51 protein-coding genes and 2 tRNA genes (1 of these 53 running past the window's edge) are annotated in these 57,203 nt (G+C 60.7%); 31 read left to right on the top strand and 22 right to left on the bottom strand.

Annotation, left to right across the window (positions count from 1 at the left end):
* From hflC to CAF79_RS28225, 4 genes are all read left to right on the top strand, one after another.
* Positions 1 to 40 carry the end of a protease modulator HflC gene (gene hflC, locus CAF79_RS28240; RefSeq protein ID WP_085701310.1) on the top strand. Its footprint begins 830 nt before the window's first position, so only the last 40 of its 870 coding nucleotides appear in the window; its start codon lies off the left edge, out of view; its stop codon occupies positions 38 to 40.
* Positions 41 to 353: 313 nt separating this feature from the next.
* A complete protein-coding gene (locus CAF79_RS28235; RefSeq protein WP_007950716.1) occupies positions 354 to 1,541 on the top strand; it encodes an ATP phosphoribosyltransferase regulatory subunit in 1,188 nt (395 codons plus the stop codon).
* A 54-nt stretch (positions 1,542 to 1,595) separates the two neighbouring features.
* Entirely contained in the window at positions 1,596 to 2,888 is a 1,293-nt protein-coding gene (locus CAF79_RS28230; protein WP_085701309.1) for an adenylosuccinate synthase, read from the top strand.
* A 140-nt stretch (positions 2,889 to 3,028) separates the two neighbouring features.
* Entirely contained in the window at positions 3,029 to 4,963 is a 1,935-nt protein-coding gene (locus CAF79_RS28225; protein WP_085701327.1) for a methyl-accepting chemotaxis protein, read from the top strand.
* 41 nt (positions 4,964 to 5,004) lie between these two features.
* Here the strand turns inward: CAF79_RS28225 and CAF79_RS28220 are convergent, their stop codons facing one another.
* From CAF79_RS28220 to CAF79_RS28205, 4 genes are all read right to left on the bottom strand, one after another.
* A complete protein-coding gene (locus tag CAF79_RS28220; RefSeq protein ID WP_085701308.1) occupies positions 5,005 to 6,570 on the bottom strand; it encodes an iron ABC transporter permease in 1,566 nt (521 codons plus the stop codon).
* The gene (locus tag CAF79_RS28215; protein ID WP_085701307.1) at positions 6,570 to 7,580 is read right to left on the bottom strand and encodes an extracellular solute-binding protein; all 1,011 of its coding nucleotides are present in this window, start codon (positions 7,578 to 7,580) and stop codon (positions 6,570 to 6,572) included. Before CAF79_RS28215 ends, CAF79_RS28220 begins: the two co-directional genes overlap by 1 nt.
* 191 nt (positions 7,581 to 7,771) lie before the next feature.
* Positions 7,772 to 7,858, bottom strand: a tRNA-Leu gene (locus tag CAF79_RS28210).
* 180 nt (positions 7,859 to 8,038) lie between these two features.
* Positions 8,039 to 8,125 (bottom strand) — tRNA-Leu (locus tag CAF79_RS28205).
* Positions 8,126 to 8,350: 225 nt separating this feature from the next.
* Here CAF79_RS28205 and rnr point away from each other — a divergent pair.
* The 11 genes from rnr (at position 8,351) to CAF79_RS28150 (ending at position 25,149) form a co-directional block, all read left to right on the top strand.
* Positions 8,351 to 10,981, top strand: a complete 2,631-nt coding sequence (gene rnr / locus CAF79_RS28200; protein WP_085701306.1) for a ribonuclease R — start codon at positions 8,351 to 8,353, stop codon at positions 10,979 to 10,981.
* A complete protein-coding gene (gene rlmB / locus CAF79_RS28195; RefSeq protein ID WP_085701305.1) occupies positions 10,978 to 11,745 on the top strand; it encodes a 23S rRNA (guanosine(2251)-2'-O)-methyltransferase RlmB in 768 nt (255 codons plus the stop codon). The genes rnr and rlmB overlap by 4 nt, the downstream gene beginning before the upstream one ends.
* Before the next feature lie 307 nt (positions 11,746 to 12,052).
* Entirely contained in the window at positions 12,053 to 12,481 is a 429-nt protein-coding gene (rpsF, locus tag CAF79_RS28190; RefSeq protein WP_007950702.1) for a 30S ribosomal protein S6, read from the top strand.
* A 28-nt stretch (positions 12,482 to 12,509) separates the two neighbouring features.
* Positions 12,510 to 12,740, top strand: coding sequence for a 30S ribosomal protein S18 (rpsR, locus tag CAF79_RS28185; protein ID WP_002551829.1), 231 nt, complete (start codon positions 12,510 to 12,512; stop codon positions 12,738 to 12,740).
* A gap of 36 nt (positions 12,741 to 12,776) precedes the next feature.
* Positions 12,777 to 13,667, top strand: a complete 891-nt coding sequence (locus CAF79_RS28180; RefSeq protein WP_085701304.1) for a hypothetical protein — start codon at positions 12,777 to 12,779, stop codon at positions 13,665 to 13,667.
* Between the two features lie 19 nt (positions 13,668 to 13,686).
* Positions 13,687 to 14,133 carry a 50S ribosomal protein L9 gene (gene rplI, locus CAF79_RS28175; protein WP_003186385.1) on the top strand — a complete coding sequence of 149 codons (447 nt, stop codon included), beginning with the start codon at positions 13,687 to 13,689 and terminating at the stop codon, positions 14,131 to 14,133.
* A gap of 120 nt (positions 14,134 to 14,253) precedes the next feature.
* Complete coding sequence (gene dnaB / locus CAF79_RS28170; RefSeq protein ID WP_085701303.1) at positions 14,254 to 15,651, top strand: replicative DNA helicase; 1,398 nt, start codon at positions 14,254 to 14,256, stop codon at positions 15,649 to 15,651.
* A gap of 112 nt (positions 15,652 to 15,763) precedes the next feature.
* Positions 15,764 to 18,067: a YgiQ family radical SAM protein gene (locus CAF79_RS28165; RefSeq protein WP_085701302.1), complete on the top strand. Its 2,304-nt coding sequence runs from the start codon at positions 15,764 to 15,766 to the stop codon at positions 18,065 to 18,067.
* A 338-nt stretch (positions 18,068 to 18,405) separates the two neighbouring features.
* Positions 18,406 to 21,681: a DUF2126 domain-containing protein gene (locus tag CAF79_RS28160; protein ID WP_085701301.1), complete on the top strand. Its 3,276-nt coding sequence runs from the start codon at positions 18,406 to 18,408 to the stop codon at positions 21,679 to 21,681.
* 88 nt (positions 21,682 to 21,769) lie between these two features.
* Positions 21,770 to 24,256, top strand: a complete 2,487-nt coding sequence (locus tag CAF79_RS28155; RefSeq protein WP_085701300.1) for a circularly permuted type 2 ATP-grasp protein — start codon at positions 21,770 to 21,772, stop codon at positions 24,254 to 24,256.
* Positions 24,256 to 25,149: a transglutaminase family protein gene (locus CAF79_RS28150; protein ID WP_085685125.1), complete on the top strand. Its 894-nt coding sequence runs from the start codon at positions 24,256 to 24,258 to the stop codon at positions 25,147 to 25,149. The genes CAF79_RS28155 and CAF79_RS28150 overlap by 1 nt, the downstream gene beginning before the upstream one ends.
* 128 nt (positions 25,150 to 25,277) lie before the next feature.
* Here CAF79_RS28150 and CAF79_RS28145 read toward each other — a convergent pair whose 3' ends face one another.
* Both CAF79_RS28145 and CAF79_RS28140 read right to left on the bottom strand, forming a co-directional pair.
* Entirely contained in the window at positions 25,278 to 25,457 is a 180-nt protein-coding gene (locus CAF79_RS28145) for a hypothetical protein (protein WP_085701299.1), read from the bottom strand.
* Positions 25,458 to 25,525: 68 nt separating this feature from the next.
* The gene (locus CAF79_RS28140) at positions 25,526 to 26,113 is read right to left on the bottom strand and encodes a TIGR00730 family Rossman fold protein (RefSeq protein WP_085701298.1); all 588 of its coding nucleotides are present in this window, start codon (positions 26,111 to 26,113) and stop codon (positions 25,526 to 25,528) included.
* Between the two features lie 338 nt (positions 26,114 to 26,451).
* Here CAF79_RS28140 and azu point away from each other — a divergent pair, with 338 nt between their 5' ends.
* Complete coding sequence (gene azu / locus CAF79_RS28135) at positions 26,452 to 26,898, top strand: azurin (protein WP_085701297.1); 447 nt, start codon at positions 26,452 to 26,454, stop codon at positions 26,896 to 26,898.
* A 55-nt stretch (positions 26,899 to 26,953) separates the two neighbouring features.
* Here azu and nadE read toward each other — a convergent pair whose 3' ends face one another.
* The 5 genes from nadE to CAF79_RS28115 all read right to left on the bottom strand — a co-directional run bounded on the left by nadE (position 26,954) and on the right by CAF79_RS28115 (position 31,178).
* Entirely contained in the window at positions 26,954 to 27,781 is an 828-nt protein-coding gene (gene nadE, locus CAF79_RS28130) for an ammonia-dependent NAD(+) synthetase (RefSeq protein WP_085701296.1), read from the bottom strand.
* Between the two features lie 4 nt (positions 27,782 to 27,785).
* Complete coding sequence (gene pncB / locus CAF79_RS28125) at positions 27,786 to 29,009, bottom strand: nicotinate phosphoribosyltransferase (RefSeq protein ID WP_085648080.1); 1,224 nt, start codon at positions 29,007 to 29,009, stop codon at positions 27,786 to 27,788.
* A 79-nt stretch (positions 29,010 to 29,088) separates the two neighbouring features.
* Positions 29,089 to 29,319, bottom strand: coding sequence for a hypothetical protein (locus tag CAF79_RS29040; RefSeq protein ID WP_139832640.1), 231 nt, complete (start codon positions 29,317 to 29,319; stop codon positions 29,089 to 29,091).
* Positions 29,312 to 29,581 carry a hypothetical protein gene (locus CAF79_RS28120; protein WP_085701295.1) on the bottom strand — a complete coding sequence of 90 codons (270 nt, stop codon included), beginning with the start codon at positions 29,579 to 29,581 and terminating at the stop codon, positions 29,312 to 29,314. The genes CAF79_RS29040 and CAF79_RS28120 overlap by 8 nt, the downstream gene beginning before the upstream one ends.
* Positions 29,582 to 29,717: 136 nt before the next feature.
* Positions 29,718 to 31,178 (bottom strand): sodium:alanine symporter family protein, encoded by a 1,461-nt coding sequence (locus CAF79_RS28115; protein ID WP_085701294.1) that lies wholly within the window; start codon positions 31,176 to 31,178, stop codon positions 29,718 to 29,720.
* A gap of 176 nt (positions 31,179 to 31,354) precedes the next feature.
* On the opposite strand from CAF79_RS28115, the gene CAF79_RS28110 reads away from it, so the two are divergent.
* The gene (locus CAF79_RS28110) at positions 31,355 to 32,164 is read left to right on the top strand and encodes a helix-turn-helix transcriptional regulator (RefSeq protein ID WP_085701293.1); all 810 of its coding nucleotides are present in this window, start codon (positions 31,355 to 31,357) and stop codon (positions 32,162 to 32,164) included.
* Between the two features lie 3 nt (positions 32,165 to 32,167).
* Here the strand turns inward: CAF79_RS28110 and CAF79_RS28105 are convergent, their stop codons facing one another.
* Positions 32,168 to 33,070, bottom strand: a complete 903-nt coding sequence (locus CAF79_RS28105; RefSeq protein WP_085701292.1) for a LysR family transcriptional regulator — start codon at positions 33,068 to 33,070, stop codon at positions 32,168 to 32,170.
* A gap of 161 nt (positions 33,071 to 33,231) precedes the next feature.
* Here CAF79_RS28105 and CAF79_RS28100 point away from each other — a divergent pair, with 161 nt between their 5' ends.
* The 8 genes from CAF79_RS28100 (at position 33,232) to CAF79_RS28060 (ending at position 43,230) form a co-directional block, all read left to right on the top strand.
* Complete coding sequence (locus CAF79_RS28100; RefSeq protein ID WP_011332204.1) at positions 33,232 to 34,722, top strand: aldehyde dehydrogenase family protein; 1,491 nt, start codon at positions 33,232 to 33,234, stop codon at positions 34,720 to 34,722.
* Positions 34,723 to 34,887: 165 nt separating this feature from the next.
* Positions 34,888 to 36,171: an FAD-binding oxidoreductase gene (locus CAF79_RS28095; RefSeq protein WP_085701291.1), complete on the top strand. Its 1,284-nt coding sequence runs from the start codon at positions 34,888 to 34,890 to the stop codon at positions 36,169 to 36,171.
* 364 nt (positions 36,172 to 36,535) lie between these two features.
* Positions 36,536 to 37,669 carry an ABC transporter substrate-binding protein gene (locus CAF79_RS28090; RefSeq protein WP_085701290.1) on the top strand — a complete coding sequence of 378 codons (1,134 nt, stop codon included), beginning with the start codon at positions 36,536 to 36,538 and terminating at the stop codon, positions 37,667 to 37,669.
* A gap of 256 nt (positions 37,670 to 37,925) precedes the next feature.
* Positions 37,926 to 38,840 carry a branched-chain amino acid ABC transporter permease LivH gene (locus CAF79_RS28085; protein WP_085701289.1) on the top strand — a complete coding sequence of 305 codons (915 nt, stop codon included), beginning with the start codon at positions 37,926 to 37,928 and terminating at the stop codon, positions 38,838 to 38,840.
* A 3-nt stretch (positions 38,841 to 38,843) separates the two neighbouring features.
* The gene (gene livM / locus CAF79_RS28080; protein ID WP_085701288.1) at positions 38,844 to 40,145 is read left to right on the top strand and encodes a high-affinity branched-chain amino acid ABC transporter permease LivM; all 1,302 of its coding nucleotides are present in this window, start codon (positions 38,844 to 38,846) and stop codon (positions 40,143 to 40,145) included.
* Complete coding sequence (locus tag CAF79_RS28075; RefSeq protein ID WP_085701287.1) at positions 40,142 to 41,014, top strand: ATP-binding cassette domain-containing protein; 873 nt, start codon at positions 40,142 to 40,144, stop codon at positions 41,012 to 41,014. Before livM ends, CAF79_RS28075 begins: the two co-directional genes overlap by 4 nt.
* On the top strand, positions 41,011 to 41,727 hold the full coding sequence (locus CAF79_RS28070) for an ABC transporter ATP-binding protein (RefSeq protein ID WP_064388664.1): 717 nt from the start codon (positions 41,011 to 41,013) through the stop codon (positions 41,725 to 41,727). Before CAF79_RS28075 ends, CAF79_RS28070 begins: the two co-directional genes overlap by 4 nt.
* A 738-nt stretch (positions 41,728 to 42,465) precedes the next feature.
* A complete protein-coding gene (locus tag CAF79_RS28060) occupies positions 42,466 to 43,230 on the top strand; it encodes an SDR family oxidoreductase (protein WP_085701286.1) in 765 nt (254 codons plus the stop codon).
* A gap of 43 nt (positions 43,231 to 43,273) precedes the next feature.
* On the opposite strand, the gene CAF79_RS28055 is transcribed toward CAF79_RS28060, so the two are convergent.
* The 7 genes from CAF79_RS28055 to CAF79_RS28025 all read right to left on the bottom strand — a co-directional run bounded on the left by CAF79_RS28055 (position 43,274) and on the right by CAF79_RS28025 (position 48,602).
* Complete coding sequence (locus CAF79_RS28055; protein ID WP_085701285.1) at positions 43,274 to 44,407, bottom strand: AGE family epimerase/isomerase; 1,134 nt, start codon at positions 44,405 to 44,407, stop codon at positions 43,274 to 43,276.
* Positions 44,408 to 44,602: 195 nt separating this feature from the next.
* Positions 44,603 to 45,175, bottom strand: a complete 573-nt coding sequence (locus tag CAF79_RS28050) for a HupE/UreJ family protein (protein WP_064379124.1) — start codon at positions 45,173 to 45,175, stop codon at positions 44,603 to 44,605.
* Positions 45,176 to 45,202: 27 nt separating this feature from the next.
* On the bottom strand, positions 45,203 to 45,817 hold the full coding sequence (gene ureG, locus CAF79_RS28045; protein WP_007950645.1) for an urease accessory protein UreG: 615 nt from the start codon (positions 45,815 to 45,817) through the stop codon (positions 45,203 to 45,205).
* A gap of 22 nt (positions 45,818 to 45,839) precedes the next feature.
* Positions 45,840 to 46,514, bottom strand: a complete 675-nt coding sequence (locus CAF79_RS28040; RefSeq protein WP_085701284.1) for an urease accessory protein UreF — start codon at positions 46,512 to 46,514, stop codon at positions 45,840 to 45,842.
* Entirely contained in the window at positions 46,511 to 47,011 is a 501-nt protein-coding gene (gene ureE, locus CAF79_RS28035) for an urease accessory protein UreE (RefSeq protein WP_085701283.1), read from the bottom strand. Before ureE ends, CAF79_RS28040 begins: the two co-directional genes overlap by 4 nt.
* Positions 47,012 to 47,287: 276 nt before the next feature.
* Complete coding sequence (locus CAF79_RS28030; RefSeq protein WP_085701282.1) at positions 47,288 to 47,920, bottom strand: TetR family transcriptional regulator; 633 nt, start codon at positions 47,918 to 47,920, stop codon at positions 47,288 to 47,290.
* Between the two features lie 175 nt (positions 47,921 to 48,095).
* Complete coding sequence (locus CAF79_RS28025; protein ID WP_085701281.1) at positions 48,096 to 48,602, bottom strand: hypothetical protein; 507 nt, start codon at positions 48,600 to 48,602, stop codon at positions 48,096 to 48,098.
* 382 nt (positions 48,603 to 48,984) lie between these two features.
* Here CAF79_RS28025 and CAF79_RS28020 point away from each other — a divergent pair, with 382 nt between their 5' ends.
* The gene (locus CAF79_RS28020) at positions 48,985 to 51,060 is read left to right on the top strand and encodes an AsmA family protein (RefSeq protein ID WP_085701280.1); all 2,076 of its coding nucleotides are present in this window, start codon (positions 48,985 to 48,987) and stop codon (positions 51,058 to 51,060) included.
* 136 nt (positions 51,061 to 51,196) lie between these two features.
* Here the strand turns inward: CAF79_RS28020 and CAF79_RS28015 are convergent, their stop codons facing one another.
* Complete coding sequence (locus tag CAF79_RS28015; protein WP_064379129.1) at positions 51,197 to 51,727, bottom strand: bacterioferritin; 531 nt, start codon at positions 51,725 to 51,727, stop codon at positions 51,197 to 51,199.
* Between the two features lie 98 nt (positions 51,728 to 51,825).
* Positions 51,826 to 52,728 carry a LysR substrate-binding domain-containing protein gene (locus tag CAF79_RS28010; protein ID WP_085701279.1) on the bottom strand — a complete coding sequence of 301 codons (903 nt, stop codon included), beginning with the start codon at positions 52,726 to 52,728 and terminating at the stop codon, positions 51,826 to 51,828.
* 119 nt (positions 52,729 to 52,847) lie between these two features.
* On the opposite strand from CAF79_RS28010, the gene CAF79_RS28005 reads away from it, so the two are divergent.
* From CAF79_RS28005 to CAF79_RS27995, 3 genes are all read left to right on the top strand, one after another.
* The gene (locus CAF79_RS28005) at positions 52,848 to 53,486 is read left to right on the top strand and encodes an FMN-dependent NADH-azoreductase (RefSeq protein ID WP_085609212.1); all 639 of its coding nucleotides are present in this window, start codon (positions 52,848 to 52,850) and stop codon (positions 53,484 to 53,486) included.
* Positions 53,487 to 53,792 (top strand): multidrug efflux SMR transporter, encoded by a 306-nt coding sequence (locus CAF79_RS28000; protein WP_085701278.1) that lies wholly within the window; start codon positions 53,487 to 53,489, stop codon positions 53,790 to 53,792.
* A gap of 91 nt (positions 53,793 to 53,883) precedes the next feature.
* Complete coding sequence (locus CAF79_RS27995) at positions 53,884 to 54,774, top strand: triacylglycerol lipase (RefSeq protein WP_085701277.1); 891 nt, start codon at positions 53,884 to 53,886, stop codon at positions 54,772 to 54,774.
* Positions 54,775 to 54,870: 96 nt separating this feature from the next.
* On the opposite strand, the gene CAF79_RS27990 is transcribed toward CAF79_RS27995, so the two are convergent.
* On the bottom strand, positions 54,871 to 55,758 hold the full coding sequence (locus CAF79_RS27990) for a DMT family transporter (RefSeq protein ID WP_085701276.1): 888 nt from the start codon (positions 55,756 to 55,758) through the stop codon (positions 54,871 to 54,873).
* 98 nt (positions 55,759 to 55,856) lie between these two features.
* Here CAF79_RS27990 and CAF79_RS27985 point away from each other — a divergent pair, with 98 nt between their 5' ends.
* Both CAF79_RS27985 and CAF79_RS27980 read left to right on the top strand, forming a co-directional pair.
* Positions 55,857 to 56,651 carry a helix-turn-helix transcriptional regulator gene (locus CAF79_RS27985; RefSeq protein ID WP_085701275.1) on the top strand — a complete coding sequence of 265 codons (795 nt, stop codon included), beginning with the start codon at positions 55,857 to 55,859 and terminating at the stop codon, positions 56,649 to 56,651.
* 63 nt (positions 56,652 to 56,714) lie between these two features.
* Positions 56,715 to 57,020 (top strand): PsiF family protein, encoded by a 306-nt coding sequence (locus tag CAF79_RS27980; RefSeq protein WP_085701274.1) that lies wholly within the window; start codon positions 56,715 to 56,717, stop codon positions 57,018 to 57,020.
* Positions 57,021 to 57,203: the final 183 nt, after the last annotated feature.

The following is a 57,203-nucleotide window of genomic DNA, read 5'->3' as shown; positions in this document are numbered from 1 at the left end:
CAGCGACTTCTTCAAGTATCTGGAGAAGGCCAAGCCTTGATACGACGTTGACCTGAATTACTCCGCCCGGCGGCTAAAACCTCGGGCGGGGTGATCCTTTGGGAAAACGTGTGTATGATGCGGCAGCCGGGAAATTCCCGGCTTTTTTGCGTCTGCACGTTTGATTGCTGTTTTTGTTGCAGAAGATCGGGTTGAATGGCCCGACAGTTTTTCGAGGAAAGTGATGGGCGAAGCCGGTAACAGGCCTTTCGCCGCGTCGTTCATGCGCGTGCGTTTTGAACGGGCCGGTCATTTTCTGCTTCACTCAAGGCTCGCCCTCGGGCTGGCCGCCCGGATCTAAGGGGAATGGCGTAATGGCAACGGTAGACCGCTGGCTGCTGCCAGATGGCATCGAAGAAGTACTGCCACCGGAAGCGGCGCGCATTGAAGTCGCGCGTCGTCAGGTGTTGGATCTGTTCCAGAGCTGGGGTTACGAGTTTGTCGTGACTCCCCATATCGAGTACCTGGAATCCCTGCTGACCGGCGCGGGCCAGGACCTGGATCTGCGTACCTTCAAGGTCATCGACCCGCAATCGGGCCGGCAGATGGGTTTCCGTGCCGACATCACGCCGCAAGTGGCGCGCATCGATGCGCACACCCTGCGTCGCGAAGGCCCGAGCCGTCTGTGCTACGCCGGCAGCGTGCTGCATGCCCAGCCGCGTGCCTTGTCGTCTTCGCGCAGCCCGATCCAGCTGGGCGCCGAGTTGTACGGCGATGCCAGCCCGAGCAGCGATGTCGAAGTCATCAGCCTGATGCTGGCCATGCTGCAACTGGCCGACGTGCCGGACGTGCACATGGATCTCGGGCATGTCGGCATCTACCGCGGTCTGGCTCAGGCGGCCGGTCTGTCGGGTGAAGTCGAGCAGCAGTTGTTCGATGCACTGCAACGCAAGGCCATCGACGAGGTCATTACCTTGACCGAAGGTCTGCCGGCCGATCTGTCCGGCATGTTGCGTGCGCTGGTCGATCTGTGCGGCGGCCGTGAAGTACTGACCGCTGCCCGCGAGCGTCTGGCCAATGCGCCGGCGCCAGTACTGGCGGCGCTGGAAGATTTGCTGGCGATCGCCGAGCGCCTGTCAGTGCGCTTCCCGGAATTGCCGCTGTACTTCGACCTGGGCGAGCTGCGCGGTTATCACTACCACACCGGTGTGGTGTTCGCGGTGTTCGTGCCGGGTGTTGGCCAGTCCATCGCTCAGGGCGGTCGCTACGACGACATCGGCGCCGACTTCGGTCGCGCCCGTCCGGCCACCGGCTTCTCCACCGATTTGAAAACCCTGGTGACCCTGGGGCGTGCTGAGATCGAGCTACCGTCTGGCGGTATCTGGATGCCTGACAGTACGGATGCGGCACTCTGGCAGCAGGTTTGCCAGTTGCGCAGTGAGGGTCAGCGTGTCGTTCAGGCATTGCCTGGACAACCTTTGGCCGCCGCCCGTGATGCGGACTGCGACCGGCAATTGATCCAGCAGAACGGGCTTTGGCAAGTATCGCCACTGGCTTCCTGAGTTTTCCTGCCGGCCACCGCCGGCACCAAGTTTGCGCGAATGAGGACAAGTGTTATGGGTAAGAATGTCGTAGTCCTGGGCACCCAATGGGGTGATGAGGGCAAAGGCAAGATCGTTGATCTGCTGACCGAACATGCTGCCGCCGTAGTGCGCTACCAGGGTGGCCACAACGCTGGCCACACCCTGGTGATCGACGGTGAGAAAACCGTCCTGCACCTGATCCCGTCGGGCGTGCTGCGCGAAGGCGTGCAGTGCCTGATCGGCAACGGCGTGGTGGTTGCACCTGACGCCCTGCTGCGGGAAATCACCAAGCTGGAAGAGAAGGGCGTACCGGTTCGCGAGCGCCTGCGCATCAGCCCATCCTGCCCGCTGATCCTGTCCTACCACGTGGCACTGGACCAGGCTCGTGAAAAGGCCCGTGGCGAGATGAAGATCGGCACCACCGGTCGCGGCATCGGCCCGGCGTACGAAGACAAGGTTGCACGTCGCGGCCTGCGCATCGGTGACCTGTTCCACCGTGAGCGTTTCGCCGCCAAGCTGGGTGAGTTGCTGGATTACCACAACTTCGTACTGGTCAATTACTACAAAGAGCCGGCCATCGACTTCCAGAAGACACTCGACGAGTGCATGGAATACGCCGAACTGCTCAAGCCGATGATGCTCGACGTCACCGCCGAGCTGCACGACCTGCGTCGCGCCGGCAAGGACATCATGTTCGAAGGCGCTCAGGGTTCGCTGCTGGACATCGACCACGGTACTTACCCGTACGTGACCAGCTCCAACACCACTGCCGGCGGCATCGCGACCGGTTCGGGTGTCGGCCCGATGTTCATCGACTACATCCTCGGTATTACCAAGGCCTATACCACGCGCGTCGGTTCGGGTCCGTTCCCGACCGAACTGTTCGACGATGTTGGTGCGTTCCTCGCCAAGCGTGGTCATGAGTTCGGCGCCACCACCGGTCGCGCCCGTCGTTGCGGCTGGTTCGATGCCAACATTCTGCGTCGCGCCATCGACGTCAACAGCATCTCGGGCCTGTGCCTGACCAAGCTGGACGTGCTGGACGGTCTGGAAACCATCAACATCTGCGTGGGTTACAAGAACGCTGATGGCGCCATGATCGATGCACCGACCGATGCTGACAGCTACATTGGCCTGGAGCCGGTGTACGAGCAGATGCCGGGCTGGAGCGAATCGACCCTGGGTGCCAAGACCCTGGAAGAGCTGCCACAGGCTGCACGCAATTACATCAAGCGCATCGAAGAGCTGGTCGGCGCGCCGATCGACATTATTTCGACGGGCCCGGACCGCAACGAAACCATCGTTCTGCGTCATCCGTTCGCTTGATAAGTCGTTGATGTAAAAACACAAAGGCCCCTTCATCGGGGCCTTTGTCGTTTATGCCTGTTGGACGGCATGACCTTTGCTGTGATTCTGTCTACAAGAGTGCCATCAAATTAATGGCGTCAGAAGTAGAGGGATTCAAAGTGTCAGCCGTTCTCTCACTGTTACAAAGCCGTCTGTTGCGGCCCGTGTTCGTTACCCTTGGTATCGCCCTTTTGGTGCAAGTGCTGGTGGCCGTTGCCCTGACGCGGAGCACCGTGACTGCGCTGGAAGCCGATCTCGGCACCCGCCTGGGCGCCGACAGCCAGAAATTGTCCGGTGAGCTGGAGCAGGCCGGGCGCGAAGTCACATCGAGCCTCGACAACCTCTCCTCAAGTACCCGTCAGCGTCTGACCGCCGGTCTTTCCTCGCGTCTGAAGGACGAGCAGGCGCAACTGCGTGCGACTCTGGAAAAAGACCTGAAGGATTCGGCCAATGACATGGCCCAGTTGCTGGCCTCGGTGGCGCCTCGCGCCATGTGGGACAGCGACGTGCCGACCCTGTCCGAATTCGCCCGCCGGGCCCAGCGCAACCCCAACGTGCTGTTCGTGGTGTATGACGACGCCACCGGCCAGCATCTGACCCGCTACCTCAACCGTGAAAACCCGATCAACAAGGCCCTTTTGGAAAAGGGCCAGGGTGAGCGGGCACTGGATAAAGTGCTGGATGCGGCGAAGAACGATCCGTCGGTCTACTACCTGGAAGCCTCGATCAACCCCAATGGCGTGGAGATCGGCAAGGTATTGATGGGCGTCTCGACTGCTTCGGTGGAAGCCGATCTGGCGGCACTCGATCAGCGCTTCGCGGCGCTGATTGCCAGCAGCGATCAACTGGTCGGCGACAGCCTCAAGGGCGCTGCGGCCGACAGTGCCACCGCCATGCGTGCGCGCTTGCAATCGGCGCAGTCCACGGCTGCCGAAATGAAGGCCAACACCACCAGTACCGTGCAGGATGCTGCAGCCACCCTGCGCTGGCGCATCGGCATGGGCCTGGCGCTGGTCGGTGCCGGCGTGTTGTTGCTGCTGGCGGTCGTGCTTGGTCATCGAGTGGTCAAACGCCTGAAAATGCTCAATGCGGCGATGGATGATCTGGCAGCAGGCGAGGGCGATCTGACCAAGCGTGTGCAGATCAATAGCAAGGACGAAATCGGCGACATGGCTTCGGCGGTCAACCGCTTTGTGGATAAGTTGCAGCCAATCGTGCGTGAGGCCGGGGATGTGGCTCAGCGTACCGGTGTGGAAATCGGTGCCATGACTCTGCGCAACGCCGGTGCCGATGCGGCGGCCGGGATGCAGCGTGATGAAGTGGCTGAAAGTCTGCGGGCACTGTCGCAAATGGCCGACGAAGCACAGTCGGAAAGCCATGCGATGCAGGCCGCGTTGAAACAGGTGGTGGATATTCGGCAGGCCACCGACGAGAACACTCGCACTTCGGCGAAGGTCGGCAGCCTTATCGAGGCGTTGGCGGGACAGGTCGATACCGGGGCGAAAGTCATCGAACGGCTGGCGCAGCAGAGTGAACAGATCGAAGTGGTGCTGACCGTGATTCACGGTATCGCCGAGCAGACCAACCTGCTGGCGCTCAACGCCGCCATTGAAGCGGCCCGGGCGGGCGAGACCGGTCGCGGGTTTGCGGTGGTGGCGGATGAAGTCCGCGCGTTGGCGAGCAAGACCCAAAGTTCCACCGGCGACATTCAGGCGCACATTGTGGCTTTGCAGCAGGGAGCCCGTGAAGCGGTGGAGGCGATCGGTCAGGCCGGGCGTCAGGCCAGCGAGGGCTTGCTGGTGTTGCGAGACAGCGCGCGGTTGCAGCAATCGGTTCAGGCGTCGGTCGAGCAGGTGCATGCGGCGATCGGGCTGGCGACTCAGGCTGCGGCGCATCAGGCGCAGGGCGCGCAGGCAGTGCGTGGGCGGGTCGAGACGATTCATGCCCAGGCCGAGAAAGCCGCTCAGGCGGTGGTCGAAACCACGGCCAGCGGCAAGGTGCTTGATGGTCTGGCGGCGCAACTCAAGGCCAGTCTGGGCCAGTTTCGGGCTTGATGTGACAGGCAAAAAAAATCGCAGCCTCGGCTGCGATCTTTTTATCGGCTCAAATACATCCGGGTCGTCAGCAGGTAAACGGGCAATCCCGATACCACAATCAACAACGCCGCATAAGGCGCTGCCGCTGCAAACTCGACATTAGCGGTGTGCGCCCAGACTTCCGTCGCCAAGGTGTTGAGCCCCGTCGGACTCAGCAGCAACGTTGCCGTCAACTCCTTCATGGCATCCAGAAACACCAGCGCAAAGGCGGCGCCCAGTGCCGGGAAGATGATCGGCAGGGTCACTCGGCAGAACGCCGTGAACGACGATGCGCCCAGCGTGCGGGCGGCTTCTTCGAGTTGCGGTGCGGCCTTGTTCAGCGCCGTGCGGATCGGTGCCTGAGCCAGCGGCAGAAACAGCAGCGCATAGGCGATCAGCAGTAGCGCGGAGGTCTGGTACAGCACCGGCACGTAATGCAGGGCGAAATACACCAGCGTCAGGGCAATCACCAGTCCCGGCAGGGCGTGCAGCAGATAGGGCAGGCGTTCGGCCCAGATCGCCAGTTGGCCTTTGTAGCGCACTACCAGCAATCCGACCGGTACCGCCAGCACCAGACACAATCCCGCGCCACCCAGCGATAGCGCCAGTGAAGACAGCAAGGCTTCAGTGATTGCGGCCACCGGAAAGGCCGCTGACGATCCCACGGCGAGCCAGTAAGCCAGCATGCCCAGCGGAATCCCGCTGCCGACAACCGCCAGCATCAGGCAATACAACTGGCCTGCGATCGCCCACGGCCCAAGTCGCACTTGTTCAGCCCGACGCGCCGCGCCCTGGCCGGTACGCACATGGCGGCCCTTGCCACGCACGCGCAGTTCCAGCCACAACAGCATCAGGCACAGCACCAGCAAAACCGCCGACAGCATCGCTGCGTTGGCATTGCTGAATTCCAGTTCGAATTGCTGATAGATCGCGGTGGTGAAGGTTTGCAGGCCAATGATCGACAGTGCGCCGAACTCCACCAGCATGTGCAATGCAATGAGTAGCGAACCAGCCAGCAGTGAAGGCCAGAGCAGGGGCAGGGTGACACGGAAAAAAACGCCCAAGCGATTCTGGCCCAGCGTCCGTGCCGATTCCTCAAGGGAGGGATCAAGATTGCGCAGCGTGGCGGCTACCGGCAGAAAGATCAGCGGGTACTTCGACAGGCTCATCACCAGGATCGCCCCGCCGAGTCCTTCGAACTGCGCGCTGAGCGAAACCCAGGTAAAGCTGCTGACAAACGCCGGCACCGCGAACGGCAGGCAAAGAATCACGCCCCACAGCCGCCGGCCCGGCAGGTTGCTGCGCTCCAGTAACCAGGCCAGCGACAGGCCGATCACGCCACAAGTCACCGTCACGCCAACCATCAGCGCCAGTGTATTGCGCAGCAGGCCGAATACGTACGGGCGCCACAGCAAGTGCAGCGCTTCGGTCCAGCCCGCTTGCCAGGCTTTGAGGCCGACGTAGGCCAGCGGCAGCAGGCTCATGACCACCAGCAGCAACACCGGCAGCACCAGCCAGATCGACGGCCGCTTGCGCCGTGGCACGTAACCCCCGCGCGTGGCGGGGGCGGATAACGATGTGGTCATCAGTTCAGGCCAACTTCGCGTTCCAGCTCCAGCGCTTCTTCGGCATTGCCGAGATCGGCGGGCGTGACATCCGGTGCTTCCAGTTCGTTGAACGGCTTGAGACCGCGATCCGATTCCATGCCTTTATGCAGCGGGTATTCGGCAGTGGTCTGGGTGATGACGCGCTGGCCTTCTTCGCTGGCCATGTAGGCGAGGAACTGCTGGGCTTCTTTTGGATGTTTGCTGGATTTCAGCACGGCTGCACTGGACACGGTGATCAGGCCGCCAACGTCGCCGCCGGTGAAGTAATGCAGTTTCGAATCAAGCTGACCTTTTTCCCGCTGCAGGGCGAACCAGTAATAGTTGTTCACCAGTACGGTGGCGACTTCGCCGTTTTCCACAGCCTTGAGGGCGACCATGTTGTTGCTGTAGGTCTTGCCGAAGGCGCGCAGTCCGGTCAGCCATTCTTCGGCGGCGTCGCGACCGTGCTTCTTGATGATGGCGACTGCCTGTTCCTGGAACGCGCCGCTGGTCGGTACGAAACCGACCTTGCCTTGCCACTGCGGGTCGGCGAAATCCAGCACCGATTTTGGCAGGTCTTTTTCATCGACCAGTTTCGGGTTGAAGGCCACCACGCGAACCCGGGCGGTGACGCCGATCCAGGTGCCGTTGCCGGCGACGTATTCTTTCGGCAGAACGGCCAGGGTCGCGTCGTCGGTCTTGGCCAGCAGGCCGAGTTCGCCGAGGTTGTTCAGCGGTGGGGATTCTTCGGTGTAGATGACGTCGGCGGGAGAGCGGTCGCCTTCTTCGATGATCTGGCTGGCCAGCTGATTGCTGCTGCCCTTGCGTACATTGACGTGAATGCCGGTCTTGGCTTCGAAGGCTTTGGCGATGGCGTCGCCGACCTCCTTGTGCTGACCGTTATAGAGAGTCAGGGAAACCGCGTCGGCAGCCTGGGTGAGGGGAGTGGCGAGTGCCAGGCTGAGCAGGGTGACGGTCAAGCCGCGGCGCAGGGTATTTCGAAACATCATTCGCAGGGTTCCTCACTGTCGCATTGCAAAAACTTGCAACAATGATAAACGATATTGTTTCTCAAGTGCGCCTTGTGGGCAAAGGGTAGGTCTGGTAGACGTTTGGATTCATCTTTTCCAGACCCCGGAAACGCAAAAACCCGCTTTCGCGGGTTTTTGTGAAATTCAAGATCGTGACCTTGAATTTGAATTGGTGCCCAGAAGAAGACTCGAACTTCCACGACCGTAAGGTCACCAGCACCTGAAGCTGGCGTGTCTACCAATTTCACCATCTGGGCTTCATCTTCAGCGTTGCCGCCGTTGATGTGGCGCACTATACGGAGCGCCTTTTGATCTGTAAACCCCTGATTTGATTTTAATAAATCATTTTCAGAAAAATCCCGGGCGCAGAATGCAAAAAACCCGCTTTCGCGGGTTTTGTGTGAGTCTTGAAACTGATCTAGTCTCAAACTCGAAATTGGTGCCCAGGAGAAGACTCGAACTTCCACGACCGTAAGGTCACCAGCACCTGAAGCTGGCGTGTCTACCAATTTCACCACCTGGGCATCTCGCCAACGTGTGTACGTCGTCGATGGCGCGCACTATACGGAGCGTGTTTTTAACTGTAAACCCCTGCCAGCAAAAAAAATGGTTTTTTTTACCAGCGGTGTTCAAAACGCCCCTCAGGCGTCGATACAAGGCTCCAGACGCGCCTTATATAGTCGGAAATTTCCCGTTTGATGGCGCCTATGCCAAACTAACCCGCATATAGACAAGGTGAAAACTCTCTAATGGCCGATTGGCAGTCCCTCGATCCCGAGGCCGCTCGTGAAGCGGAAAAATATGAAAACCCTATTCCCAGCCGCGAACTGATCCTTCAGCACCTTGCTGATCGGGGTTCGCCTGCTGCCCGCGAGCAACTGGTCGAAGAGTTTGGTCTGACCACGGAAGACCAGATTGAAGCCCTGCGCCGCCGCCTGCGCGCCATGGAGCGCGACGCTCAACTGATCTACACCCGCCGTGGCACGTATGCGCCGGTGGACAAGCTCGACCTGATCCTCGGCCGCATCAGCGGTCACCGCGACGGCTTCGGCTTCCTGGTGCCGGATGACGGCTCCGACGACCTGTTCATGAGCCCGGCGCAAATGCGTCTGGTGTTCGACGGCGACCGTGCCCTGGCCCGTGTTTCCGGGCTGGACCGTCGTGGTCGTCGCGAAGGTGTGATCGTCGAAGTGGTGTCCCGTGCCCACGAAAGCATCGTCGGCCGTTACTTCGAAGAGGGCGGTATCGGTTTCGTCGTCGCGGACAACCCGAAGATCCAGCAGGAAGTGCTGGTGACGCCGGGCCGCAACGCCAACGCCCAGATCGGTCAGTTCGTCGAGGTGAAAATCACCCACTGGCCGACTCCGCGCTTCCAGCCGCAAGGCGATGTGATCGAAGTCGTCGGCAACTACATGGCGCCGGGCATGGAAATCGATGTCGCCCTGCGCACCTACGACATTCCGCACGTCTGGCCTGAAGCTGTTCTGAAGGAAGCCGGCAAGCTCAAGCCGGAAGTCGAAGAGAAAGACAAAGAGAAGCGCGTCGACCTGCGCCATCTGCCGTTTGTCACCATCGACGGCGAAGATGCCCGCGACTTCGACGATGCGGTCTATTGCGAAGCCAAGCCCGGCAAACTGCGCCTGTTCTCCGGCGGCTGGAAGTTGTACGTGGCGATTGCCGACGTTTCCAGCTACGTGAAGATCGGTTCGGCTCTGGACAACGAAGCCCAGGTCCGTGGCAACTCGGTGTACTTCCCCGAGCGCGTGGTGCCGATGCTGCCGGAGCAGCTGTCCAACGGTCTGTGCTCGCTGAACCCCCACGTCGACCGTCTGGCCATGGTTTGCGAGATGACCATCTCCAAGTCCGGCGAAATGACCGACTATTGCTTCTATGAAGCGGTGATTCACTCTCACGCCCGTCTGACCTACAACAAGGTCAGTGCCATGCTGGAAACGCCGAAGGCCGCCGAAGGTCGCAAACTTCGTGGTGAATACACCGACGTCTTGCCGCATCTGAAGCAGCTCTACGCGCTGTACAAGGTATTGCTGGCTGCCCGTCACGTGCGTGGCGCGATCGATTTCGAAACGCAGGAAACCCGGATCATCTTCGGTTCCGAGCGCAAAATTGCCGAAATCCGTCCGACCACCCGCAACGACGCGCACAAGCTGATCGAGGAATGCATGCTGGCGGCCAACGTGGCCACCGCCGAATTCCTGAAGAAGCACGAGATCCCTGCGCTGTACCGCGTCCACGACGGCCCGCCACCGGAGCGTCTGGAAAAACTGCGTGCGTTCCTGGGTGAGCTCGGTCTGTCCTTGCACAAAGGCAAGGATGGCCCGTCGCCGAAGGATTATCAGGCCCTGTTGGCCAGCATCAAGGACCGTCCGGATTTCCACCTGATCCAGACCGTGATGCTGCGCTCCCTGAGCCAGGCGGTGTACAGCGCCCAGAACGAAGGCCACTTCGGCCTGAATTACGAAGCCTATACCCACTTCACCTCGCCGATCCGTCGTTACCCGGACCTGCTCACGCACCGGGCGATCCGCAGCGTGATCCATTCGAAACAGGACACCCCGCACGTTCGTCGTGCCGGCGCGATGACCATTCCGAAGGCGCGCATCTATCCGTACGACGAAGCAGCGCTGGAGCAGCTCGGCGAGCAGTGCTCGATGAGCGAGCGCCGTGCCGACGAAGCGACCCGCGATGTGGTGAACTGGCTCAAGTGCGAGTTCATGAAGGATCGCGTGGGCGAATCGTTCCCGGGCGTGATCACTGCCGTGACCGGTTTTGGTCTGTTCGTCGAACTGACCGATATCTACGTCGAAGGTCTGGTGCACGTCACCGCACTGCCGGGCGACTACTACCACTTCGACCCTGTGCACCACCGCTTGGCGGGCGAGCGCACCGGTCGCAGCTTCCGTCTTGGCGATACCGTTGAAGTGCGCGTCATGCGCGTCGATCTCGACGAGCGCAAGATCGACTTCGAGATGGCTGAAAAAACCATCAGCGCGCCGATCGGCCGCAAGAAGCGTGGCGCCGAGGCGACCGCTCCGGCGGCCAAGGCTGTGGAAGAAAAAGCTCCGGCAAAAACCGCCAGCCGTCGTCCGGCCAAGGAAAAAGCTGTCGAGGCCTATCGTCCGAGCGATGCCGTGGCGAAAAACGCCGAGCTGCGCAAAAGCCGTGAATTGAAAAAGGCCTTGCTGGCCGACGCCAAGAGCGGTGGTAAAGCGGCGTCCGGGGGAAAGACCGGACGGTCGGCGCCTGACAAGGCCTCCGGCGGCAAGCCAGCCAAGCCGAGCAAACACCGCAAGGGCCCGCCGAAAGCGGGCTCCGCTCCAGCCAAAAGCGGCGGGGCACGTAAACCGAAGGCGAAGTCATGAGTCAGTTGGAAAAAATCTACGGCGTTCACGCGGTAGAAGCGTTGCTGCGTCACCACCCTAAGCGCGTCAAGCAGATCTGGCTGGCCGAAAGCCGTAACGATCCGCGAGTGCAGACGCTCATTGAACTGGCCAACGAAAACCGGGTTCAGATCGGTCAGGCCGAGCGCCGCGAAATGGATGCCTGGGTCGAGGGCGTGCACCAGGGCGTGGTGGCGGACGTTAGTCCGAGCCAGGTCTGGGGCGAGGCGATGCTCGACGAACTGCTTGATCGCACCGAGGGCGCGCCGCTGTTGCTGGTGCTCGACGGCGTGACCGACCCGCACAACCTCGGCGCGTGCCTGCGTTCGGCGGACGCAGCCGGTGCTTTGGCGGTCATCGTGCCGAAGGACAAGTCGGCCACTCTGACGCCTGTCGTGCGTAAAGTGGCCTGCGGCGCGGCGGAAGTGATTCCGCTGGTGGCCGTCACCAACCTTGCGCGCACCCTGGAAAAACTCCAGCAACGCGGGTTATGGATTGTCGGCACGGCGGGTGAGGCCGAGGTCAGCATCTATGACCAGGACCTGACCGGCCCGACCATCCTGATCATGGGTGCCGAAGGCAAAGGCATGCGTCGCCTGACCCGCGAGCATTGCGATTACCTGGTGCACCTGCCGATGGCCGGTAGCGTCAGCAGTCTCAACGTTTCCGTGGCGACAGGCGTGTGCCTGTTCGAAGCCCAGCGCCAGCGCGGTGCCAAGGCCAGGGCAGCTGCCAAAAAGCCTTGAGCCATACGGCGATTCAAATGTGGGAGCGGGCGTGCTCGCGAAAGCGGAGTTACATTCAGCATCATTGTTGAGTGTTTCCCCCAATCGCGAGCAGGCTCGCTCCCGCAGTGCTTTGTGGTGTGACCCGCAATGGTGACTGTTCAAATAATCACCAATTGCCTTGCACCTCTTCAGTCCCTTCTCTACAATTGCGCCCCTTGCTGTGGCGGCAGGCATGCATGTGCCCCGCGCCGGCAAGTCCATAAGTGTCATTCACTCCTTGTCTGACCGTTTTTGAGCGGCAGGCTACAACCCGTAAGGAGCATTCATGCGTCATTACGAAATCATCTTTCTGGTCCACCCTGACCAGAGCGAGCAAGTCGGCGGCATGGTTGAGCGTTACACCAAGCTGATCGAAGAAGACGGCGGCAAAATCCACCGTCTGGAAGACTGGGGCCGTCGTCAACTGGCCTACGCAATCAACAATGTTCACAAGGCTCACTACGTGATGCTGAACGTTGAGTGCACCGGCAAGGCCCTGGCCGAGCTGGAAGACAACTTCCGCTACAACGATGCTGTGATCCGTAACCTGGTCATCCGTCGCGACGAAGCCGTTACCGGCCAGTCCGAGATGCTCAAGGCTGAAGAAAACCGCAGTGAGCGCCGTGAGCGTCGCGAACGTCCTGAGCACGATGGCAGCGCCGATGGCGATGACAGCGATAGCGACAGCGACAACAGCGATAACGCTGACGAGTAATCCACGGACCTTTTAAGGAGCCTATCAAATGGCACGTTTCTTCCGTCGTCGTAAATTCTGCCGCTTCACCGCTGAAGACGTGAAGGAGATCGACTACAAAGATCTCAACACTCTGAAAGCCTACGTATCCGAGACCGGCAAAATCGTTCCAAGCCGCATCACCGGTACCAAAGCTCGTTATCAGCGTCAGCTGGCCACCGCTATCAAGCGCGCCCGCTTCCTGGCCCTGCTGGCCTACACCGACAGCCACGGCCGCTGAGACCGGGCAGTCGACAAGTAGCAAAGGATTGAATGCATGCGTGCCTTAGCTGAGTTCATCATGCGCGGCCGTATGCAGGCCACTCTTGTAGTGGCCGGGTGTGCAACATTGCCGTTGTTGTATTGGTTGGGTGCTGCCGCCGGAAGCCTGGTGCTTCTGCGGCGCGGATTGGCCGACGCCCTGGGCGTCGTGTCGTTGGGACTGCTGCCGGCATTGATCTGGTGGTTGTATGCCGATGACCCACGTGCGCTTCTGGTGCTGCTGGGGTCTTCGGGGCTTGCGCTGGTGTTGCGCGCAAGCGAGTCCTGGGTCCGTACGCTGCTGGTCAGCGTGGCCATGGGGCTGGTGTTTTCAGTGGTGCTCGGGGCGGCGTTTGCGCCCCAGATCGAGATGCTGGCGCAGGCCTTGATAAAGGTCATGCCCGCGCTTCTCGGTGATGCCTACCAACATTTGTCGGTAGACGAGCAGGCGCATTTCGCGTCGCTGATCGCACCGGTCGTGACCGGCCTGATTGCGGCCTTGTTGCAGATCGTCAGCGTGCTGAGCCTGATTGTCGGGCGGTACTGGCAGGCGTTGTTGTACAACCCGGGTGGTTTTGGTCGCGAGTTTCGCGCCATCCGGATCCCGCTGGGGCCGGCGATGTTACTGCTGGCGTTGATGCTTCTGGGCCCGAACCTCGGTGCACAGATGGCCATGTTGACGCCGTTGTGCAGTGTACCGCTGGTGTTCGCCGGGCTGGCCCTGATTCACGGGCTGGTGGCGCAAAGGCGACTGGTCGGTTTCTGGCTGGTGGGGTTGTACGTGACGCTGTTGCTGTTCATGCAGCTGATCTATCCGTTGCTCGTGGTTCTGGCCATTGTCGACAGCCTGATTGATTTTCGCGGTCGGGTGTCGAAAGACACCGATAACGCGAACGGTGAAGGTTAAAAGTTAAGAGGATTTCCACATGCAACTGATCCTTCTGGAAAAAATCGCCAACCTGGGCAACCTAGGCGACAAAGTAAACGTTAAGGCCGGTTACGGCCGTAACTACCTGCTGCCTTTCGGCAAAGCCACCGCTGCGACCGCTGCCAACCTGGCTGCGTTCGAAGAGCGTCGCGCTGAGCTGGAAAAAGCCGCCGCAGACCGTAAAGCATCGGCTGAAAGCCGTGCTGCCCAACTGGCCGAGCTGGAAGTGACCATCACTGCCACCGCTGGCGACGAAGGCAAGCTGTTCGGTTCGATCGGTACTCACGACATCGCTGACGCACTGACCGCCTCCGGCGTTGAAGTTGCGAAAAGCGAAGTTCGTCTGCCGAACGGCACCATCCGCAACGTGGGTGAATTCGACGTGGCTGTGCACCTGCACGCCGAAGTTGAAGCCACCGTACGCGTTGTCGTGGTAGCAGCTTAAGCAACACCCTGATCGACTGGCGGCTTGTCCGGCAGACGGTTAACATCGGGCACGATCCTGTTTACAGGTCGTGCCCTTTGTCTTTCTGCACTCCCTGCTTTTCCTGATTAAAAAGTGGCCATGAACGAAATCTCCGCTCCCGAGCAATATGATCTGCAAACCGCCGCGCTGAAGGTGCCGCCGCATTCCATCGAGGCCGAACAGGCCGTGCTCGGTGGTCTGATGCTGGACAACAACGCCTGGGAACGGGTGCTCGATCAAGTCTCCGACGGCGATTTCTACCGACATGACCACCGTCTGATTTTCCGAGCGATCGCCAAACTGGCCGATCAGAACCTGCCCATCGACGTCGTGACCCTTGCCGAACAACTGGACAAGGAAGGTCAGACCTCGCAGGTCGGCGGCCTCGGTTATCTTGGTGAGCTGGCGAAAAACACGCCGTCCGTCGCCAACATCAAGGCCTATGCGCAGATCGTCCGCCAGCGTGCGACGTTGCGTCAGCTGATCGGTATCAGCACCGAAATTGCCGACAGCGCCTTCAACCCCGAGGGTCGCACCGCCGAGGAAATCCTCGACGAAGCCGAGCGGCAGATCTTCGCGATTGCCGAGGCCCGGCCGAAAACCGGCGGCCCGGTGGGTGTCAATGACCTGCTCACCAAGGCCATCGACCGCATCGATACGCTGTTCAACACCTCGGATGCGATCACCGGCCTGTCCACCGGCTACACCGACCTCGACGAGAAGACCAGCGGCCTGCAACCGGCCGACTTGATCATCGTCGCCGGCCGTCCGTCGATGGGTAAGACGACTTTCGCGATGAACCTGGTGGAAAACGCCGTGTTGCGCAGCGACAAGGTGGTGCTGGTGTACTCTCTCGAGATGCCAGGCGAATCGCTGATCATGCGTATGCTGTCGTCCCTCGGTCGGATCGACCAGACCAAGGTGCGTTCCGGCCAGCTGGAAGACGACGACTGGCCGCGCCTGACCTCGGCGGTCAATCTGCTCAACGATCGCAAGCTGTTCATCGACGACACTGCCGGTATCAGCCCGTCGGAGATGCGTGCCCGGACCCGGCGTCTGGTGCGCGAGCACGGCGACATCGGCCTGATCATGATCGACTACCTGCAGTTGATGCAGATTCCCGGCTCCAGTGGTGACAACCGGACCAACGAGATTTCCGAGATCTCCCGATCCCTGAAAGCCCTGGCCAAGGAATTCAACTGCCCCGTGGTTGCCCTGTCGCAGCTCAACCGCTCCCTGGAGCAACGTCCCAACAAGCGTCCGGTGAACTCCGACTTGCGGGAATCCGGAGCGATTGAGCAGGACGCCGACGTGATCATGTTTGTGTACCGGGACGAGGTGTATCACCCGGAAACCGAACACAAGGGCATCGCCGAAATCATCATCGGCAAGCAGCGGAACGGCCCGATCGGTTTCATCCGCCTGGCCTTCATCGGCAAGTACACGCGCTTCGAAAACCTCGCGCCGGGCAGTTACAACTTCGACGACGACGAGTAACTCCGCCCTCGTCTGACAGCCCATGATATTTCCGACCACAGCCGTCGGAATTGGTCATTTTTTGTGCTATATTCCGCGCCCGCGATTTTGCACCTCAACACCGGTCATCGACATGCAAGCAGCCAAGCCGTTATTTGACTATCCAAAATACTGGGCCGAATGTTTCGGGCCGGCGCCATTCCTGCCGATGAGCAGGGAGGAGATGGATCAGCTTGGCTGGGATTCCTGCGACATCATCATTGTCACGGGTGATGCCTACGTCGATCACCCGTCGTTCGGCATGGCGATCATCGGCCGGCTGCTGGAGTCGCAAGGCTTCCGCGTCGGGATCATTGCCCAGCCTGACTGGCAGTCCAAAGACGACTTCATGAAGCTCGGCGAGCCGAACCTGTTCTTCGGCGTCGCGGCCGGCAACATGGACTCGATGATCAACCGCTACACCGCGGACAAGAAAATTCGCTCCGACGACGCCTACACCCCGGGCGGCATGGCCGGCAAACGTCCGGATCGTGCGAGCCTGGTCTACAGCCAGCGCTGCAAGGAAGCCTACAAGCACGTGCCGATCGTGCTCGGCGGCATCGAAGCCTCCCTGCGCCGCATCGCCCACTACGACTATTGGCAAGATCGCGTGCGCAACTCGATCCTGATCGACGCCAGCGCCGACATCCTGCTCTACGGCAACGCAGAGCGAGCGATTGTCGAAGTCGCCCAGCGTCTGTCCTACGGTCACAAGATCGAAGACATCACCGACGTGCGCGGCACCGCGTTCATCCGTCGTGACACCCCGGCGGGCTGGTACGAAGTCGACTCCACGCGCATCGACCGTCCGGGCAAGATCGACAAGATCATCAACCCGTACGTCAACACCCAGGACACGGCGGCTTGCGCCATCGAGCAGGAAAAAGGCCCTGTCGATGATCCGCAGGAAGCCAAGGTCGTGCAGATCCTGGCCAGCCCGAAAATGACCCGTGACAAGACCGTGATCCGCCTGCCGTCGATGGAAAAGGTGCGTAACGATCCGGTCCTGTATGCCCACGCCAACCGCGTGCTGCACCTGGAAACCAACCCGGGCAACGCCCGCGCGCTGGTGCAGAAGCATGGCGAGATCGACGTCTGGTTCAACCCGCCGCCGATTCCGATGACCACCGAAGAAATGGACTACGTGTTCGGCATGCCTTACGCACGTGTCCCGCATCCTGCGTATGGCAAGGAAAAGATCCCGGCCTACGACATGATCCGCTTCTCGGTGAACATCATGCGTGGCTGCTTCGGCGGCTGCACCTTCTGCTCGATCACCGAGCACGAAGGCCGGATCATCCAGAACCGTTCCGAAGAGTCGATCATTCGCGAAATCGAAGAGATCCGCGACAAGGTGCCAGGTTTCACCGGCGTCATCTCCGACCTCGGCGGCCCGACCGCGAACATGTACCGCATCGCCTGCAAGAGCCCGGAAATCGAATCCGCGTGCCGCAAGCCGTCCTGCGTGTTCCCGGGCATCTGTCCGAACCTGAACACCGACCACTCGTCGTTGATCCAGCTGTACCGCAGCGCCCGTGCGCTGCCGGGCGTGAAGAAGATCCTGATCGCCTCGGGTCTGCGCTACGACCTCGCGGTCGAATCGCCGGAATACGTCAAGGAGCTGGTGACCCACCACGTCGGTGGTTATCTGAAGATCGCCCCGGAGCACACCGAGGAAGGTCCGCTCAACCAGATGATGAAACCGGGGATCGGCACTTACGACCGCTTCAAGCGCATGTTCGAGAAGTTCTCGAAGGAAGCGGGCAAGGAGCAGTACCTGATTCCGTACTTCATCGCGGCCCACCCGGGCACCACCGATGAGGACATGATGAACCTGGCTCTGTGGCTCAAGGGCAACGGTTTCCGTGCCGACCAGGTGCAGGCGTTCTATCCGTCGCCGATGGCCTCGGCCACCGCCATGTATCACTCGGGCAAGAACCCGCTGCGCAAGGTCACCTACAAGAGCGACGGCGTGACCATCGTCAAGAGCGAGGAGCAGCGCCGCCTGCACAAGGCGTTCCTGCGTTATCACGATCCGAAGGGCTGGCCGATGCTGCGTGAAGCGCTGATCCGCATGGGCCGTGGCGACCTGATCGGGCCGGGCAAGCACCAGTTGATCCCGCTGCATCAGCCGGCCACCGACAGCTACCAGAGTGCCCGTCGCAAGAACTCGACGCCGGCCGGCAGCCATAAGGTCGCGAAAGAGAAGACCACCAAGATCCTCACCCAGCACACCGGTCTGCCACCGCGTGCCAGCGACGGCGGCAATCCTTGGGACAAGCGTGAACAGGCCAAGGCCGCGGCATTCGCCCGCAACCAGCAGGCCGCCAAGGAGCGCAAGGAAGCGGCGAAAGGCAAAGGGCCGAAACCGGCACGCAAGCCGGTCGTACCGCGCTGAAACGCACTTGAGCTGAACAGAACGCCAACCTTCGGGTTGGCGTTTTGCTGATCGTTCCCACGTCGAGGCGTCGAACCGTCTGCGTGGGAATGCCTCTAGGGACGCTCCGCGTCCAGTGACGCAGAGCGTCACGGGCTGCATTCCCACGCGGGAGCGTGGGAACGATCAAGTACCAAGCCGCTTTCGCAACATTTGCGTGCAACTGTGCCAAACCATTTCACCGCATCGCCCGATTTTGGTGCTGTACTGCCCTGAGCATTCCGGGAAAGCGCCCAAGCCTCTGCATGGCATAAGTCTTGCGCGCTTTCGAATACGCTTGGGCTCGCAGGAGGCACGCCGTGTCGATTCATGTCGCATTGCATCACGTCACGCATTACCGCTACGACCGCGCTGTTGAACTCGGCCCGCAGATCGTGCGTTTGCGCCCGGCTGCCCACAGCCGCACGCGGATTCTGTCTTATTCACTGAAGGTCTCGCCCGAGCAGCACTTCATCAACTGGCAGCAGGACCCTCAGGGCAACTACCTCGCACGCCTGGTGTTTCCCGAGAAAACCGCCGAACTGCGGATCGAGGTCGATCTGCTGGCCGAGATGGCGGTGTTCAATCCGTTCGACTTTTTCCTCGAGCCCTACGCCGAGAAAATCCCCTTCGCCTACGCCGCCGATGAACGCAAGGAACTGGCGCCGTACCTCGAAACCCTGCCGCTGACGCCGAAGTTCAAGGCGTACCTGGACGCCATCGACCGTACGCCGCTGCCGGCCGTGGATTTCCTGGTGGCGCTCAACCAGCGTCTGAGCGAAGACATCAATTACCTGATTCGCATGGAGCCGGGCGTTCAGACCCCGGAGCACACGCTTGAACACGCCTCCGGCTCTTGTCGCGACTCCGCATGGCTGCTGGTGCAACTGCTGCGCAATCTCGGACTGGCGGCACGTTTCGTCTCCGGTTACCTGATCCAACTGACGGCCGACGTGAAAAGCCTCGACGGCCCGTCCGGCACCGAAGTGGACTTCACCGACCTGCACGCCTGGTGCGAGGTGTACCTGCCCGGCGCCGGCTGGATCGGTCTTGATGCGACCTCCGGACTGTTCGCCGGGGAAGGGCATATTCCGCTGGCCTGCAGTCCCGATCCGTCCTCGGCGGCGCCGATCAGTGGAATGGTGGAGCCTTGCGAATGCGAGTTCAGCCACGACATGTCGGTGGAACGGATCTGGGAAGCCCCACGCGTCACCAAGCCCTACACCGATGAGCAATGGCTGGCGATCCAGGCGCTGGGTCGGCAGATCGATGCCGACCTGCTGGAAGGTGATGTACGCCTGACCATGGGGGGCGAACCGACCTTCGTATCCATCGACGACCCCGACGGCGCCGAATGGAACACCGCCGCGCTGGGCCCGGACAAGCGCCGGCTCTCCGCCGAACTGTTCCAGCGCATGCGCAAGCACTACGCACCCAAAGGGCTGGTGCATTTCGGCCAGGGCAAGTGGTATCCGGGCGAGCAACTGCCGCGCTGGTCGCTGAATTGCTACTGGCGTCGCGACGGCGTGCCGATCTGGCACAACAACGCGCTGATCGCCGATGAGCAGCAGGACTACGGCGCCGATGGCGCACTGGCCGGGCGTTTTCTGGCAAGCGTCGCCGAACGCCTGAAATTGCCGACACGCTTCGTTTTTCCGGCCTACGAAGACAATTTTTATTACCTCTGGTGCGAGGGCGCCTTGCCGAGCAACGTCAGCGCCGAAGACTCGCGTCTGGAGGAACCTCTGGAACGTGCGCGACTGCGCAAGGTGTTCAGTCAGGGACTGGACAAGGTCATCGGCCAGGTACTGCCGCTGGCGCGCACCGCCAAGGGCGATCAATGGCAGAGCGGGCGCTGGTATCTGCGCGATGAACATTGTCGGCTGGTGCCGGGGGATTCACCGCTCGGGTATCGCCTGCCGTTGGGCTCGCAGCCCTGGGTGAAGGCGGCGGAGTATCCGTTCATTCATCCGAATGACCCGAATCAGGACTTTCCCGAACTGCCCGAAACATCGCAGCTCAATGATCACCGTGAGCCGGCTGCGGTGGACGAGCGTGTGCCGAAGATTGACGAATCCGCCGACTGGCTGACCCGCACGGCATTCTGCGCCGAGGCCCGGGAAGGCCGGTTGTACCTGTTCATGCCACCGCTGGAGCGGGTCGAGGATTATCTGGAACTGGTGGCTGCCATCGAAGCCACTGCCGAGGAACTGCATTGCCCGGTATTGCTGGAGGGTTATGAGCCGCCGAGCGATCCGCGTCTGAGCAACTTCCGCATTACGCCGGATCCCGGCGTGATTGAGGTCAACGTACAGCCGTCGGCGACCTGGGATGAGTTGGTCGAGCGCACCGAGTTTCTGTACGAAGAAGCGCGCCAGACCCGACTGTCCACCGAGAAATTCATGGTCGACGGACGACATACCGGAACCGGCGGCGGCAACCATTTCGTGCTTGGTGGCGCGACTCCGGGCGATTCACCGTTTCTGCGCCGTCCGGATCTGCTGCGCAGCCTGATCAGCTACTGGCACAACCATCCTTCGCTGTCCTACCTGTTTTCCGGACTGTTCATCGGCCCGACCTCTCAGGCGCCGCGAGTCGATGAAGCGCGCAACGATGCGCTATATGAGCTGGAAATCGCTTTCGCGCAGATGCCGGCGCCGGGAGAAGACTGCCCGCCGTGGCTGGTCGATCGCTTGCTGCGCAACTTGCTGATTGACGTCACCGGCAACACCCACCGCGCCGAGTTCTGCATCGACAAGCTGTATTCACCGGATGGCGCCACCGGGCGCCTCGGTCTGCTGGAGTTGCGCGCGTTCGAGATGCCGCCCCATGCGCGCATGAGTCTGGCGCAACAGCTGTTGTTGCGGGCGCTGGTGGCGCGGTTCTGGCGCGAGCCTTATGCGCCGCCGAAGCTGGTGCGTTGGGGTACGGAACTGCACGACCGCTTCCTCTTGCCGCACTTCATCGAGCAGGACTTCGCCGACGTCATCGTCGAACTCAACAATGCCGGTTACCCCTTGCGCGCCGAATGGTTTGCGGCGCATCTGGAGTTCCGCTTTCCCAAGGTCGGCGACTACACCGTCAACGGTATCGAACTGGAATTGCGTCAGGCCCTTGAACCCTGGCATGTGCTGGGCGAGGAGGGCGCGGCGGGCGGTACGGTGCGCTATGTCGATTCATCGCTGGAACGCTTGCAGGTCAAGCTTTCGGGGCTGCCGCCGCAGCGTTATCTGCTGACCTGCAATGGCATCCCGGTGCCGCTGCAATCGACCGGCCGGGTGGGCGAGTTTGTTGCCGGTGTGCGTTTTCGCGCATGGCAACCGGCCAACTGCCTGCAACCGACGATCCCGGTGCATGCGCCGCTGGTGTTCGACTTGCTTGATACCTGGATGCAGCGCTCGCTGGGCGGTTGCCAGTACCACGTCGCGCATCCGGGCGGGCGCAATTACGAAACGCTGCCGGTCAACGCCAACGAAGCGGAGAGCCGGCGCATGGCACGTTTCTTCCGCATCGGACATACGCCGGGGAAACTCCCTATACCGAATCTGACTATCTCCGACGAGTTTCCGATGACACTCGATTTACGACGCTTTTGATTCGTACACGACCCCCGGATTTTTCGTATATCCGGGCGTCATGTGCCTGCGTTAGTCTGACCGAACCTTGCCGGCTGCCGAGCTTTCCATGCCTGACCTGCTTGACCGCTACCCGCTTACGGCGGGCACCTATCACGAACTGCTCGACGACAGCGGAGCGGTGCGCCCGCACTGGCGGCGACTGGTCGACCAATTGCAGCGCAGCACCCCGGCGCAACTGGCGCAGCGCCAGGCGTTGCTGACCCGGCAGATTCAGGAAAACGGCGTCACCTACAACGTCTATGCCGACCCCAAGGGTGCGGATCGTCCTTGGGAGCTGGACCTGCTGCCCCATGTGATCGCCGCCGATGAGTGGCAACAGCTGTCTGCCGGAATCGCCCAGCGCGCGCGGCTGCTCAATGCGGTGCTGGCGGACCTGTATGGCCCGCAACAGTTGATTCGCGAAGGCTTGCTGCCGGCGGAGCTGGTGTTCGGTCACAACAACTTCCTCTGGCCCTGTCAGGGCATTGCGCCGCCGGAGGGGGCCTTTCTGCACCTGTATGCCGTGGATCTGGCGCGCACGCCGGACGGGCGCTGGTGGGTGACGGCGGATCGTACTCAGGCGCCATCGGGTGCCGGTTACGCGCTGGAAAACCGCACCATCGTGTCCCGTGCCTTCCCCGAGATGTACCGGGATATGAAGGTGCAGCATCTGGCCGGATTCTTCCGCACCTTGCAGGAAACCCTGGCCCGTCAGGCGCCTTGCGACGATGACGCACCGCTGGTGGTGTTGCTGACCCCGGGGCGTTTCAACGAGAGCTATTTCGAACATCTTTATCTGGCGCGCCAGCTCGGTTATCCGCTGGTGGAGGGCGGTGACCTGACGGTGCGCGATGCCACGGTCTACCTGAAAACCCTCAGTGGCCTGCGCCGGGTACACGCGATCATGCGCCGGCTCGACGATGACTTTTGCGATCCGCTGGAGTTGCGCACGGATTCGGCGCTCGGCGTTCCGGGATTGCTGGAGGCGGTGCGTCAGGGCCGAGTGCTGGTGGCCAATGCGCTGGGCAGCGGGGTGCTGGAGTCGCCGGGGCTGCTGGGTTTCCTGCCGAAGATCAATCAGTACCTGTTCGGCGAAGAGCTGATCCTGCCGTCCATTGCCACGTGGTGGTGCGGTGAGGTGCCGGTGTTGGCCCAGGCGCTGGAGAAACTGCCGGAGCTGTTGATCAAACCGGCGTTTCCGTCGCAAAGCTTCGCTCCGGTTTTTGCCCGGGATCTGAGCGAAAAACAGCGTGAAAGTCTCGCCGCGCGCATGCAGGCCCGTCCTTATGCGTACGTTGCGCAAGAACTCGCCCAGTTGTCCCAGGCACCGATCTGGCAGCCCGAGGACGGGCAACTGCAACCCCGGGCAATCGGCATGCGCATGTACGCCGTGGCCAGTCACGACGGTTATCGGGTGCTGCCTGGTGGGCTGACCCGGGTCGCGGCCGAAGCCGATGCCGAAGTGGTATCGATGCAGCGCGGCGGCGCGAGCAAGGACACCTGGGTGCTGGGGGACCGGCCGCCAAGCGGCGAGCAGTGGAAAGCCCAGCGCAACATCGGCGTGCCTGATCTGGTGCGCCGCGATCCGTATCTGCCGTCGCGGGTGGTGGAGAACCTGTTCTGGTTCGGCCGTTACTGCGAGCGTTGCGACGACAGTGCGCGGCTGCTGCGGATCATGCTGGCGCGCTACGTCGACGGCGATGACCCGCAGGCCCTGCAGGCTGCCGTGGAGCTCGGCGAGCGACTGATGCTGCTGCCGGACGAAGGCAAGCTGCCGGAGCGCCTGCTCGCGGCACTGCTCGGCGAGGACTGGTCGTTCAGCCTGCGCTCCAACCTGCAACGCTTGCAGTGGGCTGCATCCCAGGTGCGCGGCAAGCTGTCCCGTGAAAACTGGCAGGCGCTGGTGGAGCTGCAACGCGAGGCTTCGGAGCTGGACACCGACGAACCGGATTTTGGCGAACTGCTGGATTTTCTCAACCGATTGGTGATGTCGCTGGCGGCGCTGTCCGGGTTTGCTCTCGATGACATGACCCGCGACGAAGGCTGGCGTTTCCTGATGATCGGCCGGCGGATCGAGCGCCTGCAGTTTCTCAGCAGCAGCCTCGCGGGATTCCTGCGTGGCGCCGGGGCGTTCGATCAGGCCGGGCTTGAGTGGTTGCTGGAGTTGGGGAATAGCAGCATCACCTATCGCTCGCGCTATCTGGCGGTGGCGCAATTGATTCCGGTGCTCGACCTGTTGCTGCTGGATGAGCAGAACCCCCATGCGGTGTTGTTCCAGTTGAAGCTGGTGACCCGCACCCTCAAGCGTCTGAACGATGATTTCGGTGTGCCGAGGGAGGCTGGATTGCCGCCGCTGGTCGAGCGTCTGGCGCGTTTCGACCTGTGCTGTCTGGAGAATCCGCTGTTCGGCGAATCCAGCGTGCGCGCGGCCCTCGATGGTCTGGCGGATCTGTTGCAGGAGATCGCCGACGCCAGCAGTCAGGTGTCGGATCGTCTGGCGCTGCGCCATTTCGCCCATGTCGATGATGTCAGCCAGCGCACGGTGTCCGTCTGATGAGCGCCCATTACCAGATCTTTCACGACACCTGCTATCGCTATGACAGCCCGGTGTCCCTGGCTCAGCAACTGGCGCACCTGTGGCCGCGCGAATGCGAGTGGCAGCGCTGCACCGAACAGCAATTACTGATCAGTCCGGAGCCGACCACCCGCCGTGACGAGCAGGATGTGTTCGGCAATCCGCTGACCCGCCTGGCCTTCGAACGGCCACATGATGAGTTGCAGGTCAATGCACGGCTGACGGTCGAGGTGCTGGCACGGCCCGTGGTGGATTTCCATCAGTCGCCGGCCTGGGAATTGACGCGTAACGCGCTGACCTACAGCAGCCAGCCGCTGTCTGCTTCGTTGCTGGAAGCCTGCCGCTATCGATTCCAGTCGCCCTACGTGCACCTGAAGCGCAGTTTCGTCGAGTTCTCGGAGAGCTGTTTCCCGGCCGGCAGACCATTGATGCTGGGTGTGCAGGCTCTGATGCAGAAGATCTTCAGCGAATTCACCTTCGACGCCGAAGCCACGCAAGTCGCGACGCCACTCGTTGAAGTGCTGGAGCGCCGGCGCGGGGTCTGTCAGGACTTCGCGCACTTGATGCTCGCCTGCGTGCGATCACGCGGGTTGGCGGCGCGTTACGTCAGCGGCTATCTGCTGACTCAACCGCCACCGGGGCAGCCACGGTTGATCGGTGCCGATGCGTCCCATGCCTGGGTTTCAGTGTTTTGCCCGGTGCTGGGCTGGGTGGATTTCGACCCGACGAACAATGTGCAGCCGGCGCTGGAGCACATCACCTTGGCCTGGGGGCGGGATTTCTCCGATGTGTCGCCGTTGCGCGGGGTGATATTGGGCGGTGGCAATCACGACCCGGAAGTCCGCGTCACCGTGATGCCTCTGGAGGAGTGAAGATCAAATGTGGGAGCGGGCTTGCTCGCGAAAGCAATATGTCAGTCACATCCATCGTGAATGTCACGGCGCTTTCGCAAGCAAGCCCGCTCCCACAGGAATTGCGTTCAGTGGTCCTGCGATATTGCTCAGGCCTCGGGTGCCTGGTCTTTCGGTGCCTCAACATCATCATCGGTCGCCACTTCACCGTCAGGGTTCAGTGCCGCTTCTTCAGCCATCTGTTTCTTGCGCTGAAGCTTTTCCTCTTTCTTCTGTTCCTTGGCCAGGTCACGTTGACGTTTGGCGAAGGAGTAATTGGGTTTGGCCATGGGCGATCCTCTGGGGTCGAAGGTGAGGTTGAGCGGCGCGTATTCTGCCCTGTATCGGTGCCCGGCGGTTAACCGGGTTTCTGGTCGACCCATTTGGGCGTGACGGTGGGCTTCCAGTTATCGAGGGCTTCGAGCAGCGTTTGAGGCGATTCACTCACTTGCAGCATGTCACGGTGTGGTGCGCGAACGAAGCCTTCGCCGACGATGTGATCGAGAAATGCAGTGAGTTTGCTGTAGAAACCGTTCACTTCCAGCAGGCCGAGCGGCTTGCCGTGGTAGCCGAGCTGGCCCCAGGTCCAGACTTCGAACAGCTCTTCCAGGGTGCCGAGGCCGCCGGGAAGGGCGATGAACGCATCGCTGAGTTCGGCCATCCGCGCCTTGCGCGCGTGCATGCCGTCGACTACTTCCAGACGTGTCAGGCTTTTGTGACCGATTTCCTTGTCCATCAGGCTCTGCGGGATGATGCCGATCACTTCGCCACCGGCCGCCAGCGCGGCATCGGCGACAATCCCCATCAGGCCGACGGCGCCACCGCCATAGACCAGGGTCAGCTTACGTTCGGCGATAGCCTTGCCGAGGGCAATGGCGGCTTCGGTGTACGCCGGGGTGGTGCCGGCGTTGGCACCGCAAAATACACAAACGGATGTGAGAGACATGCCTTCCTCCTGGGTCAATCGGTCACAGGGTAATGGCTGGCACGCCCTGATCCAAGGGCTAGACTTCGTGTTTCGGGGTTTCATAAGTACCGCTGGCACCACAGGCGTAGGCGGCGAGCAGACTGCACAACAGGCTGTTGAAGGACATGACGGATGCTCCGGTTGAGTTGAGCCCTGAAGATACGTCCCGCCCAAACGTCTGGCTGTTAGATTGTTTCGATGAGTGTCATAGCCTGAAAGTTGTATACAATTTTTGACTCAAGTCATAGGAACTTGCGAAGATTTCAGGCAGTCTTCCAACCATTCGTGTTTTGTTAACCCTGCCTTGGAGATTCACCATGTTTTCCAAAGTTGTTGCGGTATCCCTGCTGGCGCTGGCCAGCAGCCAATTGATGGCTGCCGAGTGCAAAACTACCGTTGACTCCACCGACCAGATGTCCTTCAACACCAAGGAGATCGTGATCGACAAGAGCTGCAAGACCTTCACCGTCGAACTGACCCACTCCGGCAGCCTGCCGAAGAACGTCATGGGCCATAACCTGGTGATCAGCAAAGAAGCCGACATGCAGCCGATCGCCACCGACGGCCTGGCCGCCGGCATCGACAAGAACTACCTGAAGGACGGCGACGAGCGCGTCATCGCTCACACCAAAATCATCGGCGCCAAGGAAACCGACTCGCTGACCATCGACGTATCCAAGTTGAAGGCTGACGAAAAGTACGGCTTCTTCTGCTCGTTCCCGGGCCACATCTCGATGATGAAAGGCACCGTGACCCTGAAGTAAGCAACACAAGGTCAAAAAAAAGCGTCCCGAGGGACGCTTTTTTTATGCCCGGAATTCAAGGCGCAAACGGCATGACGCGCTTGTGATGAGTCTTTTTGTAGGTGTTGACGATGATGTCGAACGCCTCCTGACGCACCGGCTCGCCGTGCAGGAAAGCGTCGATCTCGGCGTAGGTCACGCCGTGGGACGCTTCGTCCGGTTTGCCCGGCGACAGGTCTTCCAGATCCGCCGTCGGCACTTTTTCCACCAGCGATTCCGGTGCCCCGAAGCTGCGGGCGATGGCCCGGACCTGGTTTTTCACCAGACCGCTCAGCGGTGCGAGATCGCAGGCGCCGTCACCGAACTTGGTGAAGAAACCCATTACCGCTTCCGCCGCGTGGTCGGTGCCGATCACCAGACCATGGGCCGCGCCGGCGATCGTGTACTGGGCGACCATGCGCATCCGCGCTTTGGTGTTGCCGAGCACGAAATCCACCGACACCGCGTGCTTGCCTTCGAACGCTGCGACTTCGCTGGCCAGGGATTTCACTGCCGGGCCGATGTTGACGGTGTGGCGCTCGTCCGGGGCGATGAAGTCCACCGAAGCCTGGGCATCGTGCTCATCGAACTGCACGTCGTACGGCAGGCGCACGGCGATGAACTTGTAGGCCTCGTCACCGGTGCGCTCGCGCAGTTCACGTACGGCGCGCTGGGCCAGCAGGCCTGCGGTCAGCGAGTCGACACCGCCGCTGATGCCCAGCACCAGGGTCTTGAGCCCGGAATTGGTCAGGCAATCCTGGATGAAGGTGATACGTCGGGCGACTTCCGCTTCGAGGGCCTGGTAATCGGCGAACGGCGGCTGAACGTTGAGCTGTTCAGCAATCTCACGCTGTACGGCTTGCATGAATTCACTCCTTGCTAGAAAGGCTGGAAACGGCAGGAACCTGGAAAACGTGTCGCAAATAGGCGACGAAATTCGGGTCTTTGCAGTGGGTCTTGCCCGGCTCGTCGGAGATCTTCGCCACCGGTTGGCCGTTGCAGGCGGTCATTTTAAGCACGATGCTCATCGGTTCGACACCCGGAATGTCACAGGTCAGGTTGGTGCCGATGCCGAAGCTGACATTGATCCGCCCCCGCAACGCCCGGAAGATCTCCAGCGACTTGGGCAGCGTCAGGCTGTCGGAGAACACCAGAGTCTTGCTCATCGGATCGATGCCGAGCTTGTGATAGTGGGCGATGCATTTTTCGCCCCACAGCACCGGATCCCCGGAATCGTGGCGCAAGCCGTCGAACAGCTTGGCGAAGAACAGATCGAAGTCGCCGAGGAAGGCATCGGTGGTGATGCAGTCGGTCAGGGCGATTCCCAGCAGGCCGCGGTACTCGCGGACCCAACAATCGAGGGCGGCGATCTGGCTGTCGATCAGCCGTGGACCGAGTTGCTGGTGCGCCATGATCCACTCGTGGGCCATGGTGCCCAGTGGTTTCATGTCCAGTTCACGGGACAGGTGTACGTTGCTGGTGCCGACAAAACGCCCGGGGAAATCGTGCTTGAGCACGTTCACCACTTCTTCCTGCACCCGGTAGGAAAACCGTCGGCGGGTGCCGAAATCGGCGACCTGCAACTGCGACAGCTCTTCGGCCGAGGCGTTGGCGGTCAGCCAGTCGAACTTGCGGTAAAGCTGTTCGCGGGCCTGTTCCAGCAGCGTTTCGCGGTAGCGATAGCGGTTGCGCACTTCACTGACGATCGCCAGCAGCGGCACTTCAAACAGAATCACATGCAACCACGGCCCGCGCAGGCGGATGAACAGCTCGCCGTTCTCGATGCCGGTGTGCAGGTAGCGCAGGTTGAAACGGAACAGACCGAGGAAACGCAGGAAATCCGGCTTGAGGAACGAGATGCGCTCGAGAAAGCTCAACTGATCGGCGCTCAGACTCAACTCGGCCAGGCGCTCGACCTGAAAGCGGATCTCCGCCAGATACGGACGCAGATCCTCACTGTTACGGCAACGAAACTCCCATTCGACTTCGACGTTGGGGTAGTTGTGCAGCACCGCCTGCATCATCGTCAGTTTGTAGAAGTCGGTGTCGAGCAGGTTCTGCACGATGCGATCGGCAAACACACTCTCGCTCATAACGGGGTCTCCAGGCGGGCCGCGCATTGGCGCGGTATCAATCAATGGCGCTAGTGGCGCATATCCTGAATGAAGATTGCTAGCGATTTTTTGCTCGGTGGCCTGCTTTCGTCTTTGAAGGCTTTTGCTTTTTTTGTCCTGAAGCAGTTTTTTGTTCGGGATACACATCGAGCGCCGCTTGAATGACCCGCTCAAGGCGCTCCCAGCTTTTTATGTGCTCTTCGAGAAGCGAATGCCTAGGGATGAGATTTGTTTCAACCGCTTTGATCATTGCTGCCCTGAGCATTGCATAAGTGGCTGCTTCAGGCATTGGCGAAGCCCCCCTTGAAGGAAAGCTGATCGAGTGTGTCAACACCATCCTGAAGCAATACATAAACAGGGAGTAGCAGTCGGTAAAGATCTGAGTCATTGATGTCCTTGATGGTTACGGATGTCAGAGTCTCTAGAAGGCCGACAGCCGCGCGGATTCTGAAACAGGCATCTTCGAATAGTTCGCTGGGCGCGGCGTGTGTATCTATTAAATAGGTCGGGCTGTTGGTCGAGTTGGATTTAAGTGGGGAATAACGATTCATCGGGCGCGTCCTGATAATTGTTTTCGGCTTAATGAGCAGAAGAGCTGTTTGTTCTTTAATTCGATTCGGTGAAGTACTTGTGTATTGGTTAGCTGAGCCATTGCGGGGCAAATGGCTCAGCACTCGGCCTGATTTTTCAAGCTGATCGTGTAGTTGCTTCGTTGGTTACCGATGACGAACTGCGATTTATTGTTTGTACTTCCCTTGGTTGCGGCGGCCAGGCCAATGGGTCGAGATCAAGATCAAGAAACTTGCTGGAGTCGAAAAGGGGCGTCTTGATTCCGATACGACGCTGCTCGTCGTAATCTCGCAAGATCCGCAGGCAGACTTTAAACAGCAGTGCCATGGATACAAGGTTGACCAGCGCCAGCAACGTCATGGTGATGTCGGCGAAAGCAAGCACGGTCGAAAGATCCTCTACCGCCCCCCATAACACCAAAACCAATACCAGCGATCGGTAGAAGAACAGCGTTTTTCGGGGTTCGCCAAACATGAACCGAAGGCTGTTTTCCCCGAGGTAGTAGTTGTAGAGCATCGCCGTGAAGACGAACAGCGCCAGCACCACACTGATGAACATTCGCCCCCATTCACCGACCATGGCCGCCAACGAGTTTTGCGCCAGCGCAACGCCGTCGCCCTCAAATCCCGGCGAGTAGAAACCCGAAAGCAAAATGAGTAATGCCGTGCACGTACAAATCACGAACGTGTCGATGAATACGCTGAATGCCTGCACGACGCCCTGTGCCACCGGATGGTCGGTTTTCGCCACGGCAGCAACATTGGGAGCGCTGCCCAGTCCCGCTTCATTGGAAAACACACCGCGTCTCACCCCCATGACTATTGCGCTGCCGACCAATCCACCAAAGGCCTGATCCAGACCGAATGCACTGCGGATGATGGTCATCAGCATTGGCGCAACCTGATCGAACTGCAGCACGATCACATAGCTCGTAACGCCGATGTAAGCGAGAACCTTCAGCGGCACCAACAGGTCGGCTACGGCAGCTATTCGTTTTATCCCGCCCATGAAAACTACCCCGAGCAGTAGCGCCAATATGAGCCCTGACCCTATCGGCGCCAGACCAAAAGCGTCTTTCAGCGAATGTGAGACCGCATGTGATTCGAGACCATTGATTGCAAATCCAAACGTCACCAGCAGCAGAAGTGCTGCAATTGATCCGAGCCAGCGTTTGCCCAGTCCGTGCTCGATGTACCAGGAGGGCCCGCCTCGAAACAGGCCATTCCCATCGCTACGTTTGTAGAGCTGGCCCAGTGTGCATTCGAAGAAGCTGCTCGACATGCCGAGCAACGCTGTCATCCACATCCAGAACACGGCACCGGGGCCTCCCATGCTCACAGCAATCCCTACCCCGACGATGTTGCCCGTGCCCACCCGCCCGGCGAGGCTGAGGGTCAATGCCTGAAGCGAACTCAGTTGGCGACTGCCGCTGCGCCAACTGCCCGGTAAAACGGTAAACATGTGCAGGAAATATCTGAACTGGACAAACCTTGATCGGATGGTGAAATAGCTACCCAGTCCAAGGACTACAGGGATCAAAACCTTTCCCGAAAGAAAGTCGTTGATGATGTCTAGCATTCAAAGCTCCTTGCTATTGAAAGTGCTGGCGTTTTTTATTGGCTGGTCAATTCCTGAAACCTTTCAGGGCTCGTAATATCCGGCCATATTTCGTTGGGCGCAATTTCGCAAGTTGCTTAAAAGTGATGCGGGTTGCTGCTATGTTTGTGTCTTCTAAAATCGTTTCAGGAATATTTATGTGGGAGTTTCTTCCAGCTAACTTAAGGCTTTTGTGCAGTCACTACAGATCTGTCGCGGAAGTCTGTAGGAAGATTCGAATTAACCGTGGGCAATTTAATAAGTATCTATGTGGGAATAGTGTGCCTACAGCTTTCAACTTGAAAAGAATCTGCGACTTTTTCGGGGTCGAGGCGTTTGAAATAGCGCTTCCGACAGAGCAATTCATCACACTGATCGGCATGAGATCGAGGAAGCCCGGTACGGTCGAAGAACAAACTGCTTCGCAGAGAATGCTTGGACACCTGCGTCAACACTCCTCGCCGGAACTCAAGGCGCATACTGGTTACTACTATGAGTACTACCACGCTATGACGGAGCCTGGCTCGATCCTGTGCTCGCTGGTGCACGTCCGTGAAGAGGGATCAGACATCGTCTATGAGCGAAACGAGTGCTTACAGATTGCGGGTGCCGAAGGTGAGTTTGAAAGGTATCGATACATCGGGTTCGCTTACTACCTCAGAGATCGCCTGTTCCTTATCGACTACGAGTCACTGACCTCGAACGAGATCAGCCAGACCATTCTCATACCAAGCTTCAAGAGCTGCATCACTCGGCTTAACGGTCTGAAAATGGGCGTGTCCGCTGCGGATAATCGTGCTCCGGCTTGTTCGCGAGTCGTTTGGGAATATCTGGGCCAGGAAATCAATCGGATCGATGCCTATCGCCGAGTACGTCTTTATGACGTTGATGATCCGGTTATCGATGACGACCTGCGTGCGCGACTCACTCAAACCAAAGTCGTGGATGGGTTGTTTGTTATTGCCTGACCTTTAGCTAATAGGACTGTCGATCTGCTCCAGCATCCACTTCACGAAATCCCGTACCTTGGGCACTTCCGCCGCGTGTTCCGGGTAGGCCAGGTAATACGCATCGCTGCTGGGCATTGCATGCTGCCAGGGAATGATCAGTTTGCCGTCGGCCAATTCCTCTTCCACCAGAAACCTCGGCAGCAGGGCGACGCCGCAGCCGACCTGAGCGGCGCGGATGCACATATAAAAGGTTTCGAAGCGCGGGCCGTGGTAGCTGTGCTCGGTCTGGTAGCCCTGGCTGTCGAACCAGTCGTGCCACGCTTGCGGGCGCGAAGCATTCTGCAGCAGGACCATATCGGTGAGTTGCGTTGGATCAGTCAACGGCGTGTCCGGCAGGCTGCCGGGCGCGCAGACCGGCACCAACTCTTCGCCGAACAACTTCAGGCATTCGGTGCCGGGGCGTGAACCCTGGCCGAAATAGAACGCCAGATCGCTGCGCCCTTGCAGCAAATCATCGGCTTCCTGTTCGTTGCACAGATCCAGATGAATCGACGGATGGCGCAGGCGCCAGCCCTTGAGGCGCGGCACCAGCCAGCGTGCGCCGAAGGTCGAGGGCGTCGAAACGCGCAGGACTTCGGTCTCGCCGCCGTAGGAACGCAGGTAATGGGTCGACATCTCGACCTGGGTCAGTATTTTTCTGACTTCCACCAGGTACAGATCGCCAGCCGGGGTCATCTGCAAACGGCGGCGTACCCGGCGGAACAACAAGTGCTGCAGCAATTCTTCGAGTTGCGCCACCTGCTTGCTGACAGCGCTCTGGGTCAGGTTCAGTTCCTCGGCGGCCCGGGTGAAACTCAGGTGCCGGGTCACGGCCTCGAAGCACTGCAACGCGGTGATCGACGGCAAGTGGCGTTTGTTCAGCATGGGCGATCCTTTTCTTGTCTTTCTGCGCAGCATGAATAAACGGAATGATATCTCGCGTAAAGGTCGTTTGTTGCACAGCCTTCCTGACGCTACAACTAAAGGTCTGCCCGGTCGTGAAAACGCGCCCGCACACATTCAGTTTTTTGCTTGAGGAGTGACCCATGGTTGCCGCATTGCTTGATCGTCTAGGTGTGAACCCGGCCCTGTACCAGAACGGCAAAGTGCCGGTGCATTCGCCCATCGACGGCAGCCGCATCGGCGCCGTGAACTGGGAAGGCCCGGCCGAAGTCGAGCAGCACATCAGTCGCGCAGATCATGCGTTCGAACAATGGCGCAAGGTGCCAGCCCCGCGTCGCGGCGAGCTGGTGCGTCAGTTCGGCGAAGTGCTGCGCGAATACAAGACCGAGCTCGGCGAACTGGTGTCCTGGGAAGCGGGCAAGATCACCCAGGAAGGCCTCGGTGAAGTGCAGGAGATGATCGACATCTGCGACTTCGCCGTCGGTCTGTCCCGCCAGTTGTACGGTTTGACCATCGCCTCCGAGCGCCCGGGCCACCACATGCGTGAAACCTGGCATCCGCTGGGCGTGGTTGGCGTGATCAGTGCATTCAACTTCCCGGTCGCGGTGTGGGCGTGGAACACCACGCTGGCGCTGGTCTGCGGCAACCCGGTGGTGTGGAAACCTTCGGAGAAAACCCCGCTGACCGCGCTGGCCTGTCAGGCGCTGTTCGAACGCGTACTGAAGAATTTCAGCGATGCCCCGGCGCACTTGAGCCAGGTAATCATCGGCGGTCGCGATGCCGGCGAAGCGCTGGTGGATGACCCGCGTGTCGCGCTGATCAGCGCCACCGGCAGCACCCGCATGGGCCGCGAGGTGGCGCCGAAAGTCGCCGCACGCTTTGCCCGCAGCATTCTCGAATTGGGCGGCAACAACGCGATGATTCTCGGCCCGAGCGCCGATCTGGACATGGCCGTGCGCGCCATTCTGTTCAGCGCCGTCGGCACTGCCGGCCAGCGGTGCACCACATTGCGGCGCCTGATCGCCCATGAATCGGTTAAAGAAGAGATCGTCACCCGCCTCAAAGCCGCGTACTCCAAAGTCCGCATCGGCCATCCGCTGGAAGGCAACCTGATCGGCCCGCTGATCGACAAGCACAGCTTCGAAAACATGCAGGATGCGCTGGAGCAGGCGCTGAGCGAGGGCGGTCGGGTGTTCGGCGGCAAGCGCCAGCTGGAAGATCAATTCCCGAATGCCTACTACGTGTCGCCGGCCATCGTTGAAATGCCGGAGCAGAGCGATGTGGTGTGCAGCGAGACCTTCGCGCCGATCCTTTACGTGGTCGGCTACAGCGATTTCGAAGAGGCGCTGCGCCTGAACAACGCCGTGCCTCAAGGCCTGTCGTCGTGCATCTTCACTACCGATGTGCGTGAGGCGGAGAAATTCATGTCGGCAGTCGGCAGTGACTGCGGCATCGCCAACGTCAATATCGGCCCGAGCGGTGCCGAGATCGGCGGCGCGTTCGGCGGCGAGAAAGAAACCGGCGGCGGTCGAGAGTCGGGCTCGGATGCGTGGCGCGCGTATATGCGCCGGCAGACCAATACCGTGAACTACTCGCTGGAGTTGCCGCTGGCGCAGGGCATTACGTTCGACTGACAGTTTTCTCAAAGCTATTGATCGTTCCCACGCTCTGCGTGGGAATGCTGCACCGAACGCTCTGCGTTCGCTTTCGGGACGCAGAGCGTCCCTGACTGCGTTACCACGCAGAGCGTGGGAACGATCTTTTAGGTGTGTTTGGCAGGTTTCTGTTGGAGTCTGGCAATGCCGTTACGCGAAGAATGTCTGTGGGAAAAACTCACGCCGCAACGTCCGGATAACACGGCGCTCAGGGGCGAGGTCAAGGTTGATGTCTGCGTGATCGGCGCCGGATTTACCGGGCTGTCGGCGGCGCTGCATCTGTTGGAGAAGGGCAAAAGCGTCTGTGTGCTCGAAGCCCATCGCGCCGGGCATGGCGGCTCCGGGCGCAACGTCGGACTGGTCAACGCCGGGATGTGGATCCCGCCGGACGAGATCGAGGCCGGCTTCGGCGAAGCGGTCGGCAGCCAGCTCAACCGCATGCTGGGTGCGGCGCCGGCGCTGGTGTTCAGCCTTGTGGATAAATACAACATCGATTGCCAGTTGCGCCGCGAAGGCACCCTGCACATGGCGCACAACGCCAAGGGTGAGGCGGATCTGCGCAGTCGCGAAGAACAGTGGAAGCGCCGGGGGGCGCCGGTCGAACTGCTGACCGGCAAGGCGTGTGAGCAGGCGACCGGTACGCAAAAGATCGCCGCTGCGCTGCTCGACCGGCGCGCCGGTACGCTCAATCCGATGGCTTATGTCACGGGGCTGGCCAATGCTGTCATCAACCTTGGCGGTCAGATGTTCGATCACTCCCCGGTCGCGCGTCTTGAGCGCCAGGGGCCGAAATGGTCGGTGCAGACCGAACAGGGTTCGGTGCTCGCCGAGCAAGTGGTGATCGCCTCCAATGCCTACACCGAAGGCGACTGGACCGAACTCAAACGCAATTTTTTCCCCGGTTACTACTATCAGGTCGCTTCGGTGCCGCTCACCGAAGATGCCGCTCAGGAAATCCTCCCGGGTGGGCAGGGCTCGTGGGATACCCGTCAGGTGTTGAGCAGCATCCGCCGTGACAAGGACGGGCGTCTGTTGCTGGGCAGTCTCGGCAACGGTAATCAGAAACCGACGTGGTTCCTCAAGGCCTGGGCCGACCGGGTGCAGCAGCATTACTTCCCCAATCTCAAACCTGTGGAGTGGGAATGCACCTGGACCGGGCGCATCGCTTTCACTCCCGATCACCTGATGCGCCTGTTCGAACCGGCGCCCGGACTGGTGGCCGTCACCGGTTACAACGGCCGTGGCGTGACCACCGGCACCGTGGTCGGCAAAGCCTTCGCCGACTACCTGTGTAACGGAAATCCTCAGGCATTGCCGATTCCCTTCGCACCGATGCAACCCCTGACGGGTGCGGGCTTGCGCAGTTGCCTGTACGAGGCCGGATTCTCGCTGTATCACGCGGGCCAGTGCCTGCGGATCGTCATCTGAGTGTTGAAAATTGTTGCGTGACGCGGCGCTTTTCAATGTAGCGACTAGCCTGTAATGGTGCGGGTTGTAGCAGTCCCGCACCAGCAGTGTGCAGTTCGGTGACGCGGGCTGTTACAGGCTGGTTGCACGTCGTTTGGTGCCGCGGTTGCAATGATGGCGCGTGCGGGTTGCGCCTTGAAAAATAATTGGTTTCACCTTCCGCGGTTTAGACGGTTGCACGCCCAATGAAAATGGGAACGAAACAGTCGAAATAACAAGAAAGCAGCGACTTTTTGAAGAATAAAAAACCGATGGCACGGCCCTTGCTCTGAGCATTCAAGTGAAGTCGCAGTGCCAACTAAAAAAAACCTTGGAGCACCACCTCATGTCCCAGACGTTTTACAAGAAAGGCTTTCTGGCCCTCGCAGTGGCTACTGCGCTGGGTGTTTCTTCGTTTGCACAAGCTGATGTGAAAATCGGCGTGGCGGGTCCGATGACGGGCGCCAACGCGGCATTTGGCGAACAGTACATGAAAGGGGCACAAGCGGCGGCCGACGCGGTCAACGCGGCGGGCGGCGTCAACGGGGAGAAAATCGTTCTGGTCAAGGGCGATGACGCCTGCGAGCCGAAACAGGCGGTGACGGTCGCCAAGGACCTCACCAATCAGAAAGTCGCCGGTGTGGTCGGCCACTTCTGCTCGTCCTCCACCATTCCTGCGTCCGAGATCTACGACGAAGCCGGCATCATCGCGATCACCCCGGGCTCCACCAACCCGCAGGTGACCGAGCGCGGCCTGAGCGCCATGTTCCGCATGTGCGGGCGTGACGACCAGCAAGGCATCGTCGCCGGCGATTACATCGTCGACGTGCTCAAGGGCAAGAAAGTGGCCGTGCTGCACGACAAGGACACCTATGGTCAGGGCCTGGCCGATGCGACCAAGGCTCAGCTGGAAAAACGCGGCGTGAAGCCGGTGCTGTACGAAGGCCTGACCCGTGGTGAAAAAGACTTCAGCGCCGTGGTCACCAAGATCCGCGCGGCCGGTGCCGACGTTGTCTACTTCGGCGGCCTGCACCCGGAAGCCGGTCCACTGGTCAAGCAACTGCGTACCGAAGGCCTGAAAGACGTGAAGTTCATGTCTGACGACGGCATCGTGACCGACGAACTGGTGACCACCGCCGGCGGCCCGCAATACGTCGACGGCGTGCTGATGACCTTCGGCGCCGACCCGCGTCTGCTGCCGGACAGCAAAACCGTGGTAGACGCATTCCGCAAGGCCGGCACCGAGCCTGAAGGCTACACCCTGTACGCCTACGCCTCGATCCAGGCACTGGCCGCCGGTTTCAATGGCGCCAAGTCCAACAATGGCGAAGACGCTGCCAAATGGCTGAAAGCCAACCCGGTCAAGACCGTGATGGGCGAGAAGACCTGGGACGCCAAGGGCGACCTGAAAGTCTCCGACTACGTGGTTTACCAGTGGGACAAGGACGGCAAATATCACCAGCTGGAAAAGCAGAAGTAAGGGCTGACGCGATCAGTTGATCCCACTCATCCCATGTGGGAGCAAGCTTGCTCCGGGCGGCGTTCCGACGAAGACGGAATCACAGGCAACATCCCTGTTGAATGTTTAACCGCTTTCGCGAGCAAGCTCGCTCCCACAGGATCCTGTGGTGGTCGGGCTGACTGCGCTCTGACATTGCTCCGACGTAAATCTGTATTTTTCCTAGAAGAACCGCGCGCCCCCGGGTGCGCAGGTTCTCACTGCGTGAGATTGCGTTATGGATGGTATTTTCCTGCAGCAACTGGTCAACGGCCTGACCCTCGGGTCGGTCTATGGCCTGATCGCCATCGGCTACACAATGGTCTACGGCATCATCGGCATGATTAACTTCGCCCATGGCGAGGTTTACATGATTTCCGCTTACCTCGCGGCAATCAGTCTGGCTCTGCTGGCTTACTTCGGTATCGAATCCTTCCCGCTGCTGATGCTCGGCACACTGGTTTTCACCATCGTCGTCACGGGGGTGTATGGCTGGGTCATCGAACGCATCGCCTACAAACCACTGCGCAACTCGACCCGACTGGCTCCGCTGATCAGTGCCATCGGTATCTCCCTGATCCTGCAAAACTATGCCCAGATCAGCCAGGGCGCCCGCCAACAGGGTGTTCCGACGCTGCTCTCCGGCGCCTGGCGCATCGATGTCGGCTCGGGCTTCGTCCAGCTGACCTACACCAAAGTCTTCATTCTCGTCGCGGCGTTCGTCGGGATGGGGCTGCTGACCTACGTGATCAAGTACACCAAGCTCGGCCGCATGTGCCGCGCTACCCAGCAAGACCGCAAAATGGCATCGATCCTGGGGATCAACACCGACCGGGTGATTTCCTATGTGTTCATCATTGGTGCAGCGATGGCGGCCCTGGCCGGCGTGCTGATCACCATGAACTACGGCACGTTCGACTTCTACGCAGGCTTCGTCATCGGCATCAAGGCGTTTACCGCCGCGGTGCTCGGCGGGATCGGCTCGCTGCCTGGCGCCATGCTCGGCGGGATCATCCTCGGGATCTCCGAGTCGCTGTTCTCGGGCCTGGTCAACTCCGACTACAAAGACGTGTTCAGCTTCTCGCTGCTCGTACTTGTTCTGGTCTTCCGGCCCCAGGGCCTGCTGGGCCGTCCTCTTGTGTCGAAGGTGTAAGCGATGTCTTCAACCACTGCAAAATCCATTGATGTGAAAAAGAGCCTGGTTGAGGCGATTCTCGCCGGTCTGATCGCCCTGATCGTGTTCGGGCCGATTGTCGGCGTGGTACTCGACGGCTACAGCTTCAACCTCGAACCGACCCGCGTGGCGTGGATCATTGCCATCGTCATGGCCGGCCGGTTTGCCCTGAGCCTGTTCCTGCAAACCCCAAGGGGCCTGAAAATCCTCGAAGGATTCGAGAGCTCCGGTTCAGGCGTGCATGTGCTGCCCGCCGATCACAAATCCAGGCTGCGCTGGATCATCCCGCTGCTGATCGTGATCGCCGTGATCGTGCCTTTCGTTTCCAACTCGTACCTGCTGGGCGTGGTCATCCTCGGACTGATCTACGTGCTGCTGGGGCTGGGGCTGAACATCGTGGTCGGTCTCGCCGGCCTGCTCGACCTGGGTTACGTGGCGTTCTACGCCATCGGCGCCTACGGTCTGGCGCTCGGTTATCAGTACCTCGGGCTGGGCTTCTGGACGGTGCTGCCGCTGGCGGCGATCACTGCCGGACTCGCCGGTTGCATCCTCGGTTTCCCGGTGCTGCGCCTGCATGGCGACTACCTGGCGATCGTGACCCTGGGCTTCGGTGAAATCATTCGTCTGGTACTCAACAACTGGCTATCGCTGACTGGCGGCCCTAACGGCATGCCGGCGCCACTGCCGACCTTCTTCGGTCTGGAGTTCGGCAAGCGGGCGAAAGATGGCGGGGTGCCGTTCCACGAGTTTTTCGGCATCGCCTACAACCCGGACGTGAAGTATTACTTCATCTATGCGGTGCTGTTCCTGGTGGTGCTGGCCGTGCTTTACATCAAGCATCGTCTGGTGAAAATGCCGGTCGGCCGCGCCTGGGAAGCCCTGCGCGAAGACGAAATCGCCTGCCGCTCGATGGGTTTGAACCACGTGCTGGTCAAGCTCTCGGCGTTCGCCATCGGTGCATCCACGGCGGGTCTGGCGGGTGTGTTCTTCGCCACCTACCAAGGCTTCGTCAACCCGACCTCGTTCACCTTCTTCGAGTCGGCGCTGATCCTCGCCATCGTCGTGCTCGGCGGCATGGGCTCGACCATCGGTGTGGTGATCGCAGCGTTCGTGCTGACCGTCGCCCCGGAACTGCTGCGCGGCTTCGCCGAATACCGCGTGCTGCTGTTCGGGATCCTGATGGTGTTGATGATGATCTGGCGACCGCGCGGGCTGATCCGCATCAGCCGTACCGGGGTCACTCCACGCAAAGGTGCCATTCACTATGAGAGGACTGCGCCATGAGTGAAGTCGTACTCTCTGTTGAAAAACTGATGATGCATTTCGGTGGCATCAAGGCCTTGAGCGATGTCAGCCTGAAGGTCAAACGCAACTCGATCTTTGCCCTGATCGGCCCCAATGGCGCCGGCAAGACCACGGTATTCAACTGCCTGACCGGCTTCTACAAGGCCTCCGGCGGCAAGATCGAACTCAACGTGCGCGGCCGGCAGACCAACGTCATCCAGCTGCTGGGCGAATCGTTCAAGCCGACCGACTTCGTCTCACCGAAAAACTTCGCCAGTCGTCTGTACTACAAGATGTTCGGTGGCACCCATCTGGTGAACCGCGCGGGCCTGGCCCGGACGTTCCAGAACATTCGCCTGTTCAAGGAAATGTCGGTGCTGGAAAACCTGCTGGTGGCGCAGCACATGTGGGTCAACCGCAACATGCTGGCCGGCATCTTCAACACCAAAGGCTATCGCAAGGCTGAAAGCGACGCGCTGGACTGCGCGTTCTACTGGCTGGAAGTGGTGGATCTGGTGGACTGCGCCAACCGTCTGGCCGGTGAACTGTCCTACGGCCAGCAACGCCGTCTGGAAATCGCCCGGGCCATGTGCACGCGGCCGCAGATCATCTGCCTCGACGAACCGGCCGCCGGCCTCAACCCTCAGGAAACCGAAGCGCTGAGCGCGATGATCCGGCTGCTGCGCGACGAGCACGATCTGACCGTGGTGCTGATCGAACACGACATGGGCATGGTAATGAGCATTTCCGATCACATCGTGGTGCTGGACCACGGCATCGTCATCGCCGAGGGCGGTCCGGATGCCATTCGTAACGATCCGAAGGTGATCGCAGCCTACCTGGGCGCCGACGAAGAGGAAGTCGTATGACGCAACCCATCCTCGAACTCAAGGATCTGGACGTGTTCTACGGCCCGATCCAGGCCCTCAAAGGCGTTTCGCTGCAGATCAACGAAGGCGAAACCGTCAGCCTGATCGGCTCCAACGGTGCGGGGAAGTCGACACTGTTGATGTCGATCTTCGGCCAGCCTCGCGCGGCGGGCGGGCAGATCCTCTATCAAGGCGTAGACATTACCCACAAGTCATCGCACTACATCGCCTCCAACGGCATCGCGCAGTCGCCGGAAGGGCGGCGGGTGTTCCCCGACATGACCGTCGAGGAAAACCTGCTGATGGGCACCATCCCGATCGGCGACAAGTACGCCAAGGAAGACATGCAGCGCATGTTCGAGCTGTTTCCGCGGCTCGAAGAACGCCGCAATCAGCGCGCGATGACCATGTCCGGCGGCGAGCAGCAGATGCTTGCCATCGCCCGGGCGCTGATGAGCCGGCCCAAGCTGTTACTGCTGGATGAGCCGAGCCTGGGCCTGGCGCCGATCGTGGTGAAACAGATTTTCGCCACCCTGCGGGAGCTGGCGAAAACCGGCATGACCATTTTCCTCGTCGAGCAGAACGCCAACCATGCGTTGAAACTGTCCGACCGGGCCTATGTGATGGTCAACGGCGAGATCCGCCTGACGGGCACCGGCAAGGAGTTGCTGGTGAACGAGGAGGTGCGTAACGCTTACCTCGGCGGTCACTGACCGTTTGGAGTTGTCCACAAGCCCCGATGCGTGAGTGTCGGGGCTTTTTTACGTCTGCTCGTCCATTGAGCACCAGGACTTTCGGGAAATTGTGGAAAACAAAATCGCCAACCTGCCAAAGCGCGACATAAAGCCGCTGCAAATGGCTGTTTTTCCACAGTTTTGACTTGTCCCCGTTTGCTGTGGAGCTGGCTGTGAATAACGTGGGTGTAGCTGGCTGAAAGCCTTGAAAACCGTGGCTTGCAGAGGTGTGTTTGTTTTTTGAACAGTGTGTTTTTGCTGAGGGGAAGGCCCGTTTGTCAACCTTTTTATCGAGGTGAAAAACGACGCGGATCGCTGTGGTCATTCCTGTGGATAAGTCTGTGATTAAACTCTGGAAAGACTCGGCTGAGGGCCGTAATTGCTGGCCTCGCGCAATCATGGCCATGACCGGCCGGTCGTGCGAAATGCTCTTGCCGGCACAACTGATTGTGCAGGGTCAAGCAAAAAACTTTCTGAATCGCCCGCAAAGCCTTGTGTGGCGCGGCTTTGCGCTTTCCCACTTGCCCCCGGAAACTGTGGAAGGGCTTGTGGATAACGTGCGTGCACATGGCTACAGGCCACGGTGCGTCTGGCGTAGCGGCCGTTGATCAGTTAATGAGCAGGATTCGGTGGTTGCCGGTTAAAGTGGGGCCGGGCATGCTGCCCGCTGATTTCTATTCCAATGGCTGCCCCTGCGGCCGAAGCAAGGAGAACACGATGTCCAACACCCTGTTTATCACCGGCGCGACCTCCGGTTTTGGTGAAGCCTGTGCCCGTCGTTTTGCCGAGGCCGGCTGGAAACTGGTGCTGACCGGTCGTCGTGAAGAACGTCTCAACGCGCTGTGCGCCGAGCTGTCGAAGCAGACCGAAGTGCATGGGCTGGTGCTGGACGTGCGTGATCGCAAGGCGATGGAGGAGGCGATTGCCAACCTGCCGCCGTCGTTCGCCAAACTGCGCGGCCTGATCAACAACGCCGGGCTGGCGCTGGGCGTGGACCCGGCACCGAAGTGCGACCTCGACGATTGGGACACCATGGTCGACACCAACGTCAAAGGCCTGATGTACAGCACCCGTCTGCTGCTGCCACGCCTGATCGCTCACGGTCGCGGCGCCGGCATCGTCAACCTCGGCTCTATCGCTGGTAACTATCCGTACCCGGGCAGCCACGTCTACGGCGCGACCAAGGCGTTCGTCAAACAGTTCTCGCTGAACCTGCGTTGCGACTTGCAGGGCACTGGCGTGCGCGTCAGCAACATCGAGCCGGGCCTGTGCGAGAGCGAGTTCTCGCTGGTGCGTTTCGGCGGTGATCAGGCGCGTTACGACGCGACCTACGCCGGAGCCGAGCCGATCCAGCCGCAGGACATCGCCGAGACGATTTTCTGGGTACTGAATGCTCCGGCGCACATCAACATCAACAGCCTGGAACTGATGCCGGTCAGCCAGACCTGGGCGGGTTTTGCCATCGAGCGCAACAAGGCTTGAACCGGATAACGACCTGTCGCCAGCACAGCTGGCGATTTATCCGTCAGCGGAGATATTCCGCCAGACCGGCATAGCAGGTCGCCAAGTGATACGGCGTGGTCGACGGCATGTCCTTGCGGCTGACCTCGCCCTGCTCGTCGCGGCATTCATGCCAGCCACCGGCATGCAGGAAGCGCTGCTGCAACGCCTGCAATTGGCGCAGCACCGCGCTTTCACTGTCCGGGCGTAATGTCAGGGCGCGCAGGTATTCGGCCTGGGCCCAGATACGTTGGGTCGAATCTTTTGGCCGCCCGTCCATATTCAGATCAAGCATGGCCCGCACCGCGCCGGACGATTGCACCACGCCGTACTGCTCGGTGAAGGCAAAGGCCCGGTCCAGCGCGGCATGCAGTTTCGAGCCGCGAAGCAGCGGCGAGGACTCCAGCAGGAAATACCACTCGAACTGATGGCCCGGCTCATACCAGTTATCCACAGCTCCCAGCGGTTTTTCCATCAGCACACCGGCTTGCGGATCAACGAAGTGCTTGTGCATGGCTGTGCATAACTCGCTCAGCGCCTGCTTGACCTGTGCATCTTCGCGCACGGCAAGCGTGGCCAGGAACGCCTCGGCCAGGTGCATCAGCGGGTTTTGCAGCGGGCCGGTTTCCAGTGTGATCCAGTCGCGGTCGAGGCAGGCTTCGTAAAGGCCATCACCAGTGGCGAAACGCCGGCCGATGACTTCCAGCGCGGCGTTGAGCGTGGATTCCACCAACGGCTCGCGAGACTTGTCCCAATAGTGGGCGCATGCGAACAGGATGAAGGCGTGGGTGTAGAGATCCTTGCGCTGATCCAGCGGTTTGCCCTGCGGATCGACGCTGTAGAACCAGCCGCCGTGTTCGGCATCGTGGAAATGCCGCTGCAGGGAACGGAACAGCGCAGCCGCGCGGACTTCGGCGTTATCCACAACCCCGATCAGGCTGGAAAACAGATACAGCTGCCGTGCGCAGGCCATCGCTCGATAGCGCTGCGTTGGCAGCGGCTGATGCGCGGCGTCCAGCGCCTCGTAAGGCAACGCCATGTCGGCGTTCCAGCCCGGTCCTTGCCAGAGGGGCACGATCACGTCCAGAAAGTGCTGTTGCACTTCACCGAACAGGGCGGTCAATTCAGGCAGGGAGGTGGAGCGGGAAGCGTGGGGCATGGGCGGACGTCGTCACGGCAGGGGCGATTGCGCGACATGGTAGCAGAGCAACGGCGTGATGAGACGCGGTGTCTGTCAGTCCGCCTTCGTCGGATCGCCGCCCGGACCAAGCTCGCTCCCACATTGGTTTTGCAGCGTTTACAAACCTTGTGGGAGCGAGCTTGCTCGCGAAGAGGCCTGATCAGGCGATAGAAATCAGCCGGCCAGCAACCACGCGCCGGTCACCGCCGAAGCCGCTCCGGCCAGTCGAACCAGCGGCGCGGCAGCCTGAGGCAGAAACCGAACCACCGCATAACCCGCCGCATGCAGGGCAGCCGTTGCGACCACGAAACCTGCGGCATAGGCCCATGGGCTCGACATGTCCGGCAGCTCCAGGCCATGGGCCACGCCATGGAACAGCGCAAACAGCGCCGTCGCCGCTACCGCCATCACCAGCGGCGGACGCACCGCCAGTGCCACCGCCAGGCCCAACGCCAGCACCGACGCGGCAATCCCGCTTTCCAGCGCCGGCAACTCCAGCCCTTCAAATCCGAGCAGGCCGCCGATCAGCATGGTACCGACGAAGGTGCACGGCAGCGCCCAGCGCGCGGCGCCTTGTTGCTGCGCCGCCCACAGACCGACCGCCACCATCGCCAGCAAATGGTCGAGGCCGCCGATCGGGTGGCTGATGCCGGCCACCAGGCCAGAGTCGCCGTGACCGGGGTGGGCGAAGGCCAGGGCCGGTGTCAGCAGCAGTGCGACGGCGCCGAGAATGCGTTTGAGTGTCATGGATAAGCTTCCTTGTTGATCAGTGAATCAGGCTGCAGTCAGCAGGCCCTGGCGTTCGATGAAGGCGATGATGTCTTCCAGGCCCTGACCGGTTTTCTGGTTGCTGAACACGAACGGCTTGCCGTTGCGCATGCGTTGGGTGTCGCTGTTCATCATCTCCAGCGAGGCGCCGACCAGCGGCGCGAGGTCGATCTTGTTGATCACCAGCAGGTCGGATTTGCAAATGCCGGGCCCGCCCTTGCGCGGCAGCTTGTCGCCGGCCGACACGTCGATCACGTAGATGGTCAGGTCGGACAGTTCCGGGCTGAAAGTCGCGGAAAGGTTGTCGCCACCGGACTCCACCAGAATCAGGTCCAGCCCCGGAAAACGCCGGTTCAGTTGATCCACCGCTTCGAGGTTGATCGAGGCGTCTTCGCGGATCGCGGTGTGCGGGCAGCCGCCGGTTTCAACGCCGATGATCCGCTCTGGTGCCAGCGCTTCGTTGCGCACCAGGAAGTCGGCGTCTTCGCGGGTGTAGATGTCGTTGGTGACCACCGCCAGGTTGTAGCGCTCGCGCAGGGCCAGGCACAGGGCCAGGGTCAATGCGGTCTTGCCGGAACCGACCGGGCCACCGATGCCGACGCGCAGGGGTTGTGTGTTCATGTGATTCTCCAGATAAAAGGCCCTAGGAACGGAACAGGCGGCTGTACTGGCGCTCATGGGCCATGCACGCCAGGGACAGACCGAACGCGGCGCTGCCGAGGTGTTCGGGATTGATTCGGGTGGCGTCCTGCTGCGCCTGTTGCAGCAGCGGCAGCAGTTCGCTGGTCAGGCGCTGGGCGGCTTGCTGGCCCAGCGGCAGGGTTTTCATCAGCACCGCGAGCTGGTTTTCCAGCCAGCTCCACAGCCACGCGGCGAGGGCGTCTTGCGGGCTGATCTGCCAGGCGCGGGCCGCAAATGCCCAGCACAGGGCCAGGTGCGGTTCGGTGCATTGCTCAAGAAAATCGCGGGCCGGTGCGTCGAGCTCGGGCAAGCCGTGGAGCAACTGCTGCAACGAGTAGCCCATCTGCCGACTCTCCAGATGCAGTTCGCGGGTTTCGCGGCTGGCGCGGTGGCTTTCGCAGAGCCTGTGCAATTCATCCCAGCTTTCGTTTGCCGCAGCCTGGCAATGGGCGAGCAGCATGGGGGCTTCGAACCGGGCGAGATTGAGCAGTAACTGATCGCTGATCCAGCGCCGGGCGCTGTCCGGGCTGTCGACGCGACCGTTATCCACCGCCATCTCCAGGCCCTGGGAATAGCTGTAGCCGCCAATCGGCAATTGCGGACTGGCCAGGCGCAGCAGCGCCCAGGCCGGGTTCACAAACGGACGCCGAACTGATGGAGTTTCGGCGCGTAGTTGAAGTCCTCGTCACCGTGCCGCGAATGATGATGGCCGCCACCGTAGGCGCCGTGTTCCGGCTGGAACGGCGCTTCGATCGATTCCACGGCGGCACCAAGCTGTTCGAGCATCGCTTTGAGCACGTAATCGTCGAGCAGCCGCAACCAGCCGTCACCGACTTGCAGCGCAACATGGCGATTGCCCAGGTGATAGGCCGCGCGGGTCAGTTCGAAGGCGTTGGCGCAGGTGACGTGAAGCAATTGTTCGGGGCGGGCGCAGACCCGGACGATCCGGCCATCTTCGGCTTGCAGGCATTCGCCGTCGTACAGTGGTGGCTGGCCGCGCTCCAGAAACAGACCGACGTCTTCGCCTTCGGCACTGAAACAGCGCAGCCGGCTTTTGCTCCGGGCTTCGAAGCTCAGGTGCAACTCGGCGGCCCAGACGGGTTGGGGGTCGATTCTGCGATGAATCACCAGCATCGGAAAGCTTCCAGCAATGGACAATGCTCAGGCTAGAGCAAGGGGCTTGCCAATCGGACGATATGTAGGAAAACCCTGTCGGAGCGTAGCGGATGTTTCAAGATGTTGCAGAATTGTGAGGTGTTTTGGTGCATGAAGTTTTTTACATGCACCAAACAAGAGCCAGTGTGGGAGCGAGCTTGCTCGCGATGGCTTCCGCCCAGTCATATAGAGTTGACTGACACACCGCTATCGCGAGCAAGCTCGCTCCCACAGGGTATTGGGGCTGGAGAGGAATTATTCGGTACTACCAAGGCCTTGCCAGTGCTTCAACCCGATAAAGATGAAGCGCAACTGCTGGGTGATCTTCGCCTGTGGCGTCAGATGCTCGGGCAGGGCTTCGGCCGGCGGGTCGATGATGTCCGGCAGGGTGGCAAACACCGATTTGACGATCAGGTCCGCCATCACGCTCAAGCCTTCGCGATTGAGGTGCTGAAGCTTGGGCATCAAGGCCAGATCCGCCGCCAGGTCGGAGCTGATGTCCTCGCGCAAACGGCCAATGGCCTGACGCACCGGCAACGATCCGCCGTACTGCTCACGGGCCAGAAACAGGAACTGCGAACGGTTGGCGCTGACCACGTCGAGGAAGATCCGCACCGACGCATCGATGATCCCGCCCATGACGAATTCGTTGTGGCGCACCAGGCGGATGGTTTCGCGGAAGGTCTGGCCGACTTCGCTGACCAGTACCAGGCCGAGTTCGTCCATGTCGGCGAAATGCCGGTAGAAACCGGTGGGCACGATGCCGGCGGTTTTCGTCACTTCACGCAGGCTCAGGCTGCCGAATCCTCGGCCGCTTTCCATCAAGTGGCGGGCAGCGTCCATCAGGGCGTGGCGGGTCTGTTGTTTCTGTTCGGCGCGGGGCAGCATCGCAAGGGTGTGTTCTTAGGCAAGACAAGCGCCGCACTCTAGCAAATCGGCTTTGTCGGCGTCGAACGGCAGCGGGGGAGAGGGAACAGGGAAATTTCGGCTTCTTTAATACCGGCTGATGAAAAGTCAAAAGCCCAATCCGGGGATTGGGCTTTTTTTCCAGGCCGCCATGGGCTTAGCTCAAAGCGCTGTTGCGTTCGATCACGCGGTCACCACCACCTTCGGCCAAGGTTTGACCTTGTGGGGTTTTGTCGTAGCCATCGGCAGCGAGGGTCTGACCTTGTGGGGTACGGTCGCCACCGTCAGAAGCCAGAGTCTGGCCTTGTGGGGTACGGTCGCTACCGTCAGATGCCAGGATTTGCCCTTGTGGAGTGCGATCCGAGCCGTCTTGTACCAGACCTTTCTCTTCCAGGCGATCACGGCCGCCTTCAGCTACGAATTGACCTTGAGGGGTTTTGTCATAGCCATCTTGAACCAGGCCTTTTTCTTCCAGGCGGTTACGACCGTTTTCAGCCAGGGTCTGGCCTTGTGGAGTGCGGTCCGAACCATCAGCGGCAACAGTCTGGCTGAACACCGAGTGGCTGGTTTTGACTTGCGGAGTCGCTTGATCGGCAGCTGGCAGAGCGAAAGCGGTGCTGGCCAGCATCGAGAGGGTAAGACTGAACAGAAGTTGGCGTTTCATGATGGGTTGCTCCTTGGGAGGGCGATAAAGTGGGTACGAGGGCAATGCTACTCTCGATAAGTCGATATAAAAGTTCATAAACACAATGGTAATAATCAACAGAATTGATTGTTCGCTTGGGAGGCTCTAGCTCGGGCGTTTCAGGCGGGCGGTTTTGCACTGCGGTGGGTATTTTCCACCCACTTGCGCCCCGCAAATGTGCGGGGCCGGTAACGCCCATTCGACCGATCGGTCAGAATGGCGACCGTTTTTTGCCCTCGATGGGGCTTTGGATTAAACCTGCGGGCTGTTTGTCAGTCACAGATTTCATGAGGGCCATCATGGCCCGTCGTTTCAGCTGCGTCGTGCCAATGGATGCAGTCGTCTTCAGGAGCTTTGTGCAATGACGCGCGCGCGTAAAATCTTCGCCTGGACCTTCACCACCCTCGTGCTGCTTCTGGCGGTGCTGGTGCTGATCATCGTGTTCTTCGACTGGAACCGGATCAAACCGCCGCTCAACGCCAAAGTTTCGGAAGAACTGCATCGACCGTTTGCCATCAACGGCAATCTGTCGGTGGTCTGGCGGCGCGAACTCGACGAGGGCGGCTGGCGCGCCTGGGTGCCGTGGCCGCATGTGGTGGCCGAAGACCTGACTCTGGGCAATCCCGACTGGTCGAAGCAGCCGCAGATGGTCACCCTGAAAAGGGTTGAATTGCGCATTTCGCCGCTGGCCTTGCTGGCACAACGGGTGACGATCCCGCGCATCGACTTGACCGAACCGAACGCGCAATTGCAGCGCCTTGCCGATGGTCGCGCCAACTGGACCTTCAACTTCGATCCCAAGGATCCTAATGCCGAACCCTCGAACTGGGTGGTCGACATCGGTGCCATCGGTTTCGACAAGGGCCATGTCACCTTGGATGACCAGACCCTCAAGACCAACCTCGATCTGTTGATCGATCCGCTGGGCAAGCCGATTCCGTTCAGCGACATCGTCGGCGACAAAGCGGCGAAAACTGCACAGGACAAGGGCGGCGCGCCGCAGGATTACGCCTTCGGCCTGAAAGTCACCGGCCAGTACCACGGCCAGAAACTCGCCGGCCAGGGCAAGATCGGCGGCCTGCTGGCCCTGCAGGATGCGAGCAAACCGTTCCCGTTGCAGGCCCAGGCGAAAATCGGCGATACCAGCATCGAACTCGCCGGTACCCTGACCGATCCGCTCAATCTCGGCGCCCTCGATCTGCGCCTGAAACTGGCAGGCGCCAGCCTCGGCAACCTGTATCCGCTGACCGGCGTAACACTGCCGGACACCCCGCCGTACGCCACCGACGGTCATTTGATCGCCAAACTGCACGAGCCGGGCGGTGCGCAATTTCGCTATGAACAGTTCAACGGCAAGATCGGCAGCAGCGACATCCATGGTGATCTGGCCTACGTCGCCAGTCAGCCACGGCCCAAGCTGAGTGGTGCGCTGCTGTCCAATCAACTGCTGTTTGTCGACCTCGCGCCGCTGATCGGGGCCGACTCCAATGCCAAGCAGAAGGCCCGTGGCGGCGAGAGCAAACAGCCGGCGGACAAGGTGCTGCCGGTGGAAGAGTTCAAGACCGAACGCTGGCGCGACATGGACGCCGACGTCGAATTCACCGGCAAGCGCATTGTCCACAGCGAAGAACTGCCGTTCACCGACCTTTATACCCACCTCAAACTCAACGACGGCGAACTGAGCCTGGAGCCGCTGCGGTTCGGCGTGGCCGGCGGCAATCTCGACGCGCAGATTCGCCTCAACGGTCGCACCGAGCCGTTGGAGGGCCGGGCCAAACTGACCGCGCGCAAGTTCAAGCTCAAGCAGCTGTTCCCGACCTTTGAACCGATGAAGACCAGTTTCGGCGAGCTCAACGGCGATGCCGATATCACCGGTCGCGGCAACTCGGTGGCCAAATTGCTGGGCGGCGCAAACGGCCACCTGAAGATGCTGATCAACGACGGCGCGATCAGTCGCGAGTTGATGGAACTGGCAGGTCTCAACGTCGGCAACTACGTGGTCGGCAAGATCTTTGGCGACAAGGAAGTGAAGATCAACTGCGCGGCGGCGGACTTCGATATCAAGACCGGCCTGGCGAGCACGCGGCTGTTTGTGTTCGATACCGAGAACGCGATCATCTACATCGACGGCACGGCGAACATGGCGACCGAGCAACTGGATCTGACCGTGACCCCGGAATCCAAGGGCTGGCGCCTGATTTCCCTGCGTTCGCCGCTCTATGTACGCGGCAAGTTCATCAAGCCGGATGCCGGGGTCAAAGCCGTGCCGCTGATGTTGCGCGGAGCAGGGATGGTGGCGCTGGGTGTGATCGCTGCGCCGGCGGCGGGGCTGCTGGCGCTGGTGGCGCCGAGCGGTGGCGAGCCTAACCAGTGCGCGCCGTTGCTGGAGCAGATGAAGGCGGGCAAGGCGCCAGCAACTGTCAAACCCACCAAGTAATTGCTGCAACTCAGATCGTTCCCACGCTCTGGAATGCATCCCGGGACGCTCCGCGTCCCAACAGCGGATGCAGAGCGTCCATGGCGGCATTCCCACGCAGAGCGTGGGAACGATCGGTCGGTGGGGTTAGCGGGGATTAGAGGTCTTTCAGAATATCCGCCATGTCATCCGCATGCTCTTCTTCCTGAGCCAGGATGTCTTCGAAGATCCGGCGCGTGGTCGGATCCTTTTCACCGATGTACTGGATGATCTCGCGATAGCTGTCGATGGCGATCCGCTCGGCCACCAAGTCTTCGTAAACCATTTCCTTCAAGGTGTTGCCGGCCACGTATTGCGCGTGGGACATCTTCGACAGCAGGTCAGGGTTGAACTCAGGCTCACCGCCCAGTTGCACGATGCGCTCGGCGAGACGGTCGGCATGTTCGGCTTCCTGAGTGGCGTGCTCAAGGAATTCGTCGGCGGCGACGTTGGCTTTCAGGCCGTTGGCCATGAAGTAGTGGCGCTTGTAGCGCAGGACGCAGACCAGTTCAGTGGCCAGCGATTCGTTGAGCAGGCGCAGCACTTCTTCACGGTTGGCGCTGTAGCTTTCGGTCACCGCGCCATTTTCCACATGCTGGCGTGCGCGCTCGCGCAGGGTTTGAACATCAGACAAATGCAGGTCACTCATTTCAGTCTCCTGGAGGCTAATCCAATTGGCGTCACGTTCTGCTGACGTGATCGTTACCTGGTTGTGAGTGATAAACACCGCAAAAAGTTTTGTCGGATTCAGCGCGGGACATGCCCGGACAGCTGTGCTTCTTCGCGCAGCCAGGCAAAAAACGCTTTCACCGGTGGATGCCGCTCACGGCCCGGTACACAGAGGGCGCTGTAACCGGCACCGTCGACCTGCACTTCACCCTTGTACGGCACCAGCAAACCATTGGCGACGCTCTCCGACACCAGAATGTTGCTCGCCAGCACCAGCCCTTGCCCGGCGATGGCCGCTTGCAGGGCGTAATGCTCTTCGTCGTATTCGCGGACGGCCGGGTGCTGATTCAACCAGTTCTCGCCTGATTGTGTGCACCACGCTTCCCAGCCGTGGGCATAGAGCTTCGAGTTGTGCCAGCGCACGCTGATCAGCGCCGGGGTGCGACGGGCGGCCAGTGCCACCTGTTCCGGCGAGCCGTACACGCCGAACGATTCATCGAAGAGGCACAACCCGTAGAGGTTCGGGTAGTCGTCGAGGCTGTAGCGCAGCACCAGATCGACGCTGGCGTCCTGATGCAGGTCGATGACTTCGCAGTGGGTGTCCAGTCGCACATTGATGTTCGGGTGCTTGGCATAAAACCGCCCCAGTCGCGGCACCAGCCACAGCGCAGCGAACGCGGCGGTGGTCGACAGCGTCAGGTTGCTGCCGCTGCGTTGCGGACGCAGCGTGTCGACGCTTTGCGCCACTTCCAGAAACGCGCCGTGCAGGCTGCGAAACAGCCGCTCGCCACCCTCGGTCAGGCGCACCTGGCGCGGCAGGCGTTCGAACAGCGCCACGCCGAGCCAGTCCTCCAGCGAGCGGATTTGATGGGAAATCGCCGTCGGCGTCACCGCCAGTTCTTCGGCGGCCGCCTTGAAGCTCAACAGGCGTGAGGCGGATTCGAACGCGCGCAGGGCGGTCAGGGGCAAGGCAGCGAACATGAACGCTCCATGGATGAAATAAATTCATCCCGACTGATTTTTGCTCATTTGAGCCGATGACATGAGCGCTGCAATCTGGCGCCACACAGTCACTCAAGTCTAGCCCCGAGGAGATTCAGATGAGCAAGATTCTTGCGATCCATGCCAGCCCACGCGGTGAGCGTTCCCATTCGCGGCGCCTGGCGGAAAGTTTTCTCAGCGCCTGGCAAGTCCGTCATCCACAGGCTCAGGTCACCCGCCGTGAAGTCGGGCGGGCGCTGATTCCGGCCGTGAATGAAGCGTTTGTCGCGGCGGCGTTTTATCCGGAGCCCGAAGCACGGCCGCTGACGATGCAGGCCGATCTGGCCCTCAGCGATCAACTGGTGGGCGAGTTGTTCGATCATGATCTGCTGTTGATTTCCACGCCGATGTACAACTTCAACGTGCCCAGCGGCCTCAAGGCCTGGGTCGATCAGATCGTGCGTCTGGGCCTGACGTTCGACCATACGCTGGACAACGGCATCGCCCAGTACACGCCGCTGTTGCACGGCAAGAAGGCGCTGATCGTTACCAGTCGCGGTGGTTTCGGATTCGGCCCGGGCGGGGAGCTGGAGGCGCTGAATCACGCCGATCCATGGTTGCGCACGGCGCTGGGTTTCATCGGCATCAACGACGTCACGGTGGTCGCCGCCGAGGGCGAGGAATCCGCCGAGCGCACCTTCGCGGTGTCGGTGGCCGAGGCCGAGCAGCGCTTGCTCGACCTGGCCCGGGAGTTCTAGGTGGCCTGGCTGTTTCTGCTGATCGCGGCGGGGTTCGAGGTCACCTTCGCCATGGGCATGAAGTACGCCGAAGGTTTCACCCGGCTGTGGCCGTCGCTGATCACTGTGGTTGCGGCGGTGGGCGGGGTGTACTTCCTGACCCTGGCGATGCGCGAGTTGCCGGTGAGCATCGCTTATCCGGTCTGGACCGCCATCGGTTCGCTCGGCACGGTGTTTCTCGGTTTTGCCCTGCTGGGTGAGAGCCTGACGCTGGTGAAGTTGCTGTCGGTGGGGCTGATTGTGGCGGGGGTAGTGGGGCTGAAGTAGGCTGGTCGTGGAGTTGTCATCATCGAGGAGGATGCTTGGCGGGCGTTTTGCACGCCCTGCATCCACTTACCGACCACAAGGATGTTTGCCCATGTCGCAAGATTCGGCCACGCGTTATCCCCTGGTGCTGGTGCCGGGAATGCTCGGTTTTATCCGTCTGGTGCTGTACCCGTACTGGTACGGGATCATCAAGGCGTTGCGCCGGGGTGGTGCGACGGTGATTGCGGTGCAGGTGTCGCCGCTCAATTCCACCGAAGTGCGCGGCGAGCAGTTGCTGACGCGCATCGATGAAATTCTCCGTGAGACCGGCGCGGCCAAGGTCAATCTGTTCGGCCATAGCCAGGGCTCGCTGACGGCGCGTTATGCGGCGGCCAAACGTCCGGATCTGGTGGCTTCAGTCACGTCGGTGGCCGGGCCCAATCACGGTTCGGAACTGGCCGACTATCTGGCGAAGCATTACCCGGCGGACAGCGCCAAGGGCCGAGTCCTTGAGGCGCTGTTGCGTTTTGTCGGCTGGCTGATGGCGCTGCTGGAAACCGGCTACCACGGGCCGAAACTGCCGGTGGATATCCACGCCTCGCACCATTCCCTGACCACCGAAGGCGTGGCGCTGTTCAACCAGCGTTATCCACAGGGCCTGCCGCAAACCTGGGGTGGGCACGGGGCGGAAGAGGTCAACGGTGTGCGTTATTACTCGTGGTCCGGCACGTTGCAGCCGGGCAAGACCGATCGCGGCGGCAACCTGTTTGACGGCACCAACCGCAGTTGCCGGTTGTTCGCCAAAACCTTCGTGCGCGAACCGGGGCAGTGCGACGGTATGGTCGGACGCTACAGCTCGCACCTGGGCACGGTCATCGGCGATGACTACCCGATGGATCACTTCGACATCGTCAACCAGTCACTGGGTCTGGTCGGCAAAGGCGCGGACCCGGTGCGGCTGTTTGTCGAGCATGCCGCGCGGTTGAAAGCCGCCGGGGTTTAACCGTTAAACCGAGTTATCGTTCTTCGCGAGCAAGCTCGCTCCCACATTTGGAATGCGTTCCCCTGTGGGAGCGAGCTTGCTCGCGAAGAGGCCGGATCAGGCGACGCTGAGTTTGCGGCCGAGGACAGTGGTCCAGCGCTCGGAAAGAACCACACCCCCCAGCGTCAGCAAGCCACCGACCAGGTGATACATCGCCAGCTGTTCCTTCAGCACCACCGCTGCAATCAGTGCGGTGATCAGCGGCAGCAGGTTGAAGAACAGCGTGGTCCGGCTCGGCCCCAGGCGCTGCACGGCCTGCATCCACGCCAGCGGCGCGAGCATAGAGGCCAGCAGGCACGCGTAGAGCACCAGTGGAATGTTCTGCAGGGTCAGGCCGGTCTTCGGTGAAACGGCATACAGCGGAAACAGCACCACCACCGCCACCAGCACCTGCAAATACAGCAACACCAGTGGCGGCAGGCGCAGCTGCCATTTTTTCAGCAGGGTGCTGTAGATCGCGTAGGCGAGGGTGGCGATCAGCATCATCGCGTCACCCAGGTTAACGCCATGTTGCAGCAGTGCGCCGAGGCTGCCGGACGACACCACCACCAGCACGCCGGCGAATGACAGCACCGCACCGACCAATGCGCCGGCGGTCAGGCGCTGGCCGAGGCTGATGATCGCCATGGCCAGCGACATCAACGGCATCAGTGACAGGATGATGCCCATATTGGTGGCGCTGGTCAGGGTCGCGGCGAAGTAGGCCAGGCTCTGGTAGACCGCCATGCCGAGCACGCCGAGGATGAAGATCCTGCCCAGATTCGGGCGGATCTGCGGCCAGTGCGCGATCACCTTTTTCAGCATGAACGGCGTGAACAGCAGGCCGGCGAGCAACCAGCGGTAGAAGCCGATCTCGGCGGGGAAAATTGCACCGACTGCGAGCTTGTTGATCACGGTGTTGCCGGCCCAGATGAAAATCGCCAGCAGGGGAAACGCGTATTGCATGGGAAGAGAAACCAGTACGTTGATGAACGCTGATTATCCTCTGTCTGGATACAGGCCTATACTGCGAACCGGACAACCCGCCCCTGATTCCGGACAGCATGAACAGTAAGCACATCGACCTGCTGGATTTCAGCGAACTGCCGTCGGCGGTGTATTTCCGCTACGCCGACTTCAACGCTCATGAATACGCCGCGCCGCACCGCCATCCGTGGGGCACGCTGGAGTACGCGGCCCACGGTGTGCTGCACATGGATGTCGACGGCAGCCGCTTCATGTCGCCGCCACAATACGCAGTGTGGGTGCCGCCGCAGGTCGAGCACAGTTTCTACAGCCATCAGCCGGTCAACTATCGGGCGGTGTGTCTGGCGCCGGGGGTGTGTTCCGACTTGCCGGCGCAGGCCTGCACCCTGGCAATCAGCGACATCCTCAAGGCGATCCTCAAGGACTTCGCCGCCCGTGATGTGAAGATTCCCGCGTTCGAGGCCGACCAGCGACTGGCTCAGGTACTGGTGGATCAGCTGCGTCAGGCGCCGGTTCACCAATGCTATTTGCCTTACGCCAGCAGCCCCGGCTTGCTGACCATCCTCGAAACCCTGCAGGCCGAGCCCGGCAACAACCAGCCGCTGGCGCACTGGGCGGCGCAGGTGCATGTCAGCGAACGCACCCTGGCCCGGCAATTTGTGCGGGAGTTGGGAATGAGTTTCGGCGAATGGCGCCAGCGGCTGCGTTATCTGGCGGCAATCGAGGCGCTGGAGTCGGCGCGCAGCGTGCAGGAAATCGCCTTCGATCTCGGTTACAGCAGCGGCTCGGCCTTCATCGCCATGTTCGCCCGGCAGGCCGGATGTACCCCGGAGCAATACCGGCGCAGTCACCTGGAGAGCAGGAAGGTGTAACAAGCTTTGACTACACTCAGCCGGAGGCCGTATCCATCGATGCGGCGACAAGGAGAAAACTCCATGAAGATGCTGCGTGTCCCTTTGTTGATGATCGGTCTGCTGCTGTGCTCCCAGGGTTTCGCCGCCACGGCGCAACAGAACAAAATGACCACCTGCAACGCCGACGCCACGGCCAAGAGCCTCAAGGGCGACGAGCGCAAAGCCTTCATGAGCAATTGCCTCAAGGCCGCCCCGGCCGCCAATGACGCCAAGACCCTGACCCCGCAGCAGGAAAAGATGAAGACCTGCAATGCCGACGCCAAGACCAAGGCCCTGACCGGCGACGCGCGCAAGGCGTTCATGAGTGATTGCCTGAAGAAAAAATAAGCGCCGGAACTTTGTGGTGAGTGTGCTGGCCCTTTCGCGAGCAAGCTCGCTCCCACACCGGATTCGTGAGCAACGCAGTACAACTGTGGGAGATTCTATGGTTTAGGGGAAACCCTCAACTTGCTTTCGGCTGGTATTCGCTCTGCCCCTTTAGTAGTGCGAATACGACCCGAGCAAGTTTAC

This window comes from Pseudomonas sp. B26(2017) (genome assembly GCF_002113045.1).
In the GTDB taxonomy this organism is placed as follows: domain Bacteria; phylum Pseudomonadota; class Gammaproteobacteria; order Pseudomonadales; family Pseudomonadaceae; genus Aquipseudomonas.
Note: the sequence above shows the minus strand (reverse complement) of the source record. Positions and strands in the feature narration are given on the sequence as shown.

Coding starts and splice junctions, on each gene's coding strand:
- CAF79_RS28235 (WP_007950716.1), top strand. CDS start 354: ATGGCAACGGTAGACCGCTGGCTGCTGCCAGATGGCATCGAAGAAGTA.
- CAF79_RS28230 (WP_085701309.1), top strand. CDS start 1,596: ATGGGTAAGAATGTCGTAGTCCTGGGCACCCAATGGGGTGATGAGGGC.
- CAF79_RS28220 (WP_085701308.1), bottom strand. CDS start 6,570: ATGACCACATCGTTATCCGCCCCCGCCACGCGCGGGGGTTACGTGCCA.
- CAF79_RS28215 (WP_085701307.1), bottom strand. CDS start 7,580: ATGATGTTTCGAAATACCCTGCGCCGCGGCTTGACCGTCACCCTGCTC.
- rnr (WP_085701306.1), top strand. CDS start 8,351: ATGGCCGATTGGCAGTCCCTCGATCCCGAGGCCGCTCGTGAAGCGGAA.
- rlmB (WP_085701305.1), top strand. CDS start 10,978: ATGAGTCAGTTGGAAAAAATCTACGGCGTTCACGCGGTAGAAGCGTTG.
- rpsF (WP_007950702.1), top strand. CDS start 12,053: ATGCGTCATTACGAAATCATCTTTCTGGTCCACCCTGACCAGAGCGAG.
- rpsR (WP_002551829.1), top strand. CDS start 12,510: ATGGCACGTTTCTTCCGTCGTCGTAAATTCTGCCGCTTCACCGCTGAA.
- CAF79_RS28180 (WP_085701304.1), top strand. CDS start 12,777: ATGCGTGCCTTAGCTGAGTTCATCATGCGCGGCCGTATGCAGGCCACT.
- rplI (WP_003186385.1), top strand. CDS start 13,687: ATGCAACTGATCCTTCTGGAAAAAATCGCCAACCTGGGCAACCTAGGC.
- dnaB (WP_085701303.1), top strand. CDS start 14,254: ATGAACGAAATCTCCGCTCCCGAGCAATATGATCTGCAAACCGCCGCG.
- CAF79_RS28165 (WP_085701302.1), top strand. CDS start 15,764: ATGCAAGCAGCCAAGCCGTTATTTGACTATCCAAAATACTGGGCCGAA.
- CAF79_RS28155 (WP_085701300.1), top strand. CDS start 21,770: ATGCCTGACCTGCTTGACCGCTACCCGCTTACGGCGGGCACCTATCAC.
- CAF79_RS28150 (WP_085685125.1), top strand. CDS start 24,256: ATGAGCGCCCATTACCAGATCTTTCACGACACCTGCTATCGCTATGAC.
- CAF79_RS28145 (WP_085701299.1), bottom strand. CDS start 25,457: ATGGCCAAACCCAATTACTCCTTCGCCAAACGTCAACGTGACCTGGCC.
- CAF79_RS28140 (WP_085701298.1), bottom strand. CDS start 26,113: ATGTCTCTCACATCCGTTTGTGTATTTTGCGGTGCCAACGCCGGCACC.
- azu (WP_085701297.1), top strand. CDS start 26,452: ATGTTTTCCAAAGTTGTTGCGGTATCCCTGCTGGCGCTGGCCAGCAGC.
- nadE (WP_085701296.1), bottom strand. CDS start 27,781: ATGCAAGCCGTACAGCGTGAGATTGCTGAACAGCTCAACGTTCAGCCG.
- pncB (WP_085648080.1), bottom strand. CDS start 29,009: ATGAGCGAGAGTGTGTTTGCCGATCGCATCGTGCAGAACCTGCTCGAC.
- CAF79_RS29040 (WP_139832640.1), bottom strand. CDS start 29,319: ATGCCTGAAGCAGCCACTTATGCAATGCTCAGGGCAGCAATGATCAAA.
- CAF79_RS28120 (WP_085701295.1), bottom strand. CDS start 29,581: ATGAATCGTTATTCCCCACTTAAATCCAACTCGACCAACAGCCCGACC.
- CAF79_RS28115 (WP_085701294.1), bottom strand. CDS start 31,178: ATGCTAGACATCATCAACGACTTTCTTTCGGGAAAGGTTTTGATCCCT.
- CAF79_RS28110 (WP_085701293.1), top strand. CDS start 31,355: ATGTGGGAGTTTCTTCCAGCTAACTTAAGGCTTTTGTGCAGTCACTAC.
- CAF79_RS28105 (WP_085701292.1), bottom strand. CDS start 33,070: ATGCTGAACAAACGCCACTTGCCGTCGATCACCGCGTTGCAGTGCTTC.
- CAF79_RS28100 (WP_011332204.1), top strand. CDS start 33,232: ATGGTTGCCGCATTGCTTGATCGTCTAGGTGTGAACCCGGCCCTGTAC.
- CAF79_RS28095 (WP_085701291.1), top strand. CDS start 34,888: ATGCCGTTACGCGAAGAATGTCTGTGGGAAAAACTCACGCCGCAACGT.
- CAF79_RS28090 (WP_085701290.1), top strand. CDS start 36,536: ATGTCCCAGACGTTTTACAAGAAAGGCTTTCTGGCCCTCGCAGTGGCT.
- CAF79_RS28085 (WP_085701289.1), top strand. CDS start 37,926: ATGGATGGTATTTTCCTGCAGCAACTGGTCAACGGCCTGACCCTCGGG.
- livM (WP_085701288.1), top strand. CDS start 38,844: ATGTCTTCAACCACTGCAAAATCCATTGATGTGAAAAAGAGCCTGGTT.
- CAF79_RS28075 (WP_085701287.1), top strand. CDS start 40,142: ATGAGTGAAGTCGTACTCTCTGTTGAAAAACTGATGATGCATTTCGGT.
- CAF79_RS28070 (WP_064388664.1), top strand. CDS start 41,011: ATGACGCAACCCATCCTCGAACTCAAGGATCTGGACGTGTTCTACGGC.
- CAF79_RS28060 (WP_085701286.1), top strand. CDS start 42,466: ATGTCCAACACCCTGTTTATCACCGGCGCGACCTCCGGTTTTGGTGAA.
- CAF79_RS28055 (WP_085701285.1), bottom strand. CDS start 44,407: ATGCCCCACGCTTCCCGCTCCACCTCCCTGCCTGAATTGACCGCCCTG.
- CAF79_RS28050 (WP_064379124.1), bottom strand. CDS start 45,175: ATGACACTCAAACGCATTCTCGGCGCCGTCGCACTGCTGCTGACACCG.
- ureG (WP_007950645.1), bottom strand. CDS start 45,817: ATGAACACACAACCCCTGCGCGTCGGCATCGGTGGCCCGGTCGGTTCC.
- ureE (WP_085701283.1), bottom strand. CDS start 47,011: ATGCTGGTGATTCATCGCAGAATCGACCCCCAACCCGTCTGGGCCGCC.
- CAF79_RS28030 (WP_085701282.1), bottom strand. CDS start 47,920: ATGCTGCCCCGCGCCGAACAGAAACAACAGACCCGCCACGCCCTGATG.
- CAF79_RS28025 (WP_085701281.1), bottom strand. CDS start 48,602: ATGAAACGCCAACTTCTGTTCAGTCTTACCCTCTCGATGCTGGCCAGC.
- CAF79_RS28020 (WP_085701280.1), top strand. CDS start 48,985: ATGACGCGCGCGCGTAAAATCTTCGCCTGGACCTTCACCACCCTCGTG.
- CAF79_RS28015 (WP_064379129.1), bottom strand. CDS start 51,727: ATGAGTGACCTGCATTTGTCTGATGTTCAAACCCTGCGCGAGCGCGCA.
- CAF79_RS28010 (WP_085701279.1), bottom strand. CDS start 52,728: ATGTTCGCTGCCTTGCCCCTGACCGCCCTGCGCGCGTTCGAATCCGCC.
- CAF79_RS28005 (WP_085609212.1), top strand. CDS start 52,848: ATGAGCAAGATTCTTGCGATCCATGCCAGCCCACGCGGTGAGCGTTCC.
- CAF79_RS27995 (WP_085701277.1), top strand. CDS start 53,884: ATGTCGCAAGATTCGGCCACGCGTTATCCCCTGGTGCTGGTGCCGGGA.
- CAF79_RS27990 (WP_085701276.1), bottom strand. CDS start 55,758: ATGCAATACGCGTTTCCCCTGCTGGCGATTTTCATCTGGGCCGGCAAC.
- CAF79_RS27985 (WP_085701275.1), top strand. CDS start 55,857: ATGAACAGTAAGCACATCGACCTGCTGGATTTCAGCGAACTGCCGTCG.
- CAF79_RS27980 (WP_085701274.1), top strand. CDS start 56,715: ATGAAGATGCTGCGTGTCCCTTTGTTGATGATCGGTCTGCTGCTGTGC.